Raw genomic sequence first — 49,617 nt, 5'->3', positions numbered from 1 at the left:
GCATTCCACTCGCCCTTCGAAGTCTTCGCCAGCATGCTTGAACTTGCGTCTCGACCTGATACTTCCGTTCACTAAGCTCCGTGTTGCGCTTCACCTTTGAAACCGCCCTTCGCCCCTGTGCGGGGCGAAGCTAATAGACCACTAAGACAACAAGGAAAGGCCAACGCCGTAGGCAAACAGACACAGGGGCGAAGCCAATAGACCACTAAGAACACAAGCAGAGGCCAACGCCGTAGGCAAACAGTCAAACAGCGAAGCTAACAGCCCACTAAAGACAGCAAGCAAACCCCAACGCCGTATGGCAAACACCCCCCCTGCGGGAGCAAAAACCCAAACCTCAAACCACCACAGTCTGCGCCTCACCCTCAGCAGACTCCCGCACCACGCCGATCTTCCAGACCTGCTCACCGGCGGCAGCCAACAGCCCGATCGCCTTATCAGCATCAGCAGCCGAAACAACCACCGCCATCCCAATCCCGCAATTGAACACCCGATGCATCTCGGCATCGGCCACCCCGCCGTGCTTCTGCAACCACGAGAACAGCGGCGGCAGCGGCCAGGCCCGATGATCCAGCTCAGCAGTCAAGCCGTCACGCAACACCCGCGGAATATTCTCAACCAGGCCGCCGCCGGTGATATGCGCCATCCCCTTGACGGGCAGCTGCTCCATCAACGACAACAACGGCTTCACGTAAATATGCGTCGGCGCCATCAAGGCGTCCGCCAGTGACCGACCATCAAAATCCGCATTCAGATCCGGCTGTGCACGCTCGATAATCTTGCGCACCAGCGAAAACCCGTTCGAATGAATTCCGCTCGACGCGAGGCCCAGCACAACATCACCCGGAGTGATCGTGCTGCCGTCGATAATCTTGCTCTTTTCGACCGCGCCGACCGCGAAACCGGCCAGATCGTATTCGCCGTCCGGGTACATGCCCGGCATTTCAGCAGTTTCGCCGCCGATCAGCGCACAGCCGGCCAGCTCGCAACCCTGCGCGATGCCCTTCACTACCGTCGACGCCGTGCCGACGTCCAGCTTGCCGCACGCAAAGTAGTCGAGGAAGAACAGCGGCTCGGCACCTTGCACCAGAATGTCGTTGACGCTCATGGCCACCAGATCCTGGCCGACCGTGTCGTGCTTGTTCAGATGAAACGCCAGCTTCAGCTTGGTGCCCACGCCATCCGTTCCGGACACGAGCACCGGTTCGCGATATTTCTTCGGTACCTCGAAGAGCGCGCCAAACCCGCCGATGCCGCCCAGCACGCCGTCACGCAACGTCTTTTTGGCAAAGGGCTTGATCGCGTCGACGAGGGCGTCGCCCGCGTCGATGTCCACGCCGGCATCGCGATACGACAAACCTTGGGCGTCAGGGGCGGATTTCGGTTGATTCATGGGGAAGGGCGAGAAGGTCGGTAAAATGCGATTTTACCCGATGCCGGCCGGTTGGCTGGACTTTCACCCGCGCCGACCACCTGGAAAACCCATTTTGCAGCAGAACCCCTCGTTTCTCACTCCCTATCAGCGCCAGGCTTTCATCTGGATCGCCGTTGCGCTAGGCGTCGGCATCCTGCTGTGGCTGCTGAGACCCGTGCTCACGCCCTTCCTGCTCGGCACGATCCTCGCCTACATCCTGCAACCGGGCGTCGCGTGGATGGTGCGCCGCCGCGTGCCGCGTGCACTCGCCGCGCTGATCATGATGCTGCTGTTCACGCTGATGCTGACCATCATGATCCTGCTGGTTCTGGCGGTGATCCAGAAAGAAGGCCCGCAGCTCAGGCAGCAGGTGCCTGTGCTGATCGCGCACGTCAGCGCATGGCTGCAGCCCAAGCTGGCCATGCTGGGCCTCGCCGATTCACTCGATTTCGCCAGCATCCGCGACCTCGCGATGGGCCAGCTCGAAGGCAGCGCGCAAACCGTGGCGCTGTACGCGTGGACCTCCATCCGTACCAGCAGCAACGTGATGATCACCTTGATCGGCAACCTCGTCATGGTGCCGCTCGTATTGTTCTACCTGCTGTACGACTGGAACCGCATGCTCGAACGCGTCGAAGGGTTCGTGCCGCGCCGCTGGCTCGACAAGACCCTGCAGCTCGCCCACGACATGGACCGGATGCTGTCGCAATACCTGCGCGGCCAGTTGCTGGTGATGGCGGTGCTCGCCGTCTTCTACGCGGTCGCGCTGACCATCGCCGGTTTCGAGATTGCGTTGCCGGTCGGCATTTTCACCGGCGTCGCGGTATTCATTCCGTACATCGGCTTTGCCACCGGTCTCGCACTGGCCCTGCTCGCCGCGCTGCTGCAATTCGGCAGCTGGTACGGTTTCGGCGCGGTCGCCATCATTTACGGCTTCGGACAGATTCTCGAGAGCTTTTTCCTGACGCCGCGGCTCGTCGGCGAACGGATCGGCATGCATCCGCTCGCAGTCATTTTCGCGTTGCTCGCGTTCGGCCAGCTGTTCGGCTTTTTCGGCGTGCTGCTCGCGCTGCCCGTCAGTGCGATCCTCTCGGTAGCCGTGCGCGAATTGCGCCAAAGCTACCTGTCGAGCACGCTTTACAAGAACTGACCCATACTGGCTCACGGGCGCCGGGCAATTTCCCTCGCCGGCGCCCATTTCCGGCTGCTACTACTGTGCTTCGTCAACTGACGCTCGATCTCGGCACCCCGCCGCCATCGACATTCGACAACTTCTTCGCCGGCACCAACGCCGAGCTGGTCACGCGTCTGCGCGAGCTGGACAGCGCGCTCGCCGCCGGACCGGTGGCCGACCGCACCTTCTATGTGTGGGGCGAATCGGGCAGCGGCCGCACCCATCTGCTGCAGGCCCTCGTCCACGAGGCCCAGCCCGGACATGCCCGCTTTGCCAGCCCGCAGAGCGGTCTGGCCGCGTTTGCTTTCGATCCGCGCATCGCGCTCTATGCGGTGGACGATTGCGACCACCTGTCCGGCGCGCAGCAGATCGCCTTATTCAACCTTTTCAACGAAGTGCGCGCCCATCCCACCTGCGCGCTGGTCGCAGCGGGCAATGCCGCGCCCATCGCCCTCGAGGTCCGCGAGGATCTGCGCACGCGCCTCGGCTGGGGGCTCGTGTTCCATCTCGCGCCGTTGCCCGACGAAAGCAAGGCGGCCGTGCTCAAGCACGCCGCGAAAGAGCGCGGCATCGCGCTCGCCGACGATGTGCCGGCCTACCTGCTCACCCATTTCCGGCGCGACATGCCAAGCCTGATGGCGCTGCTCGACGCGCTCGACCGCTTCTCGCTCGAACAGAAGCGCGCAGTCACGCTACCGCTATTGCGCACCATGCTGGCATCGCCCGCCGGCACCGAAGAGTTGAGAACGGCAACCGTTTCACCCGCTTCAAGTAAAATGGGCCCCCATGGCTAACCTCGCACTCTTCGACCTCGATCACACGCTCATCCCCACCGACAGCGACCACGAATGGGGCCGCTTCATGGTGAAACACGGCATGGTCGATGCCGAAAACTTCGCGCGTGAAAACGATCGCTTCTTTGCCGACTACAAGGCCGGCAAGCTGGATATTCATGCCTATCTCATCGCCATGCTGACGCCGCTCGCGAAGTACTCGCGCGCGCAACTGGCCGGGTACCATCAGTTGTACATGCACGAAGTCATCAAGCCGGCCATCTTCCCGGTTGCGCTCGAACTGGTGAAGCAGCACCGCGAAGCCGGTGACCTGTGCTGCGTCGTCACGGCCACCAACGAATTCATCACTCGTCCGATTGCCCAGGCATTCGGTGTCGACACGCTGATCGCCTGCGAAGCGGAGACCGTCGACGGCCATCCGCACTCGGACTACACCGGCCGTCCCACCGGCACCCCTAGCTACAAGGAAGGCAAGATCGTCCGTACCGAGGCGTGGCTCGCTTCGCTCGGCAAGACATGGTCGGATTTCGAGCGCAGCTACTTCTATAGCGATTCGCACAACGACATCCCGCTGCTCGAAAAGGTCACCGACCCGATCGCGACCAATCCCGACGAAACATTGCGCGCTCATGCGCAAGCCAAAGGCTGGCGCATCCTAGAACTCTTTCAACCCACGTGATCAAAAAACTCATCCGCAAACTGTTCGGCCAGGATTCGGCGCCCGCCGACGACGCCACGCCCTCCGAAGCAGACGAAGCCGCCAACGCGCCGGCCGGGACCGGGCGTGCTGTCAGCACGGCCGGCGGCACGACTGCCACCAGGGCACGCCGCAAGCCGGCCCGTGAACCCGCCAAAGGCGGCGCCAACCTGGATACGCCGGTCGCGGACGTGACCGTTGCGGACATGCCGGTCATCATTCCGGCTGACGTGCACGGCATCAACCCGTCGCTGATCTCGCGCAACGCCATTCGCGTCACTGAAGGTTTGCAGCAAGCCGGATATCGCGCGTTCATCGTCGGCGGCGCGGTACGCGACCTGCTGCTCGGCATTGCGCCGAAAGACTTCGACGTCGCCACCGACGCGACCCCCGAACAGGTGCAAAAGCTGTTCCGCCGGGCGCGGATCATTGGCCGGCGCTTTCAGATCGTGCATGTGCAGTTCGGCCAGGAAATCATCGAAACCTCTACGTTCCGCGCGCTGGTCGATCCGCCCGCCGCAGATGCCGCACCGCCGCGCCGTCTGAAGCGCGACGAACTGGACCGCCGCACGCATGCCGTCGACGCAAGCGGGCGTGTGCTGCGCGACAACGTCTGGGGCGAGCAGCACGAAGACGCCACCCGCCGCGACTTCACCATCAATGCGATGTACTACGATCCGGCCACCCAAACCGTGCTGGATTACCACAACGGCATGGCCGACATGCGCGCCCGTCTGTTGCGGATGATCGGCGACCCGGCCACGCGTTATCGCGAAGACCCGGTGCGCATGCTGCGCGTGGTGCGGTTCGCCGCCAAGCTCGACTTCGAGATCGAAGACGCCACGCGCGCGCCGATCCAGGAAATGGCCGACCTGATCAACAACGTGCCGGCCGCGCGTTTGTTCGACGAAATGCTCAAGCTGATGCTGTCGGGCCATGCACTTGCCTGCCTGACGCGTCTGCGTAAGGAAGGCCTGCATCACGGCCTGTTGCCGCTGCTCGACGTGGTGCTGGAACAGCCCACCGGCGAGAAATTCATCACGCTCGCGCTGACCAACACGGACAACCGCGTGCGCGCCGGCAAGCCGGTCTCGCCGGGTTTCCTGTTCGCCACCCTGCTGTGGCACGACGTGCAGCAGCGCTGGCAGGCATTCGAAGCGCAGGGCGAATATCCGGTGCCCGCACTGCACCGCGCGATGGACGACGTGCTCGACATGCAGACCGAGAAGCTCGCCATCCACAAGCGTTTCTCGTCGGATATGCGCGAGATATGGGGCTTGCAGTTGCGCCTCGAAAAACGCTCGGGCAGAAGTGCGCTGAAGCTACTGGAACACCAAAGATTTAGAGCGGGGTATGATTTCCTCCTGTTGCGCTGCGAATCGGGCGAACTCGATGAGTCGGTCGGTCAGTGGTGGACGGAGTTCATCGAAGGAGACATCGCCGCGCGTGAGACATTGCTCACGCAAGGCGGGAAGGACCGAAGCCCCAAGAAACGACGGCGGCGCAGCAGTGGCGCCAGAAACCGCAAGCCGGGCGACGGAATGGAGGGCGGCACGACAGTCGACCGCGCAGCGAACGACGTGAGCCAGGGCGGCTCACACGAAGACTGACGCGGCCAGGTTGTCGGCCGTCGAACGATAGTCGCAGGAAGTTATGCCATGACGGTTGCTTATCTCGGCCTCGGCGCGAATCTCGGGGACGCGCGCCAGACCCTGAAAGACGCGGTGGTGTGCCTCGCACAGCAGCACACCATCACGGTGCTCGCCAAGTCGAGCCTCTATCGCACTGCTCCCATTGATGCGGGCGGTGACGACTACTTCAACTGCGTCGTGAAGCTCGAAACGACGTTGCCGGTGCGGCATCTGCTCGCGCTCTGTCACAAGATCGAGTTGCACTTCGGCCGCGAGCGGCCGTTTCGCAACGCACCGCGCACGCTCGATCTCGACATTCTGCTGTACGGCGAGCACGTGATCGGCGAGCCGGATCTGATCGTGCCGCATCCGCGCCTGACCGAACGCGCTTTCGTGCTCGTGCCGCTGGTCGAAATCGACCCCGCGCTGGTCATTCCGCAACATGGCCGCGCGGATGCGTTTCTTGCCGCCGTCGCCGATCAGCGCATCGAAAAGATGAAGTCGGCCTGTCAGTGTCCCGTCCTTAATGCACTGAGCGGCAACGGCGCTGAAACCGTGCAAGCCGGCAAGGGTCGCTGCTCATGAACTCGCCTCCGCTAACGGTCACGGCGCCGCAATTGCGCGCGCCGTTTCGCTATCTTGCGATCGAAGGACCGATTGGCGTCGGCAAGACTTCGCTGGCGCGGCGCCTCGCCGAACGCTGGTCGATGCACCCGTTGTTCGAGCGTCCGCAGGACAACCCGTTTCTCGAACGCTTCTATCGCGACACCTCGCGCTATGCACTGCCCGCGCAGCTGCATTTCGCGTTGCAGCGCGCGCAGCAGGCACGAGACGTGACGGTGGCCTATGCCGCGGGTACGCCGCTGATTGCCGATTTCATGACGCAGAAGAACGACATCTTCGCGCGCCTCACGCTCCCTGAAGACGAGTGGCAGTTGTACCGCGCGCTCGCGGCATGCATCGACGCGCCGCAGACCGTGGGCAGTCCAGCCGGCGCGCCGGCGCCCGAGTTCGTCGTCTATCTGCAGGCGAGCCCGGAGGTGCTGTTCGCGCGCATCCAGAAGCGCGCGGTGCCGATGGAATTGCAGATCTCAGCTGCCTATCTGCATGCGCTGTGCGACGCGTATAACGAGTTCTTCTATCACTACGACCGCACGCCCGTGCTGACGGTCAACGCCGAACATCTGAACCCGCTCGACTCGGACGCGGACCTTGCATTGCTCGTCGAACGCATCGAAACGATGCGCGGGCGCAAGGAATTCTTTGTCAAAGGCACCTCGCTCTAGGCGTAAGCCGGAGCGACAACGCCCCTCTTTTTCCAACGGATTACCCCATGAGCTATTTGCAGGAAACGAGCCGGACCGCCATCACGGTCCCGAAACTGCAGGCGATGCGCGATGCCGGCGAAAAAATCGCCATGCTCACGTGTTACGACGCAAGCTTTGCCGCGCTTCTGGACCGCGCGGGCGTCGACGTGCTGCTGATCGGCGACTCGCTCGGTAACGTGCTGCAGGGCCAGACGACCACGCTGCCGGTCACGCTCACCGATATCGTCTATCACACCGCCTGCGTCGCGCGTGCGCGCACCTCGGCTCTGGTGATGGCAGATCTGCCGTTCGGCACGTATGGCACACCCGAGCAGGCTTTTGCCAGCTCGGTCGAGCTGATGCGGGCGGGCGCGCAGATGGTGAAGCTCGAGGGCGGCGAATGGCTCGCCGACACGGTGCGCTTTCTGATCGAGCGGGCCGTTCCGGTGTGTCCGCACATTGGACTCACGCCGCAATCGGTGCATGCGTTCGGCGGCTTCAAGGTGCAAGGCAAAACCGAAGCCGGCGCTAGCCAGCTGGTGCGCGACGCCCTTGCCATGCAGGATGCTGGCGCGCAAGTGGTGCTGATGGAAGGCGTGCCCTCACAGGTGGCCACCGAAGTCACGAAGCAATTGCGGATTCCGACTATCGGCATCGGCGCGGGTGTGGATTGCTCGGGACAGGTGCTGGTGCTGCACGACATGCTCGGCATTTTCCCCGGCAAGCGGCCGCGCTTCGTGAAGGATTTCATGCAGGGACAGACAAGCATCCTCGCCGCCGTTGAAGCTTATGTACGCGCGGTGAAGGATGGCTCGTTTCCGGGTCAGGAACATTCGTTCTGAATCAGCGGGGACCGCTTTGGGACCCGTCTGATTTCTGCTGAAAACCCGCTCGTCTATCTTCTTCGGCTACCCGGATTTTGACGCGGCACCGCCGCGTCCCGAAGAGAGATGAACATGAGCCCGTTTTGCTTGATCAACGTCGCGAAGATTCGCGATCACGCCGCTGCCTCGCCTGTGATCAGGGAAGCGGGCTGGCAGTTCCGTCTGAAGGCGCGTCTGACCCAATGGATGACGCACCTGCGGCGCGTAGCATGAGACCGGCGCACCGGGCACGCGGCCCGCTCGGTTCAGCTTCAGTGAACAAGGCGTGCCGGCACGGCGCCGCGTAGTGCGTTGCACACCATCAGCGCCTCGGCGTTTAATACATCGCCCCGCGTCAGCACGCGTTCCGCGGCACCGAGATCAGCATCTTCCAATAGCACGCTACGCATGACGCCGGGCAACACACCCGACGACAACGGCGGCGTCCACCAGCGGCCGGCCAGCTTCACGAATACGTTCGAGCGCCCGCCTTCCGTCAACTCGCCCCGCTCGTTGAAGAACAGCGTATCGAAGCCTCCAGCGGCTTCAGCTTCGCGCCAGCCGCGGTCGTACTCGGCGCGGCGCGTGGTCTTGTGATGCAGCAGCGCGTCGCTCGCTTCGGTTGCGGCGAAGCCACGATCCGGGCCCAGCAGTACGCCGACTTCCGCCCCCGGCAAAGGCGCGATTGCCGCGGCGACGATCTGCAGCGCGCCGTTCTTGGCGAGCGCCAGCCTTACGCGATGCGGCGACTGCTCGGTAAGCTCGCCGCACTTCGCGTCGAGCCGTGCGCGTGCTTCAGCTTCGTCGAACCTGAAACCCAGCCACGCGGCGCTCGCAGCAAGACGCGCCAGGTGGCGGTTCAGATGACGGACGCCATCCTCGCGCGTCGCGTACATCGTTTCGAATAGCTCGAAGCCCGGGTCGGCGTCGGTAAGGAAACGGGCCTTCAGTTTGCACTCCTCGTACTCGTCAGCGGCGACGCTGTCGAGCACGATGCCCGCGCCGACTCCCATCGTGCCGCGCCGCACGCCCCCGCGATGCGTTGCGGGTTCCAGGGTCAGCGTGCGAATCGTGACGGATAGGCAAAAGTCGCCGCAGAGATCATCCGAGGCGGGTGTTTCAGCAGCCGCATCGAGCCAACCGATCGCGCCTGTATAGAGACCGCGCGGCGTGCTTTCCAGGACGTCGATCAGTTGCATCGTTCGATGCTTCGGCGCACCGGTGATCGAGCCGCACGGAAACAGCGCGCGCAGCACGCCGGCGAACGACGTACGGGCACGCAGCTTCGCTTCGATCGTGGATGTCATCTGCCAGACTGACGCATACGGTTCGACCGAAAACAGCGCCGGCACATTGACCGATCCTGTTTCCGCAATGCGCGACAGATCGTTGCGCAGCAGATCGACGATCATCACGTTTTCAGCACGGTTCTTCGGATCGTGCCTGAGGAATTCGGCCGTGCGCTGGTCCGCTTGCGCGTCGTCCGGCGAGCGCGGCGCCGTGCCTTTCATGGGACGGGCACGCAAGGTCGTCCCCGCTTTCTCGACGAACAACTCCGGCGAGCACGACAGCACCCAGCGGTCACCCGGCAGCGCAATCAATGCGCCGTAGTTGACCGGCTGGCGCGCCCGGAGTCGCCGGTATAGCCCGACCGGGGTGCCGAACACGTCGAAGCCCAGCCGATACGTGTAATTGACCTGATACGACTCGCCGTCCCGCAGCGCGTCCTGAACCGCGCTGATCGCCGCTTCGAATTGCTGCGGATCGACGCTGGCGCGCACGGCCGCCGTACCGGCCACGGACGGATGTTCAGCGCCGCCGTCACATTGCACGAGCCACGCGTCGACTTCGTCCCGGGCCAGCTTTGCGCAGCGTTCAAACAATAAAAAACGCAGCGCGGCATGACCGCACTGCGTTTCTTGAGACGGCTCAGACAGCCGGGACGGCGTGACGTCCTTCAGGACCAGCTGACGGCCGAATTCATAGTCGGCCAGCATGACTGCATGCAAGCCGGCGCGCGTGTCGGCAGCAACCGCCTCGCACACGGCTTCGAGCTGCGCGGCGTCCGCGCAAACCCGTTCGTGCACGAAGCCCGTGTACAGACGGCTCGACTGCCGCGCCGCCGTCGCGCCGCAGTCGTCGAGCAACGCGAACACGGCGCCACGATCATCAGCCATGATGCCTACCGCCAACGTCAACCCGCCGTTAATCGAAGAAGCTCTTCACCCGGTCGAACCAGCTCTTGCTTTGCGGGCTATGCCGCGAGCCGCCTTCCACGAGTGATTTTTCGAACTGCTGCAGAAGCTCGCGCTGCGGTTCGGTGAGCTTCACCGGCGTTTCCACCTGCACGTGGACGTACAGATCGCCCGCAATGCTCGAGCGCAGCCCCTTGATGCCCTTGCCGCGCAACCGGAACGTCTTGCCCGACTGGGTGCCTTCGGGCACCGTGAAGTTGCCGCGGCCACTGAGCGTGGGCACCTCGATTTCGCCACCCAGCGCCGCCGTCGTGAACGGAATCGGCATCTGGCAATGCAGATCGTCACCGTCGCGTTCGAACACCGAGTGCTGCTTGATATGAATCTCGACGTACAGGTCGCCCGACGGGCCGCCGTTGATGCCCGGCTCGCCGTTACCGGCTGAGCGAATGCGCATGCCGTCGTCGATACCGGCCGGAATCTTCACTTCCAGCGTCTTGGTTTCCTTTACCTTGCCCGCACCGTGGCAATGCCCGCAGGGATCAGGGATATGGCTTCCCGTGCCATGACATTTCGGGCAGGTCTGCTGGATGCTGAAAAAGCCCTGCGACATGCGCACCGAACCCGAGCCGTTACAGGTCGGGCAAGTCTCCGGCTTGGTACCGGGCTTCGCGCCCGAGCCGTGACAGATTTCACAGGACACCCAGCTCGGCACGCGAATTTGCGTGTCGTAGCCATGCGCGGCCTGTTCCAGCGTGATTTCCATGCTGTAGCGCAAATCTGCGCCACGATACACCTGCGGACCGGGCCGGCCCCCGCGTGCAGCACCGCCCGCCGCCTGGCCGAAGATGTCCCCAAAAATATCGCCGAATGCGTCGGCAAACCCGCCGAAGCCCTGCGCGCCAGCGCCGCCCATGTTCGGATCGACACCCGCGTGGCCGTACTGATCGTACGCCGCGCGCTTCTGCGAGTCCGACAGCATTTCATAGGCTTCCTTCACCTCTTTGAAATGCTCTTCCGCATCCTTGTTGCCCGGATTGCGGTCGGGGTGATACTTCATCGCAAGTTTGCGATAAGCCTTCTTGATTTCGTCGTCGCTCGAGTTCTTTGCGACGCCCAGAACCTCGTAGTAATCCCGTTTCGCCATATCGGTTCAACGCCATCCGCGCAGCAAGGCACGGCGGCTCCTCTTGAATGCTGGAGTCTCGCGACTCGTCCGGCCGCTGCTCACCCGTCACTGACACGGCCAGAGCAACGCCCTCCATAAAACAAATGTGCCCGGAGAGCCAAAAAGGCTCACCAGGCGCGATAACCGCTTTGCAGGTTCGCCCTCCCCAAGGGGAGGCAACCGTTTTGCAGGCCGGGCCGCACACCTTGCGGTGTGCGGCTTTACGGTCAAATTGCGACCCGGCTTTAGTCCTTCTTCACTTCCTTGAACTCGGCGTCGACGACGTCGTCTTCCGGCTGGCTCGCGCCACCGGCCGATGCACCGCCCGCTGCGCCCGCAGCACCTGCCGCCGCGCCCGCTGCACCTTGCGCAGCCTGCATGTCGGCGTACATCTTTTCACCGAGCTTCTGCGAGGCCGTTGCGACCACTTCGATCTTGGCTTCGATTGCCGCCTTGTCGCTCGCGCTGCTCTTCAGCGTGTCTTCGAGGTCCTTCAGCGCTGCTTCGATCTTTTCCTTCTCGGCCGCGTCCAGCTTGTCGCCGTACTCGGTGAGGGCCTTCTTCGTGCTGTGGACCAGCGCGTCGCCCTGATTGCGGGCGTCAGCCAGCTCGCGCAGCTTGTGATCTTCCTCGGCGTTCGCTTCCGCGTCCTTCACCATCTTTTCGATCTCGGCTTCCGACAGACCCGAGTTCGCCTTGATCGTGATGCGGTTTTCCTTGCCGGTCGCCTTGTCCTTGGCGCCGACGTGCAGAATACCGTTCGCGTCGATGTCGAAGCTCACTTCGATCTGCGGCACGCCGCGCGGTGCCGGCGGAATGCCTTCGAGGTTGAACTCGCCCAGCAGCTTGTTGCCCGCTGCCATTTCGCGTTCGCCCTGGAACACCTTGATCGTCACGGCACCCTGGTTGTCATCCGCGGTCGAGTAGACCTGCGCATGCTTGGTCGGGATCGTCGTGTTCTTGTTGATCATCTTCGTCATGACGCCGCCGAGCGTTTCAATGCCCAGCGACAGCGGGGTCACGTCGAGCAGCAAAACGTCCTTGCGGTCGCCCGACAGAACCTGACCTTGAATCGCGGCGCCCACGGCCACGGCTTCGTCCGGGTTCACGTCACGGCGCGGTTCCTTGCCGAAGAATTCCTTCACCTTGTCCTGCACCTTCGGCATACGCGTCATACCGCCGACCAGAATCACGTCGTCGATTTCGCCGACCTTCACGCCCGCGTCCTTGATGGCCATGCGGCACGGTTCGATGGTGCGTTCGATCAGTTCTTCGACCAGCGCTTCGAGCTTGGCACGCGTGATCTTCAGGTTCAAATGCTTCGGACCCGACGCGTCAGCCGTGATGTACGGCAGGTTGATTTCGGTCTGCTGGCTCGACGACAGTTCAATCTTCGCCTTTTCAGCCGATTCCTTCAGACGTTGCAGCGCGAGCACGTCTTTCGACAGATCGACGCCTTGCTCCTTTTTGAACTCGGCAATGATGTAGTCGATGATGCGCTGGTCGAAGTCTTCGCCGCCGAGGAACGTATCGCCGTTCGTCGAGAGCACTTCGAACTGCATTTCGCCGTCAACGTCGGCGATTTCGATGATCGACACGTCGAACGTACCGCCGCCCAGGTCATACACCGCGATCTTGCGGTCGCCCTTTTCTGCCTTGTCGAGGCCGAACGCGAGCGCCGCGGCGGTCGGTTCGTTGATGATCCGCTTGACTTCCAGACCGGCGATGCGGCCTGCGTCTTTGGTGGCCTGACGCTGGCTGTCGTTGAAGTACGCGGGAACCGTGATCACCGCTTCGGTGACCGGCTCGCCGAGATAGTCTTCAGCCGTTTTCTTCATCTTGCGCAGGACTTCAGCCGAAATTTGCGGCGGAGCCAGCTTCTGATCGCGCACTTCGACCCATGCGTCGCCGTTGTCGGCCTTCACGATCTTGTACGGCATCAGGCCGATGTCCTTCTGCACTTCTTTTTCTTCGAAGCGGCGGCCGATCAGGCGCTTGACTGCGTACAGCGTGTTCTTCGGGTTCGTGACCGACTGACGCTTGGCAGGCGCGCCGACGAGGATTTCCCCGTCTTCCATGTAAGCGATGATGGACGGCGTGGTACGCGCGCCTTCCGAGTTCTCGATCACCTTGACCGAATTGCCTTCCATGATCGCCACGCACGAGTTGGTCGTGCCCAGGTCGATGCCGATGATTTTGCCCATTTTTACTAATCTCCTGACTTTGATCGCTGTGGGGAATGCCTTGTACCCATCTGGCGGCAAGGCACCCCGCCCTCAATTCATACCTGCACTCAACATAAGTGCGTCCGCATCGTTTTCAAGACCTTGTCCTCGATGCGGTCTTTAATTTTTTTCAATCGCCTGCTGCGTTTGCATTGACGGCGCCGTCGCTACGATCTTCCTGCCGTGGCGCTGCCACGAGTGCCCGACACTGGCCAAGGTGATGCCAGTTGGTTGCCCGGTCGAGGCGCCTGCCGCGATGGAAAAACGACCACGTGGCACGCCTGCAACATGAAACGGAGGCCCAGCTCACGGTGCTCGCAGACTGTGCAGTGAAACCCTCTGCCGTGAAACCATTTGAGCCCGAGCACGCGAACTGCGCCGACGGGGAGGTTGGCCATGATAGCCGCGCTCCGCCGAAGACGCGCTTACTTCGCCTGCGCGACGGTCACGAGCGCCGGACGCAGCACGCGGTCGGCGATCACGAAACCCTTTTGCAGCACCGAGACGATCGTGTTCGGTTCCTGGTCAGCCGGCACCATGGAAATGGCCTGGTGGCGGTGCGGGTCGAACTTCTCGCCAGCCGGCGGGTTGATTGCCACCACCCGGCCCTTTTCGAGCGCGCCGCTCAGCTGGCGCAGCGTCAACTCGACACCTTCACGGACCTTCTGCAGGTCGTCGGTCGAGTGGGCGACTGCCGCCTCGAGACTGTCCACCACCGGCAGCAGATGCTCGGCGAAGCTCTCGATAGCGAACTTGTGTGCCTTGGCCACGTCTTCCTGGGCGCGGCGACGCACGTTTTCCGTTTCCGCCTTTGCCCGCAGGAAGCTCTCCTGCAGCTCGGCGATTTTGGCCTGCGCCTCAGCCAGGACGGCTTCCGCGCCCGCTGGCGCAGTGTCGGCCGGGTTGGCTTCCGGCTGGGCCGCGGCGGCCTCGGCGGCCTGGCGCGCGACTTCGTCGGCGGGCGTGGGATTCTGGCTCGTCGGGTTCTCTTGCGTGTTTTCCATGTCGCTGAAAGTCGTTAAAAATTAAAAGCCAAGGGATGGCCACGCGATGCCTGCGCAGGCGCATTTGTGCGTTGCGCAAACACCACACAACCACCGCTTATCAGAAACACAGATGCGGCCTGAAATGACCATTTCAAGCCGTCTACGGGAACTTTTAGCGCCGTGAACCTGCGGTAGAAATTCCCGGTTACAACCATTACTCCTACTTCATCAGAATGAGATTGAGGAGGATTCGCGGCTGACCTAAACTTCATCCAAACGCTGGAAAAGACATGTTTACCCTAATCCAGCGAAAAACCACGTCGTCTAGCTCAATCGTGCAGGTCATCCTGCATCTTTCGGGGGAGTACCGTGAAACTGACCTTCGCAATATCCGTTGTCGCGTTGGTGCTCATCGCGGGAACCACCACCATCTGCATGTCCGGGGCCGTCACCGACAGCACGACCGAATATGGCGGCGTGCACGCCACCATGGAACAGCTGTTCAATCCCCACCTGAAAATTTGTCGATAATGCGCCGGTCGCGCTTGGTCGGCCGCCCGTGCAATGCGGCAGCCGGCTCGCGATAAGTCTTGCGCCGTTCCTGCTCCGCCTGCCGCTTTACCCTGCTTTCGCCCGTTTCTGCATAAAGCGTCTGAGCCACGCTGGCTGGTCCGCGTACGTCGCACAGACCCAGCACCTCGACCTGCCAAACGATGCGCTCAATCTCGATTTCGACCAGATCGCCCACCCGCACGTCCTTGGCTGGCTTGACCGCCGTACCGCCGATGCGCACATGGCCCTTGTCCACAGCGTCCGCCGCAAGCGAGCGCGTCTTGAAGAAGCGCGCCGCCCATAGCCATTTGTCGATGCGCAGTCGCGCGCCCGGTTCCGTCGAAATCTTGTAGTTCATCAAATCACACTCAGGCCGCCACCGCGCCCGGCAAGGATGCCGCCTGAACCGGCCAGCCCTGCAGATGCTGCGCAACGATTTCGCCCAGCGCCGCAATCCAGGCCTGCGAGGCATTCAGGCAAGGAATGCGGTGAAATTCCTTGCCACCACCATGAATAAATTCGTCGCGCACTTCCATGCCGATTTCCTCAATCGTTTCAAGGCAATCGGCGGTAAAGCCCGGGCAGAACACGTCGGCGCGCCGTACACCCGCCGCGCCCAGTTCCCTGAGTGTCGGCGCGGTATAAGGCTGCAGCCACTCGGCTTTGCCGAAGCGCGACTGAAACGTGACGCGGCACTCCACCGAAGTCAGTCCAAGCGCCTGCATCAGCAATGCAGCGGTTTGCTGGCACTGCTCGTGGTACGGATCACCCAGGTCCAGCGTACGTTTGGGCACGCCATGAAAACTCAACACCAGTTTGTCGCCGGCGGCGAAATCCGGACGGCCATGCGCGTGCCAGTAGTGATGCACTTGCGCGGCCAACGCCGCAATGTACGCAGGATGGTCCGCGTACTGCCGGATGGTGCGGATTTCCGGCTGACTGCGCATGCGTTTGAGCGCCGCAAAGGCGTCGTCGAAGGCCGTGGCGGTGGTCGACGCGGAGTATTGCGGATACATCGGCACCAGCAGCACGCGTTCGGCCCCGGCCAGCTTGAGCTGATTCAGCATGGCGGGAATCCCGGGCATGCCATAACGCATGGCGTAGTCGACGATCACCGTGTAGTCGTTCAACTGCAGCAGGTGTCGCAACCCTTCCACCTGCTTCTCCGTGAAGACGCGTAGCGGCGAACCCTCCGGCGTCCAGACCGCCGCGTATTTCTTCGCAGACGAGCGACCGCGAAACGGCAGGATCAGCAGGCGCAGGATGACTTGCCAGATTGCCGCGGGAATCTCGACCACCCGCGGATCCGACAGGAACTGCGCGAGATAGCGCCGCACTGCGCGCGGCGTCGGAGCGTCCGGCGTGCCCAGATTGATCAGCAGCACCGCGACACGATGGGATGTGGCGGGCTGCGAAGGCCGCTCGAGATCAAAACGCATAGGTAACAGGCTTGGCCGCGCGAAGCAGGCATTGATTCAGTGGGATTCATTATAGCGGCGCGGTCATTTGCGCATACCTGGCCATTCGGCCAATTGGCAAGGCACGGCGCGCCAGGCATCATTGAGTCATGGCACCGGGCATGCGGCGGTGGGCACCTACCGGATCACCCAGGCACGCACAGGAACGGGCACCTATTGCTGGCTGAGCGTGAGCGAAAGCAGGCGCGCGGTGATGTCTACGATCGGAATCACGCGGTTGTAGGCCATCCGGGTCGGCCCGATCACGCCGAGCGTGCCGACGATCTTGCCGTTCACCTCGTACGGCGCGGTCACCACGCTCATTTCTTCGATCGGCACGAGATTCGACTCGCCGCCAATGAAAATCTGCACGCCTTGCGCGTGACTCGACACGTCGAGCAACTGAAGGAGACTGGTCTTTTGGTCGAACACATCGAACAGCTTGCGCAGGCGCGCCATGTCCGACGACAGGTCGGCCACTTCGAGCAGATTGCGCTCGCCCGAAATCAGCACGGTTTCGCCGGCGTCGGCTTCATCGGTGCTGGCCGTGACGGCGGCGTGCATCAGCGTGGTCATGTCACCGCGCAGTTCGTCGATTTCCTCGCGCAGGCGCCGGCGCACCTCGTCGAACGACAGGCCGGCAAAATGCGCATTGATGTAATTGGACGCTTCCACCAGCTGCGACGGCGAAAAATCGCGCTGTGTGGCCATGATGCGGTTCTGCACATCGCCCTCAGGCGTGACGATGATCAGCAGAATGCGCTTGTCGGACAGCCGCATGAACTCGATCTGCTTGAACACGTGGCTGCGCCGCGGCGTCAGCACGACGCCCGCGAACTGGGACAGGTTGGACAGCACACTCGCCGCAGCCGCGACGATCTTCTGCGGCTCGCCCGCCTGCAGCGTGGTCTTGACGGTGCGCATGACCGCTTCTTCGTCCGCCGCGGACTCGACCGTCAGCATGGTGTCGACGAACAGCCGGTAGCCGCGCGGCGTGGGAATGCGACCGGCCGAGGTGTGCGGGCTGATCACGAGCCCCAGCTCCTCGAGGTCGGACATCACATTGCGGATGGTTGCCGGGCTTAGTTCCAGCCCGGAATAGCGGGACAACGTGCGCGAGCCGACCGGCTGACCTTCGGCAATGTAGCGCTCGATCAGCGTTTTGAGGAGGGTTTGTGCGCGAGGATCTAGCATGACGGAAAATTTTAGCTTAATGACGCGTCTACGGCGAGCGCTAACCAATCCCACGCTGGGCGCCGGGTTACCCGGCCAACGGCGCCGTGCCTCATGCAGACGCGCCCCCACCGCTCCATCGCGGCACCAACCGTGCGCCTGTCATCAGGTCTTCACCATTCTAACGATAATCCATGACAGGTCGGAGGACCGCGGATTGCATCGGCACGCAAGCCGGCGGCAGGTGCATGATGGGGCACCTCGTTTGAGATGCCCCCGCGGCCGGGTCGCCGCCAGCAGCCGTCAGCGTCGCCTGAGGCCCCGGTGGCCCCGGACGGTTCTTTTCAGTCCCCACCTATGGTGTAATGCCGGCATGCAAGTTACCAGCCAGTTCAGGACCGTCGCGCTCGTCGGGCGCAACAATACGCCAGGCATCGGCGAGCCGCTGACCGCGCTCGCCGCCTGCATCGCGAAACGTGGCTTCGAGGTGGTGTTCGAAGCGGAAACCGCCGCCGAGATCGGTGTGACCGACTATCCGGCCCTGCGCCCGGCGGAGATCGGTGCGCGCGCCGATGTCGCCGTCGTGCTCGGCGGCGACGGCACGATGCTCGGCATCGGCCGCCAGCTCGCGCCGTACCGTACGCCGCTGATCGGCATCAACCACGGCCGCGTCGGCTTCATTACCGATATCCCGATCTCCGACATGCAGCAACTCGTGCCGCAGATGCTCGGCGGCCACTTCGAGCGCGAGGAACGCACGCTGCTCGAAGCGCGCATCATGCGCGACGGCAATCCGATCTATCACGCGCTCGCGTTCAACGACGTGGTGGTGAACCGCAGCGGCTTCTCGGGCATGGCGGAGCTGCACGTGTCGGTTGACGGCCGCTTCATGTACAACCAGCGCTCGGATGGCCTGATCGTCGCCACGCCGACCGGCTCGACGGCTTATTCGCTGTCGTCGGCGGGGCCGATCCTGCATCCGCAACTGCAAGGCATCGTGCTGGTGCCGATCGCGCCGCACGCACTGTCGAACCGCCCTATCGTGCTGCCGGACGACTCGAAGGTGAGCATCCAGATCGTCGCGGGGCGCGATGTGAACGTCAATTTCGACATGCAGTCGTTCACCGCGCTCGAACGCAACGACACCATCGAAGTGCGCCGCTCGCGCCATACCGTGCCGCTGCTGCACCCGGTCGGCTACAGCTACTACGCGACCCTGCGCAAAAAACTGCACTGGAACGAATACCCGTCGCACGAAGAAGACACCAAGCCCTGAACGGATCCCGAGCCACTCGCCGCAGCCGGTAACCCACGCCACCAGACAACCTCCATGCTTCGCCACCTCTCGATACGCGACTTCGTCATCGTCGCCGCGCTCGACCTTGAATTCGAAAGCGGCTTTACGGTTTTTTCAGGTGAAACAGGCGCCGGCAAATCGATCCTGATCGATGCGCTGGCGTTGGCGCTCGGCGCTCGCGCCGATGCCAGCGTCGTGCGCACCGGCGAGACGCGCGCCGACATCACCGCCGAGTTCGACACTCACACGCTCGTCGAGCAATGGCTCGAGCAGCAGGCGCTCGGCACGGCCAACAGCGCGGACCACGCAGACGGCGCGGATCCGCACGGCAACACGGTGATGCTGCGGCGCGTGGTGGATGCAAACGGCCGCTCGCGGGCGTTCATCAACGGTACCGCGGCGACGCTCGCGCAACTGCGCGAAGTCGGCGAAATGCTGGTGGATATCCACGGGCAGCACGCGCATCAGTTGCTGATGCGCCCGGACGCCCAACGCGAACTGTTCGACACGCACTCGGGCCTGACCGACACGGCAAGCGCCGTCAGCCGCGCGTGGCGCAACTGGCGCGACAAGGCACAAGCGATCGAGCTGGCCAGGTCGCGCGACCGCGAATTGCAACTCGAACGCGAACGTCTCGCATGGCAGCTTGCCGAACTCGACAAGCTCAGCCCGCAGCCCGGCGAATGGGAAGAAGTCAACGCGGAACACAACCGGCTCTCGCACTCGGCCAATCTGATTGACGGTGTCCAGGGCGCGCTTGCCGCGCTGTCCGAATCGGACGAAGCCATGATCACGCATCTCGCGTCGATCATCTCGAAGCTGCGCGATCTGGCGGAGATCGATCCCGCGCTGAACGACGCGCTTGCCGCGCTCGAACCGGCCGAAATCCAGTTGCAGGAAGCCGCCTACTCGCTCAGCCATTACGCACAACGTCTGGAGCTCGACCCCGACCGGCTCGCGCAGATTGAGCGACGCGTCGACGCGTTGCATTCCGCTGCGCGCAAGTTCCGCCTGCAGCCCGAAACGCTCCCCGAAGAACACGCCGCGCGCCGCGCGCAACTGGCCGCATTGGACGCCGCCGCGGACCTCGACAGTCTGCATGCCGAAGAAGCCAAAGCGAAGGAAGCCTATCTGAGCGTGGCCAGGCAACTGTCGAAGGCACGTGCAAAAGCCGCCAGGGCGCTGGGCGCCGCAGTGACCACGGGCATGCAGGAATTGTCGATGAAAGGCGGCAGCTTCGAAGTCGCGCTGGTCGCGCTGCCGGACGGCGGCGCGCACGGATTGGAGCAGATCGAATTTCGGGTGGCGGGTCATGCGGGTGTGCCGCTGCGGCCGCTGGCGAAAGTCGCATCGGGCGGCGAACTGGCCCGGATCAGCCTGGCGCTGGCCGTGATTGCCAGCGCGGCCAGCCCCACGCCCACGCTCATCTTCGACGAAGTGGATACCGGCATTGGCGGCGGCGTCGCCGAAGTGGTCGGGCGCTTGTTGCACCAGCTCGGCCGTGCGCGCCAGGTGCTGTGCGTCACGCACTTGCCGCAGGTCGCCGCGCGCGGCGACCATCATTTCCAGGTGGCGAAGGCATCCAGCAAGAAAGGTGGAACGGTCAGCAGCGTCACCTCGCTCGACAAGGCAAGCCGCGTCGAAGAAGTCGCACGCATGCTGGGAGGCCTCGAGATCACGGCCACCACGCGCAAGCACGCGAAGGAAATGTTGGCGGCGTGAGTCGCGCGGGTTGAGGGCTTCGCTCGGCCCTCAATCAGCCCTTGGTGCGCCCTTGGTGCGTCCTTCGTTCGCCCTCAGTTCGCCTTCAGTTCGCCTTTACCCAAACACCCGTTTCCACAACGCCAGCACCACAGCGCGCTCGGCTTCGACCACCGCCGGGTCGACCCGCGCCTTCTCCATCCCATCCAGGCGCAGCTTGTGCTGCAGCTTGCGATACGACCGGTAGGCGGCACCCACCGTCTCCGCCTCTTCTTCGCTCATCAGCCCGAAGCGCGAGACCTCGCGCAGCAGCGCAATATTGCCGGTATTGCGGATCAGTTCCGGGTCGCGCGCGGCGTGCAGCAGTACCCAATACTGAACGGTGAATTCGATATCCACCATCCCGCCGCGATCGTGCTTCAGGTCGAACAGCGGGGTCCGGTTCGGGTGTCCGCTTGCGACCCGCTCACGCATCTCGACGATCTCCCCGGCAAGCGGCCCGGCCTCGCGCGGCGTCGTCAGCACCTGCACACGAATCGCTTCGAACTTCGCGCCGATCTCGGCATCGCCCGCGCAGTAGCGGGCACGCGTCAACGCCTGATGCTCCCACACCCATGCGGTATTGGCCGCATCGCCCTCGCGCAACTGGTAACGCCGGAACGCATCCAGATCCGTCACGAGCAGCCCTGATTCGCCGTTAGGCCGCAAGCGCAGGTCCACGTCGAACAGCGTGCCCGCGCCGGTTGCCATGGTCAGACAGGTGATCAGGCGGCGCGTGAACATGGCGTAGATCTCCGCCGCGTTCTCGTCCGGGTCGTCGTACAGGAAGATCAGATCCAGGTCGGACGCATAGCCCAGTTCCTTGCCGCCCAGTTTTCCGTAGGCGATCACCGCAAAGCGTGGCACCTCGCGGTGACGCCGGGCCAGCTGGTTCCAGACGGCTTCGAGTGTCACGTCGAGCACCGCGTCGGCCAGCTCGGAAAGGCGGTCGCTCACATGCTCGACGCTCAGCTGGCCCGCCAGATCGATCAGCAGAATGCGAAACACTTCTGCCTGATGCGCGTGGCGCAACAGATCCATCTGCTGCTCGACGCCGTCCGAAGCGGCAAGGCGCAAGCGCAACGTGCGCTTGAATTCGGGCCAGTCGAACGGACTGGCGATGGCCTCGTCATCCAGCAGTTCGTCGAGCAATTGGGGATGGCGAATCAGATAGCCCGCCGCCCAATGCGACGCGCCCAGCACCGACAGCACGCGATGCAGCGCCTGCGGATATTCCGTCAGCAGCGCCAGATATGCGCCGCGCCGGCTCACCGCTTCGAGCAGGTCGAACAGGCGCGCAATGGTATCGCCGCGCCGGCCGGGCGGCTCCAGCGTGCGCGCGGCTTCGAGCGCCCGTTGCGCGACGATGTCGAAGCGCTGGCGGCTGCGCTCGGCGAGCCCCGCATAACGCGACGATTGCCATACGCCGCGCAGTCGCGTGAGCAACTCGGCGGGCTCCGGAATGCCCAGCTCGACGAGGCGCGCCTGCAGCGCGTCGTCGGCACTGTCGTCGACCAGCGCGCTGCTCCACACCCACGCCGCCGCACCGTCTTCCGGCGCACCGCAGCCGTCGCGGCCGCTTACCTTGTCGGCGAAGATCTGGTCGAACTGCAGCTCGACCCGTTCGCGGTGCGCGTCGAGCTGCGCCATCAGCGCCGCGTAATCGTCGAAGTGCATGGCGCGAGCCAGGGCCGCGCGCTCTTGCGGATCGACCGGCATGGCGTGGGTTTGCGCGTCGTTGCGATACTGCAAGCGGTGCTCGAGTTCACGCAAGAACCGATAAGCCTGCGAGAGCTCCGCGCACACCGCTGGGGCAATCAGGCCGTGGGCGGCCGCGTGACGCAACACGGCGAGCGTCGGCCGCACCCGAAAGCCCGCGTCCTGGCCGCCGCGAATCAACTGAAACACCTGGGCGCTGAATTCGATCTCACGGATGCCGCCGCGACCCAGCTTGATGTCGTCGGCCTTGTCCGGCCGCATCGACGCGCGGCGCTGCGCCTCCTGGCGAATCTGCAGATGCAGCGCACGGATCGCGCTGATCACCCCGAAGTCCAGATAGCGGCGATAGATGAACGGTGTGACGATTGCGTCGAGCTGCTTCGAGAGCCGGCGTCCGGCATCGCTCTCGCCTTCCGAGACGAGCCGCCCCTTGATCCACGCGTAGCGTTCCCACTCGCGGCCCTGCACGTAGAAGTATTCCTCGAGCATGCCGAGGCTGCACACGAGCGGCCCGGAATCGCCATTCGGCCGCAGCCGCATGTCGACGCGAAACACATAGCCATCCGCGGTCACTTCGGCCAGCGCGGCGATCAGCCGTTTGCCGAGCCGCGTAAAAAAGTCCTGCGTCGCGATGGGTGAGCGCTGGCCGCCGGCGGTCTCGCCGTCGTCCTCGTAGATGAAGATCAGATCAATGTCCGACGACACGTTCAACTCGCGACCGCCCAGCTTGCCCATGCCCACCACGCCGAGGGTGAGGCGCTCGCCCTGCGGACCGCGCGGCTCGCCGTACAGCGCTTCGAGTTCGGTGGACAGCACCGCCATCGCACGCTGGACGGTTGCCTCGGCCAGATCCGTCATGGCGCCCGTGACTTCGGCGACGTCCGCATGCCCTGCCAGGTCACGCTCCATCACCGCGCAGAACACCTCGGTGCGCAACCGGCGCAGCGCGCGCTTGAGCAGGTCCTCGCTCAACGCTGCGCCGGGTGTACCGGCCGAGCTTGCGCACAACTCGTCAAAGCGCGCTTCGATCCGTTCACGCGTAACCGGTGCCGCGGCCAGCGCGGCAATTCGCGCCCCGAGTTCGGGACGCGCCGCCAGCGCACGCGCCGCAAAGTGTGAATATTCGGAACTCGGAAGGGAGGCGTCGGTCATTGAAGGTCTGGCTCGCTGGTTGCTTCATCCGTCTCATCACGGGCCCAGCTACCCTTCGCATAGCTCGCCAAGCGGCATAGGCACAGGGTTTCAGGATATTCGTCGCGACTGGCCCGTGTGATACATTTCGTCGTCAGATCGCAAAACTACCATACGCCCACCCCCGCCGCAGCATGTCCGAGCGAAACGAATCCGCTGAGCCGCACGATGCCGGACAAGTCAGGCACGTGAGCGGCGGCGACCACGTGGTGCTGCGTCACACCCTAAGGGTGTTACTGGTCATTGCGCTGGTCGTCTATTTCATCGCGGCGAGCCTGTTCCTGGGTTTGCGCTATGGTGTATTGCCGCGCGTCGATTCGTTCCGTCCACGCATCGAAGCCCTCGTCTCCGAGAAAATCCACGCTCAGCTCGAGATCGGCAAACTGTCGCCGCACTGGACCGGCTTTCAGCCTGGCATCGACGTCACCGACCTCACCATCCGTGACCACGAAGGTCATGTTGCACTCAACATTCCGCACGCTCAGGCAACGGTCGCGTGGCGCTCGCTGTGGCAGTTACGGCCCATCCTCTCGAGCCTGATCGTCGACAAGCCGGACCTGCTGGTCGCACGCGGTACCGACGGCACGCTCTCCATTGCGGGTGTGCCGGTGCCGAGCACCCACACCGGCAACGACACCTTCACCACCTGGCTGCTGCGCCAGCAGGCCATCGTGCTGCGAGGCGGCACGCTGCGCTGGCGCGATGCGCGACACGATGCGCCGGAACTCGCGCTCGAGGATATCCGCCTCGCCATCCTGAACGACGGCCGCGATCACCGGTTCGCATTGCAGGCGCCGCCGGACGGCAAGGTGCTGCACGGTCCGCTCGATTTCCGCGCGCAGTTCAAGCACACGCCGCTGTCGGCCATCGGCAAGCCGATCAACTGGGCCGGCGACGCCTATGTCTCCACCGGCCCGGTCGATCTGCCGGGCCTCGCCCGCTATATGGACTTCCCGATCGAGACGACCGCTGGCCGTATCGACAACGCCATCTGGATCAAGTTTGCCCAGGGCCGCATGACTTCGGCGAGCGGCGAGCTCGACGGAACCAACGTCTCGCTGCGCGTGCGCCCTACCCAGCCGCGTCTCGACATGCCGGTTGCGAGCTTCACGTGGAAGCTCGATATGGCGCCGGACGACTACACGCTCACGCTGGACAATCTGCGAGCCGAGCTCGGCCAGCCGCCCCTTGACGACGGCACGCCAGTTACCCGGACGCTGGCGTTCAAGACACTGACCGGCCATTTCCGGCGTGCTTCGATCCAGCACGGCCAGTTGATCAGCGTGACGGGCGACCGCGTCGACCTGGGGATCCTCGCTGAATTCAGCCGCGCGCTGCCGCTGTCGGGCCGCTTGCTGAACGAACTGGTGCGCTTCAATCCGCGCGGACTGGTGGCGAATTACGTGATCGAAGTCGAACGGGCCAAACCGGATTCCGGCGAAGCGGCCAGCGAACGCAACGCCGGCACCGAGCCGGTCGTGCGCTATCGCTTCAAGGGCGATCTGCAGGGCATCAGCGTGGCGGCTCAGGAACCGCCGCCGGGCCTCACGCCCCTCGGCCACCCGCGAGCCGGCCTGCCTGGCGTCGAAAACCTGTGGGGCAGCGTCGATGCCGACGAAACCCATGGCGCAATGTCGATCGATACGAAGAATGTCGCCGTCACCTTGCCTGGCGTCTTCGACGACCCGCGTCTGCGCTTCGACCGTCTGCAGGGCCATGGCACCTGGACGGTCAAGCCCACGGCGCCCGGAGAATTGCACAAGGCCTTTGCGATCACCGTGCCGGATCTGAGCGTCGCCAACGCGGACACGGCCGCGACCCTCAAGGCGAACTACAGCAACCCGGGACACGGCCGCGGCTCGCTCGACCTGACAGCGAAGTTCGATCACGCCCAGGTCAAGCGTATCGTGCGCTACCTGCCTACCAGCATCAGCGAAAAGCTGCGCAACTATCTCGGTCATGGACTGCAAGCCGGCATGTCGCGCGGCGCGACGATCGAGGTGCACGGCGACCTCACCAAATTCCCCTACTCGCGCGACCCGAGCGCCGGCCAGTTCCATATCGTCGCGCCGTTCACGGGCGGCAAATTCGACCCGTCGCCGTTCCCGCCGCGCACCATGAAGGACGGCGTCACGCCGAATGTCTGGCCGCCGTTCGACGGCATCGACGGCAAGTTCGAGCTGAAAGAAAACGTGCTGCGCTTCGACATCGACCGCGCGCATTACAAGCGGGTCGCGCTCGGCAAGGTCAACGGCAAGATCGACGATCTCGGCACCAAGGCATCGAGTCTCGTCATCAACGGCGACGGTCACGGCCCGCTTGAGGACATGCTCGATTACGTCAACGCGAGCGCGCTCGGCGGCCTGTCGAAACACGTCGGCGAAAAGATCAAGGCCGAAGGGCCGGCGTCGCTCGCGCTGAAGCTGACCGTGCCGAGAACGCCGAAGCCGCATATCGCCGTCGACGGCGCGGTCGGTTTCCACAACAATCGCCTGACGATGAACAATGTGCCGCCGCTGTCGCAGCTCACCGGCAAGGTCCACTTTACCGAGCACACCGCACAGCTCGAGCGGCTGTCCGGCCAGTTCATGGGCGGCGACGTGCATGCCAACGGCGGGATGCAGCAAAGCGGCATCTACGCGCTGGATCTGAACGGCCACGTTGCCGTCGACGCCGCGCGCGGCCTCAAACTGCACGGCGCGGCGGCGCAGGTGCTCACGCGCATGAGCGGCAACGCGCCGTACGAATTGAACCTGAAGGGCGCCAAGGGGCGCCTGCCCGAGATCACCGCCGACTCTGACCTGAGCGGTCTCGCGCTCGATTTCCCGGCGCCGTTCAACAAGACCGTGGGCACGCCGATGCCGCTGCACTTCACGCTGAGCCCCGCGCCCGCCAGCGGCGACCCGAGCCTGCAGCGCGCCAACCTGAGTTTCGGCCCGATCGCCGCCGCCTACCTGTTGCGCCACACGCCGAACCAGATGCCGACGGTGGTGGTCGGCGCCATCGGCGTCAACAAACCGGCCGACCTGCCCTCGGAAGGCGTGATTGCCGCCGTCGACCTGGACACCTTCGATGCCGACGCGTGGCGCGCATTCATCGCGAAGATGCGCAACGAAGCCGCTGCGCCTGGCGCCGCAGCCGCGGCGAGCACAGCCGCCGGCACTGCCGCCGCCACGCCGGCCAGCGCCCCGAACCCCAAGCTCACCCAGTTCCAGCCAAATCGCTTCGCAGTGCACATCGGCACACTGACGCTGCTCAAGCGTCACTGGGAAAGCGTGATCGTCGGCGCATCGCGTGACGAAGGTAAATGGCAGGCCAACATTGCATCGAACCAGGTTTCGGGCCACGTTTCGTGGCTGCCGGGCGCCACCCGGGATTCTCCCGGCACGCTGCAGGCGCGCTTTGCGAGGCTGGTGATTCCGTCTGCCACTGAGAACGATCTGCTCGGCCCGGCCATGTCGGCGCCGGCGCAAAACATGCCGTCCATCGATCTGATCGTCAACGAACTGATCGTGCGCGGCCACAACCTGGGCAGTCTCGAAGTCGACGCGCATAACTTCCAGGAAGACGGCGTGCCGGTCTGGCAACTGGACAAGCTGGACATCAGCAACCCGGCCGCCACGTTGACCGCTACCGCGAACTGGCGCACCTCGACGACGCTCGGCGCCAGCGCCGACGAAGATACGTCCAAGCGCACCGTGTTCGATTTCAAGCTGGACATCAAGGACGCAGGCGCGCTGCTGGAGCGCGCCGGCCAGCCGCGCACGCTCAAGGGCGGCAGCGGCACGCTGTCCGGCAAGGCGGTATGGCGCGGCGGCCCGACCCGCATCGACTATCCGACGCTGAACGGCAACCTGGCCGTCGACCTGCGCCATGGGGAGATCCTCAAGGTCGATCCGGGCGTCGCCAAACTGCTCGGCGTGGTGAGCCTGCAGAGCCTCGCGCGCTTCGCGACGATGAACTTCCGCGATGTGATCGGCGAAGGACTGCCGTTCGAGCGCGTCACGGGGACCGCGCAGATCAGCGACGGCATCGGCCGCACGGAAAACTTCGAGATGGTGACGGCGCCCGCCCGTGCCGAGATGAAAGGCTCCGTCGATCTCGCCCAGGAAACCCAGGATCTGCACGTGCATATCGTGCCGACCGTCAGCGCCGGCGCGGGCGTGGTGGCGGCGACGGTGATCAATCCGCTGTTCGGTCTGGCGGCGCTGGTCGCCGATTTCGCGCTGTCGCAGTCAATCTCGAGGGCGTTCGCCTTGGACTACGCGATCTCCGGTTCGTGGTCGAAACCGCACGTCGAGCGGGTCCACGGGGATCGCGGTAAGATGGATCTGCCGGCCTCGACCGCCGAAGCCCAGTAAAGCTTCGTCCTGGCGCGCGTCGCGCGCCCACCGCGAGACGAGCCGGCGGCGGTGGTAAAGCCTTGATCGACGTACGCGGCGCCGCGTTTTGCGCCGCCCTGCCGGGAGTTTCACGAAACGCTCATGAGCGAACAGCACGCCCAATCTTCATCCCTTATCCCGTCATTTCGCGTCGCGGCTCTGCAGATGGTCAGCACGCCGGATCGCGAGCGCAATCTCGCCGAAGCGGAACGCCTGATCGGAGCGGCTGCCGCCGACGGCGCGCAACTCGTCCTGCTGCCCGAGTACTTCTGTTTCATGGGCTTCAAGGACACCGACAAACTGGGCGTGCGCGAAGCCTATCGCGACGGCCCGATCCAACGCTTTCTCGCCGACGCGGCGCGCCGCCACCGTATCTGGGTGATCGGCGGCACGCTGCCGCTCACCGCACCGGAAGCCACGCGCGTCCTCAATACCACGCTGGTGTTCAATCCCGAGGGCGAGGAAGCGGCGCGCTACGACAAGATTCATCTGTTCAATTTCGAAAAAGGCGACGAATCCTTCGACGAGGCGCGCACCATCCGCCCCGGCGACGCGGTCCGCACCTTCGAGGCCCCGTTCGGACGGGTCGGGCTGTCCGTCTGCTACGATTTGCGCTTTCCGGAGTTGTACCGCCGGATGGGCGATTGCGCGCTGATCGTGGTGCCCTCGGCCTTCACTTACACCACCGGCCGCGCACACTGGGAAACCCTGTTGCGCGCCCGGGCCGTGGAAAACCAGTGCTACGTGCTGGCCGCGGCGCAAGGCGGCAAACACGAGAACGGCCGTCGCACGTGGGGACACACCATGCTGATCGACCCGTGGGGCGAAATCGTCGCAGTGCGCGACGAAGGCGCCGGCGTGGTCGCCGGCAATCTGGAACGGGCGCGCATCGACGAAGTCCGGCAAAGCCTGCCGGCGTGGCGTCACCGTGTGCTCACCTGAGAAGGTCCGCCAACCTTGACCGCACGCTGCGCAAAAGCCGACACTGACACCCAGGCATTGAAAGTACGACGCCGCCCACCCATGTATGTGATGCGCGTGCGCCAACCGACCCCCTTTGTATCGAGCAGAAGACACTTCGCATGAACATCATCGAACCCGGTATCCGTAATCTCGCCACCGCCAAAGACGTGCTCCTCACGCCTTACGGCCTCGACGAAGCCCTGCTCAGCCGCACGCTCGCCGAGATCTTCACGCACCGCATCGACTACGCGGACCTGTATTTCCAGGCCACCCGCAGCGAAGCCTGGAGCCTTGAAGAGGGCATCGTGAAATCTGGCAGCTTCAGCATCGATCAAGGTGTGGGTGTGCGCGCCGTGTCCGGTGACCGGACGGCGTTTGCCTACTCGGACGATCTGTCGCCCGAAGCCATCCGTCAGGCGGCCCTGGCTACGCGCTCCATCGCCAAGGCAGGCGGCGGCAAGCAGAAGATCAAGGTGGCCTCCTCGCTGACCGGCATCGCCGGGCGCGATCTGTACCTCCCGTCCGACCCCCTGCATTCGCTCGACGCCACCGCCAAGGTGAAACTGCTCGAACGCGTCGAACAGATGGCGCGCGGCCGCGATCCGCGTATCCAGCAGGTGATGGCGGGCCTCGCAGGCGAGTACGACGTGGTGCTGGTCGCCCGCAGCGACGGCGCCCTTGCCGCCGACATCCGGCCGCTGGTGCGCGTCTCGATCACGGTGATCGCCGAGCAGAACGGGCGCCGCGAGATCGGCAGCGGCGGAGGCGGCGGCCGCTTCGACTACAGCTATTTCACCGACGAGGTGCTGTCGAAATACGTCGACGACGCGGTCCATGCCGCCTTGGTCAATCTCGACGCGCGTCCGGCGCCGGCCGGCGCCATGACGGTCGTGCTCGGACCGGGCTGGCCCGGCGTGCTGCTGCACGAAGCGATCGGCCATGGTCTGGAGGGCGACTTCAACCGCAAGGGCTCGTCGGCGTTCGCCGGCCGGATCGGCGAACGGGTTGCGGCCAAGGGGGTCACGGTGGTCGACGACGGCACGCTGCCGAACCGCCGCGGCTCGCTGAACATCGACGACGAAGGCAACCCGACCCAGTGCACCACGCTGATCGAAGACGGCATCCTGAAGGGCTACATCCAGGACACGCTGAACGCCCGTCTGATGAAGATGCCGGTGACCGGCAACGCGCGCCGCGAGTCCTACGCCGCCCTGCCGATGCCGCGCATGACCAATACCTACATGCTGAACGGCGACAAAGACCCGCAGGAAATCATCGCCTCGGTGAAGAACGGTCTGTACGCCGTCAACTTCGGCGGCGGCCAGGTGGACATCACGAACGGCAAGTTCGTGTTCTCGGCCTCCGAGGCGTACATGATCGAAAACGGCAAGATCACCTACCCGGTCAAGGGCGCGACGTTGATCGGCAGCGGCCCGGAGTCGCTCAAATACGTGAGCATGATCGGCAACGACATGTCCCTGGATTCGGGCGTCGGCGTGTGCGGCAAGGAGGGCCAGAGCGTGCCCGTGGGCGTCGGCCAGCCGACCCTGCGTATCGAGAAGATGACGGTCGGCGGCACGGCCTGATTCACATCATCACGCATACTTCGCGCATCACATGCACGAAGTATGCGGATTATCCGCGTTTTCGCCACCCCTGGTTGTCAGCCGCGCCTGAGCGGGTTATAAAGTCACTCACCCTTTTTTGATCAGCAGCCTTAATTCGCCATGTCCGCCAAGTTTTACTTTTACTTTTTTTGGCATCTCAGACCGCTGGCGGATCGAGAGGGGTGTTAGTGCACGTAAGGCACCCGAAATTCCCGAAAAACCGCCAGCGAGTCTGGCGGTTTTTTTTCGCCTCTGATTTTGCTGGACCCCTAGTCCTAACAGCCGTTTTTGAATGTTGTCCGCTCCGGCAGCGCTGACTGTCTTGCCCATGCGAACACGCTACGACCCGAATCCTGGAGAAACACCATGCCCCCGCATAACACCGACGATGTCCGTATCCGAGAATTGAAAGAACTCACGCCGCCCGCCCACCTGATCCGCGAATTCGCCTGCGAAGAGCCGGTTTCGGACCTGATCTACCACTCGCGCCAGTCGATGCACCGCATCCTGCACGGCATGGAGGACCGGTTGATCGTGATCATCGGGCCGTGCTCGATCCACGATACCAAGGCGGCGCTCGAATACGCGGGACGCCTGATCGAGCAGCGCAAGCGCTTTGCGGGCGAGCTGGAAATCGTCATGCGGGTCTATTTCGAGAAGCCGCGGACCACCGTGGGCTGGAAGGGTCTCATCAACGACCCGCATATGGACAACAGCTTCAAGATCAACGAAGGCCTGCGCACCGCGCGCGAATTGCTGTTGCGCATCAATGAACTCGGCCTGCCCGCCGGTACCGAATACCTGGACATGATCAGCCCGCAATACATTGCGGACCTGATCTCGTGGGGCGCGATTGGCGCGCGTACCACCGAGTCGCAGGTGCACCGCGAACTGGCGTCGGGCCTGTCGTGCCCGGTGGGCTTCAAGAACGGCACGGACGGCAACGTGAAGATCGCCGTCGACGCGATCAAGGCCGCGTCGCAGCCACACCATTTCCTCTCGGTGACGAAGGGTGGCCATTCGGCCATCGTCTCGACTGCTGGCAATGAGGACTGCCACATCATCCTGCGCGGCGGCAAAACACCGAACTACGACGCGCAGAGCGTCAATGCGGCATGCGCCGACATCGGCAAGGCCGGCCTCGCCGCGCGTCTGATGATCGACGCCAGCCACGCGAACAGCTCGAAAAAACACGAAAACCAGATCCCGGTCTGCGCGGATATTGGCCGTCAGATCGCCGGCGGCGACGAACGGATTGTCGGCGTGATGGTGGAATCGCACCTCGTGGCAGGCCGTCAGGATCTGAAGGATGGCTGCGAGCTGACCTACGGCCAGAGCATCACCGATGCCTGTATTGGCTGGGACGAAAGCGTGACCGTGCTAGAGGGCCTGGCCGAAGCCGTCAAGCAGCGCCGCGTGGCACGTGGCAGCGGAAATTGACGGAAACCGCATAGGTCACTGTGCAACCTCGGTAGTCATAGTTGAACCGTAGTGTCATGCAATCACTGCATGCAGCATGCGAAGCCCGGCTCGGTGAGCCGGGCTTTTTTTTGCCTCTTCGCCGGACGATCCATTGGACACCTGATTAGCCAACTGGACGAATGGTGCTCCACGCGTCTCCTCTGTACCGTACCTGCTCATGGCCGGATCGGGGACTGCTTGTTTTTCCTCGAGAATGGGTATAAGATTTTATACATGCAAGGGACTCATGGAGCACGACAAAGAAATTCGCTGGGTGGGCTCCAGCTTCAACGATTTGCTGGCCTTTCCTGAAGAACCGCGTCGTCAAGCCGGCTTTCAGCTCGGCAAAATCCAGGCAGGGCTGGACCCGGACGACTGGAAACCCTTCCCCGCTGTCGGCGCCGGTACGCGCGAAGTCCGTATCAAGGAAGGCAACGGTATTTACCGGGTCATGTACGTAGCGAAATTCGTGGAGGCCATTTACGTGCTGCACTGCTTCCAGAAAAAAACGCAGAGCACCAGTCGGCATGACTGTGAGATTGCAGAGGCGCGGTATCGCGCCATAGTCAACAATAGAAAGGCATAGCAATGACGATCGACACCAAAATCCGTCACGTTTCCAGGCCCGGCGCAAACCTGTTCCTCGAACTCGGGTTTCCCGCCGAGGAGGCGGCCCGGCTGCACGCCGCGTCGCAGAAACAGATCAACGACACGCGGCTCCTGAAGGAACAGTTGATGACCGAGCTGTCCAGCTGGATCGACGAGCATCATCTGAAGCAGGCCGAAGCAGCTGAGATTCTGATGGTGTCGCGCCCGCGCGTCTCGGACGTGGTCAACAAGAAAACGGCCAAGTTCACCATCGACACGCTGGTCGAAATGATGAGCCGGATTGGCAAGCCGGTCACCCTGGCCATTGGTTGACGCGCGGTTGATGCGCGGCCGATGTGCGATTGACCTGGGCTGATGCGCTTCAGTTGGCGGATACGCTGCGTTGCGCTCAGCGCGCTGCGGCTTCACCGCGACAGTCCATGTTGCAGCGCCACAGCCTGGTTGGGCTCGTTCGAGTTACTTGGTCCCGCGTTCGTGTTGCCAGAGCACATCACTGCCGCCGTCCGCACGGTTGAGCACGCGCGCCAGCACAAATAGCAAATCCGACAGACGGTTTACATATTGACGCGGCGCCGCGTTGATCGTCTCGGTCTTGCCCAGCGTCACAATGGCCCGCTCGGCACGCCGGCATACCGTCCGGCACACATGCGCGAGCGACGCAGCCCGCGAACCGCCCGGCAAAATGAACTCCTTAAGCGGCGGCAGCCTGGCGTTGTAGTCGGCTAGCCAGTCGTCGAGCTGACTGAGGTGCCCGTCCGTGATCATCGTGTGGCCGGGAATGCAGAGCTCGCCGCCCAGGTCGAACAGGTCGTGCTGGATCGCGGTGAGCGCCGCCCGCACGTTGTCAGGTAAGGGCTCGCACAGCAACACGCCGAGGTTCGAGTTGAGTTCGTCGACGTCGCCAACCGCCGCAATGCGCGCGTCGCCCTTGCTGACCCGGCGGCCGTCGCCAAGACCCGTGGTGCCGTCATCGCCCGTGCGCGTGGCGATCTTGCTCAAGCGATTGCCCATGATATGCCTCGTCCTTTCAATGGCGGATGCGCGGAAACTTCACCCAGTCCGGTCCGCACCCGGACCGGCTGCGCGCATCCTGAAGTCGCCGCCATTATAGGTTCGGCGGCGAAGCGGCGCCGGGCCTTGAATGATCGGCGTAAAATGAAACGCAAACTACACAAGCACTGCCAGTTATCAGGAGACATGTGTGAATCATCCTGCGCCGCCGGCCCCCTTGCGCCGTCCGTTCCCCACTGAGTTGCTCAGCACGCTCAAGTCCGTCTTCGGTGAGCGTGTTTCGACCGCTGATGCAGTGCGCGCCCATCATGGCCGCGACGAATCACCATTCGATCCGCAATTGCCCGACGCCGTCGTGTTCGCCCGCAATACCGAAGACGTGCAGACCATCGTCAAGCTATGCGGCCAGTATGACGTGCCGATCATCCCCTATGGCAACGGCTCGTCGCTGGAGGGGCATCTACTCGCGGTACAGGGCGGCGTGTCCATCGATCTGTCGGACATGAACCGCGTGCTGTCCATCAACGCGGAAGACCTGACTGTCACCGTCGAGCCGGGCATCTCGCGCAAGCAGTTGAACGAAGCGTTGCGCGACACCGGCCTGTTCTTCCCGATCGATCCCGGCGCGGATGCGAGCATCGGCGGTATGTCGGCCACCCGTGCCTCCGGTACCAACGCCGTGCGTTACGGCACCATGCGCGAAAACGTGCTGGGTCTGACCGTCGTGCTGGCGGACGGCCGCGTCATCAAAACCGGCACGCGGGCACGCAAATCGTCCGCCGGGTATGACCTGACGCGCCTCTTTGTCGGCTCGGAAGGCACCCTCGGAGTGATCACCGAAATCACCGTGAAGCTCTACCCGCTGCCCGAGGCCGTGTCGGCCGCCGTGTGCACCTTCCCATCCATGGGCAATGCGGTACGCGCCGTGATCGAGACCATTCAGATGGGCGTGCCGATTGCCCGCGTCGAGTTCGTGGACTCACTCGCCATCCGTTCCATCAACCGTCATTCGAACCTGACGCTGCGCGAAGCGCCCACCCTCTTCTTCGAATTCCACGGCACCGAAGCCGGCGTGCAGGAGCAGGCTGAACTCGTGCAGGAGCTCACGGCGCAAAACGCGGGCGAGGGTTTCGAATGGGCCACCCGTCCGGAAGACCGTAGCCGTCTGTGGAACGCGCGCCACAACGCCTACTTTGCGATGCTGCAATTGAAGCCCGGCTGCCGCGCCGTGACGACCGACGTGTGCGTGCCCATCTCGCGGCTCGCCGAATGCGTGGAGGAGACGGAGCAGGACCTGCTCGCCTCGCCGCTGCCCTGCCCGATCGTCGGCCATGTCGGCGACGGCAATTTCCACGTCGCCATCCTGATCGACCCGAACCAGCCCGAAGAGCTCGTGGAAGCCGAACGGCTCAACCACCGGATCGTGCAGCGCGCGCTGCGCATGGACGGCACGTGCACGGGAGAACACGGCATCGGGCTGCATAAAATGGGTTTCCTGCTTGAAGAGCATGGCGCAGTCGCCGTGGACACCATGCGCTCCATCAAGCACGCACTCGACCCGCATAACCTGATGAACCCCGGCAAAATATTTTCGTGGGCGGGTGAGGCATAGCCGGCAGGCTCATCATGCTGGCATGGTAAATAGCGGCAACGTCGCGCGGCAGGCCCCGCGCAACCGGAGCACCGGCGTACGAGGAGATGAGACATGAATGCACCCGCCGAACTGTCGGCTGAAGTGCTCGCCCAGCGTCAGCGCGAAGTCGTGCAGGCGTTGATGGCTGTGCTGCCCACGCATTGCCTGCTGTACCGCGAAGAAGACACGGTCGCTTACGATTGCGACGGGCTTGCCGCCTACCGCCGGCTGCCGCTGGCGGTTGCCTTGCCGGAGACGGAGTCGCAGGTGCAACGCATCGTGCAGATCTGCCACCGGCTCGACGTGCCCATCGTGCCGCGCGGCGCCGGCACCGGCCTGTCGGGGGGCGCCATGCCCATCCGGCACGGCGTGGTGCTGTCGCTGGCGCGCTTCAGGAAAATCGTCGAAGTGGACTCGTATGCACGCACCGCAACGGTCCAGCCGGGCGTGCGCAACCTCGCCATCTCCGAAGCCGCCGCGCCCTACGGCTTGTACTACGCGCCTGATCCGTCCTCGCAGATTGCCTGCACGATCGGCGGCAACGTGTCCGAAAATTCCGGCGGCGTGCACTGCCTGAAATATGGCCTGACTGTGCACAACGTGCTGCGCGTGCGGGCCATTACGATGGAAGGTGAAGTCGTCGAGTTCGGTTCGCTCGGACCTGATGCGCCCGGGCTCGATCTGCTGGCCGTGCTGATCGGGAGCGAAGGCATGTTCGCCATCGTCACGGAGGTCACCGTCAGACTGATTCCCAAGCCGCAGACCGCGCAGGTGATCATGGCGAGCTTCGACGACGTCGTGAAAGGCGGTGACGCGGTGGCCGGCATCATCGCGGCGGGCATCATTCCGGCAGGTCTGGAGATGATGGACAAACCGGCCACGCGCGCCGTCGAAGAATTTGTCAACGCCGGTTACGACCTCGACGCGGCAGCCATCCTGCTGTGCGAATCGGACGGCACACCGGAGGAAGTGGCCGATGAAATCGTGCGCATGACCGCAGTGCTGCGCGAACACGGCGCGACGCGCATCCAGATTTCACGCTCCGAAAGTGAACGGTTGAAGTTCTGGTCCGGGCGCAAGAATGCCTTCCCCGCCGCCGGTCGCATCTCGCCCGACTACTACTGCATGGACGGCACCGTGCCGCGCCGCAGTATCGGGCCGCTGCTCGCGCGCATCGAAGAGATGGAAAAAAAGTATCGGCTGCGCTGTATCAACGTTTTCCACGCCGGCGACGGCAACATGCACCCGCTCATTCTGTTCAACGGCAACGACCTCGACGAGTGGCATCGCGCCGAGGCATTCGGCGGCGACATCCTCGAAGCGTGCGTCGAACTGGGCGGAACCGTGACGGGCGAGCATGGCGTAGGCATCGAGAAGATCAATTCCATGTGCGTGCAGTTTTCCCCCGAAGAGCGCGACACGTTTCACGCGGTCAAGCGCGCCTTCGACCCCCCGGGTCTGCTCAATCCGGACAAGGGCATTCCTACACGGGCGCGCTGTGCCGAATACGGCAAGATGCACGTACGTGGCGGCTTGCTGCCGCATCCTGAGTTGCCGCGCTTCTAGGACGCTTCGAACCGGCGGGCCCGGCGCGTCAGTTGGGGCGCCATGGGCGGCGGCGAGCCTTTGCGCCACCGCCTGCACGGACGTTTGCGCCGACCTCGGCGGTCGGCACGGGGCTTTCGCCCACGCCCTCATGCGGGTCCGCTCCGGGTTGCCAGCACGGCCGCGCCCGGTACAATCGAACGAAACACAACGAAGCAGGACACCATGGAAGAGGACGACGCCGTCGCTGCCTGGTCCGAACGCATCCGTTCGGCCACCGCCGAAGGCCGCCCGCTACGGATTCGCGGCGGCGGCACCAAGGACTGGTACGGACAGACGCTGGAAGGAGACATCCTCGACACGCGCACGCATCGCGGCATCATTGCCTATGACCCGGCTGAGCTGGTCATCACCGCGCGCGCCGGCACACCCCTGCTGGAGATCGAGGCAGCCCTCGCCGCACAGGAACAGATGCTGGCGTTCGAGCCGCCTCATTTCGGCCCCAGCGCCACGTTCGGCGGCTGTATCGCAGCGGGCATAGCGGGTCCGCGGCGTCCGGCGGCAGGCGCCGCGCGCGACTTCGTGCTGGGCGCGGTCATCATGAACGGCCAGGGCCAGGTGTTGCACTTTGGCGGCCAGGTCGTGAAGAACGTCGCGGGTTACGACGTATCGCGCCTGATGGCCGGTTCACTGGGCACGCTGGGACTGATTCTCGAACTGTCGGTGAAGGTGCTGCCGTTGCCGAAAGCCGAAGCCACGCTGAAGTTCGACATGAACGGCACCGACGCCGTTCGCAAGCTCAACGAATGGGGTGGCCGCCCCTTGCCTATCACCGCCAGCGCCTGGCGCAACGGCACGCTGGTGCTGCGCCTCGCCGGCGCGGAAGCGGCGGTCAAATCCGCGCGCACGTCCCTTGGCGGCGAGGTCGTGGATGCCGTGGAAGCCGAACGTTTCTGGGCCGGCCTGCGCGAACAGACTGACCCGTTCTTCGGGGCCATCGCGCCGAAGACGGCACTCTGGCGCCTGGCACTGCCGTCCATCACCGAACCGCTGCAATTGCCCGGTGCCCAATTGATGGAATGGGGCGGCGGCCAGCGCTGGTGGATCACCGATACCGACGCGCAAACCGTGCGCATCAGCGCCAAACAGGCCGGCGGCCACGCAACCATTTTCCGCACCGGCCACGGCTATGACCGCAGCGCCGGCGTGTTCACGCCGCTGCCTGCCCCGCTGATGAAAATCCATCGTGGCCTGAAGGCCGCGTTCGACCCAGCCCGCATCTTCAATCGCGGCCGGCTGTATCCCGACTTCTGAGCCACGCGATGCAAACCAACCTCGCGGAATTCATGCGCCAAACCGCCGATGGGGCCGAAGCCGACGCCATCCTGCGCAAATGCGTGCATTGTGGCTTTTGCACGGCCACCTGTCCGACTTACCAGTTGCTCGGTGACGAACTCGACGGCCCGCGCGGACGCATCTATCTGATCAAGCAGATGGTGGAAGGCGCGCCGGTGACGCGCAGCACCCAGACCCACCTGGACCGCTGCCTGACCTGCCGCAATTGCGAGACCACCTGCCCGTCGGGCGTGCAATACGGGCGGCTGGTGGAAATCGGCCGCAAACTCACCGAAGAAAAAGTGGTGCGCCCGTTCGGCCAGAGACTGATGCGCCGCGTCCTTGCGAGCCTCGTGCCGAACAGCGCGATTTTCTCCCCGGCAATGCGCCTCGGCCAGCACGTGCGTCCGTTCTTGCCCAAGAAGCTGCGCGACAAGGTGCCCGCGCGCCAGCGCCCGCTGCAATGGCCCGACGCCACGCACACGCGCAAGATGCTGATGCTGGCCGGCTGCGTGCAGCCTTCGATGATGCCGAACGTCAACATCGCCACCGCACGTGTGCTCGACGCGCTCGGCGTGCAGACGCTCATTGCGCCAGAAGCCGGCTGTTGCGGTGCGATCCGCCTGCATCTGGGCTACCACGACGAAGCGCTCGACGACATCCGCGCCAATATCGACGCCTGGTGGCCTTACGTCGAGCAAGGTGTGGAAGCCATCGTGATGAACGCGTCGGGCTGCGGCGCCACCGTCAAGGAATACGCGCACCTGCTGCGCAACGACCCGGCCTACGCCGCGAAGGCTGAGCGCATTGTCGAACTGACGCGTGACATCGCCGAGATCCTGCCCGAGTTCGAAGAGGCGCTAAGCGCCATCACGCGCCGCCGCGCCGTGCACACGGTAGCCTTCCATCCGCCCTGCACGCTGCAGCACGGCCAGCAATTGCGCGGCAATGTAGAGCATGTGCTGACCACGCTCGGCATTGAGGTGCGCCTGCCCGCCGACAGTCACCTGTGCTGCGGCTCGGCTGGTACCTATTCGCTTACGCAGCCCAGGCTTTCGTATGCGTTGCGCGATCAGAAGCTCGACAGACTGCACGCGCAGGAGCCGCAAGTGATCGTATCGGCCAACGTGGGCTGCATTGCGCACCTGCAAAGCGGCACGTCCACGCCGGTCGCACACTGGATCGAACTCGTCGAACACATGCTATACGGTTAGACGGGCCGCAACCCATCGCCACTGCAACGCTGGCCATTCGGCCAGGTCGCGCGCTGCGGTGCGGTCCGTATAATCTCCCCATCGCCTCTCCCGCAGGTTTCTGCTGACATTTCATGCCCGAACTCGCCCACAATCTCGCAGCGGTGTCCCAGCGCATCGCCCTTGCCGCGCAGCTTGCCGACCGCGCGCCAGATTCGGTGACGCTGCTCGCGGTCTCGAAGACGTTTCCCGCTGAAGACGTCCGCGCCGTGCATGCGGCCGGTCAGCGCGCGTTCGGCGAGAACTACGTGCAGGAAGCACTGACGAAAATCGAGGCGCTGGCCGACTTGCGCGCGTCGCTCGAATGGCATTTCATCGGACCGCTGCAGTCCAACAAGACCCGTCCGGTTGCGGAAAATTTCGACTGGGTGCATTCGGTCGATCGCCTGAAGATTGCCCAACGGCTCGCCGAACAGCGGCCGGCCAATCTGCCTCCGCTCAACGTCTGCCTGCAGGTCAACGTCAGCGGTGAAGCGACCAAAGCCGGCGTCGCACCGGCGGATGCCGCACAAGTTGCTCATGCGATCGCCGCGCTGCCGCAACTGCGCCTGCGCGGCCTGATGGCGATTCCCGAGCCGGCCGGGGGCGTCGACGAGCAACGCGCGCCGCATCGTCAGTTGCGCGAGCTGTTCGACAAGCTGCGCGCCGACGGACTCGAACTGGACACGCTCTCGATGGGCATGTCGAGCGACCTCGAAGCGGCCGTGCTCGAAGGCGCGACGATCGTGCGGGTCGGCACGGCGATCTTCGGCAAGCGCGACTACTCCAACTGAACTCTTCCGGAACATCATGAAAATTGCTTTCATCGGCGGCGGCAATATGGCCGCTGCAATCATCGGCGGTCTCATCAGGCACGGTGTCGCGCCGGCCGATCTGTACGCGATCGACCCTAACGAAGAAGCGCGCAAACGCAGCGAGCAGCAATTCGGCATTCGCACCGGCGCAGCGGCAGACGGGGCGCTCACCTCGTTCGATGCCGTCGTGCTGGCCGTCAAGCCGCAGATCCTGAAGAGCGTTGCCGAAGCACTCGCAGCGCATCTGGGCGCAACCCAGGTGGTCATCAGCATTGTTGCCGGCATTCGTGCGGCTGACCTGTCGCGCTGGCTCAACGGCCACGAGCGGATCGTGCGGGTGATGCCCAATACGCCGGCGCTGATCGGCATGGGCGTCGCGGGTCTGGCGGCAACCGGCAGCGTCGACGAAGCGGACCGTGCGCTCGCCACGCAAGTGCTCGACGCGGTAGGCAAAACGGTCTGGTTCGATGACGAAGCGAAGATCGACGCGGTCACCGCGATCTCGGGCAGCGGGCCGGCCTACGTGTTCTATTTCATCGAAGCGCTCGAGGAAGCCGCGCGCCAGCTTGGCATGGACGCAGCGCAAGGCCGTGCGCTGGCGGTCGCGACGTTCACCGGCGCGGCGCAATTGGCCGCGCAATCCGACGAGCCGCCGGGTGTGCTGCGCGAGCGTGTGACATCGAAGGGCGGCACGACTGCCGCAGCCCTCGCTTCGTTCGACGCAAGCGGCGTGAAGGATGCAATCGTGCGTGGCGTGCTGGCGGCCGATGCACGCGCCAAGGAAATGGGCGACGAATTCGGCAAGCAGTAGAACGCCTGGGGCGCCGCCCGGGCAAGTCCAGGCTAGCTGAATGGCGGCGCGCGGCGCTTAAAAGCCCGCCGCCACGTAATGCGCGGCGATCCCCGCAAACAGCGCGCCGCCCAGCCAGTTGTTATGGCGAAATGCTGCGAAGCAGGCCATGCGGTCGCGCTCGCGGATCAGCGTGTAGTGATACACCGCACAGCCCACGGCAGCCGCCCAGCCCAGCCAGTATGGCCAGCTAAATCCGAGCGTCAGGCCAATGCGCAGATAGATGCCGAGCGTCAGCGCATAGCAGAGCATGATGGCGAACACGTCGTAGCGGCCGAACGTCAGTGCCGAAGTACGAATGCCGATCTTGATGTCGTCGTCGCGATCGACCATGGCGTATGCGGTGTCGTAAGCAACCGACCAGAACACATTGGCCAGCAGCATCAGCCACGCGAGCATGGGCACGTGGTTCTGGATGGCGGCAAACGCCATTGGAATACCGAAGCCGAACGCAATCCCCAGATACGCCTGCGGAATCGCAAAGAAACGCTTGGTGAACGGATACGAAGCCGCGACAAACAGTGCGATCACCGACAACTCTTTGGTCAGCGTGTTCAGCGGCAAGATCAGCAGAAACGAGATCAACGAAAGCGCCACGGCGAGTGCCACCGCTTCCCACGCCTTGATCTTGCCCGAGGTAATCGGACGATTCTCGGTGCGCTTCACGTAGCGGTCGAAATCGCGGTCGGCGTAGTCGTTGATCGCGCAGCCGGCTGAGCGCATTAGCACTGTGCCGAGTGCGAAAATCACCAGAAGCGACAGCGACGGATGTCCGTCTGACGCGATCCACAACGCGTTGAGCGTCGGCCACAGCAGCAGCAGGCTGCCGATTGGCTTGTCCATACGGACGAGGCGCAGGTACAGCGGAAGTCGGGCGAACATGGGCAGGCGTCGTGAAGTGCTGGCAGTCCCGCCATTTTAAGGTATGTGCGCGCGGTGGTCGGCGCAGGGCGGCACCTGCCTGGCCCAGCGTCCGTTTCGCCACGCGTAAAAAAGCCTCCCGCGCGGGGAGGCTTCATGTTTCGTCACAACCGCCAGCGCTGCTCGTAAGCAACCCGGCGGCGTCAGACGCCAACGCCGCACTCAAAACGCTTTAAGCCAGCATCGAACGCAGCATCCACGCCGTCTTTTCGTGCGTCTGCATGCGTTGCGTCAGCAGGTCGGCGGTCGGCTCGTCATTCGCCGCTTCCGTGGACGGGAAGATCGCGCGCGCAGTGCGCACCACGGCTTCCTGACCTTCCACCAGCTGACGGATCATCTCTTCCGCAGCCGGCACGCCGTCCGCCTCGGGAATTGACGACAGCTTCGCGAAGTCCTTGTAGCTGCCCGGCGCATGCACGCCCAGCGCGCGGATCCGTTCCGCGATCGAATCAACCGCGAGCGCCAGCTCGTTGTATTGCGTTTCGAACATCAGGTGCAGCGTGTTGAACATCGGCCCCGTCACATTCCAGTGGAAGTTATGGGTCTTCAGGTACAGCGTGTAGGTGTCGGCCAGCAGGCGCGACAGGCCTTCGGCGATCTTCTTGCGATCTTTGTCGCTGATACCGATATTGACGTGCTGTACAGCTTCTTTCTTGGCCATGATGACTCCTTTGAAGAGTGATGCGAACCGGCAGGCAGAGGGAGGCACGTTCATGTGCAAACCACGAGCGCGCAAACGTCCCGTAGTTTATCGTACAAATATGCGTCTTTCGTGCGACGGCCGGTCACCACGCCACGCCAGCGCGCATGGAGGCAAGATGGATTCGAGCGTCGTGCTCAGGTCACACCTGGGCGTGCAATCAGCCGCCGAACATGTGCTGCAGCCCATGCGCCAGCAAAACCGCGTAGCCGCTGCTGACGATTGCAAGTCCAAGCATCTTGCGCGCCAGCACATTGCCGTGCATCTGCAGCGCACCCTGTGCACGCCCCGTGCCGCTCATGCTCAAAATCATCTGGACCATGACTGCTCTCCGTCGGTTCGTCTTCAAAACGGGCGAGGCGCACATGCGCCTCACCGTACTACGTTGCTCACATCAAGGTAGCCAAGCCCCGCGCAGCCAGATGCAACAGCCCGCTCCTGGGACTCGCTTCACTTACTTCGCCTTTTCATTCAACTTCGCCAGCGCCGCGATCACACCTTCGGCATACGCCGGATCGGCGCGGCGGAAATGTTCGATCTGACGCGCCACGATCTCCTGCGGCACACCGTTGATATGACGAGCGATGTTGCCGAACAGACGTTCACGCTGCGCCGCATCGAAGAGGGCGAACAGCATGCCCGGCTGCGTGTAATAGTCCTGGTCGTCACGATGATCGTAACGGTCCGCTGCGCCCGCTGCGAGCGGCGGCTCCGACGCGTTCGTATCTTGCGTGAAGTCACCGAAGCGATTCGGCTCGTAGTTCACATTGCCGCCGAGGTTGCCGTCCGTGCGCATCGCCCCGTCGCGGTGGAACGAATGCGGATTCGGCACACGCGACGCGTTCACCGGAATCAGATGGTGATTGATGCCGAGGCGATAGCGCTGCGTGTCGCCGTACGAGAACAAACGGCCCTGCAACAGACGGTCCGGCGAGTAGCCAATGCCGGGCACCACGTTGGCCGGCGTGAACGCTGCCTGCTCGACATCCGCGAAGTAGTTCTGCGCGTTACGGTTCAACTCGAGCGTGCCGACGTCGATCAGCGGGTAGTCCTTCTGCGACCACACCTTTGTGATGTCGAACGGGTTGAAACGATACGCCGCTGCCTCCGCTTCCGGCATCACCTGGATGGCGAAACGCCATTTCGGGAAGTTGCCCGCGTCGATGTTGGCGACCAGATCACGTTGCGCGCTCTCACGGTCCTGTGCCACCACTTGTGCAGCTTCGGAGTCACTGTAGTTCTCAATGCCCTGCATGGACTTGAAGTGGAACTTCACCCAGAAGCGCTCGTTATTCGCGTTGATGAACGAGTAAGTGTGCGAGCCGAAACCGTGCATCTGCCGGTAGTTTTGCGGAATGCCGCGATCGCTCATCAGGATCGTCACCTGATGCAGCGATTCCGGATGACGCGACCAGAAATCCCACGCGGCGATATTGCTGCGCATGTTGGTGTACGGATCGCGCTTTTGCGTGTGGATGAAATCCGGGAACTTCAGTGGATCGCGGATGAAAAACACCGGCGTGTTGTTGCCCACGATGTCCCAGTTGCCTTCTTCCGTGTAGAACTTGATCGAAAAGCCGCGTACGTCGCGTTCCGCATCGGCAGCGCCGCGCTCGCCCGCCACCGTCGAAAAGCGCATGAACAGCGGCGTTTCCTTGCCGACTTGCGCGAACACCTTGGCCTTCGTGTAGCGCGAGATATCGTGCGTCACCTTCAGCGTACCGAACGCGCCCGAACCTTTTGCGTGCACACGACGCTCCGGAATCACCTCCCGGTCGAAATGCGCGAGCTTCTCAAGCAGCCATACGTCTTGCAGCACGACCGGGCCGCGTACGCCGGCGGTCATCGAATTCTGGTTATCGGCGACGGGTGCGCCGGCTGCCGTGGTGAGTTTGCTTTCGGACATGCTGAACTCCTGCAGAGATAATTTTTCGTGGGAAGCGAGTTGGACAAGGCGGCGCTGCCAGACAGCGCGCGCCGGATCATTGACGGCTTATGCGCTCAGCGCGCGGTCGACCAGCAGCGAAAACGCCACAGTGCGCATGCTGCTCACCGACGCGGCAAAGCGCAGGGTCGAGAACGGCAATTGCGGGGAAGTCTGCTGGGATTGCTGCGGTTGCGGCTGCATCATGATTTCCTCCTGGCCCTAACGGATCGGGCGATCCATGGAGGGAACTATATCAATGCTATCAGATGCGCGCAGTTGATTAATTAAATCTATTCGATAGGACCCACTCTATCGTCGTGAATCCTCGTTGAACGGCGGGAGGGTGCGCCTGCCAGGCGGGCGCGAGACGGCGGGTCAGCGAAAGCCGGCCGGCGCCAGGACAGTGCGCGCATTGCACCCGCACTGCCCGGTTAAGCCGCCCTCAGCTCACTGCAGCCGGCAGTTCCAGTTTGTTCACGCCGGGCAGTTCGCAGGCGTTGATGGCGTCGCAGATGGCGTCGATGGCGGGCATCCGTGTAAAGCTCTTGCGCCACGCCAGCACCACGCGGCGATCCGGCACCGGGTCGTCAAACGCCACGTAGCTAAGCAGGCCGGAATCGACGCCGCCCGCCTGCGGTTTCACTTCCTGCACCGACATGCGCGGCAGCACGGTAATGCCAACGCCGCTCGCCACCATATGGCGAATCGTTTCCAGCGAAGAGCCTTCGAAGGTCTTCTGGATACCGTCCGCATTCTGCGAGAAACGCATCAACTCAGGACACACGCCAAGCACGTGATCACGGAAACAATGGCCGCTGCCCAGCAGCAGCATGGTTTCCTGCTTGAGGTCGCCCGGATCGATCTTCGAACGATGCTCCCACGCATGACCCGACGGCAGCGCGACGACGAACGGCTCGTCATACAGCGGACGCAGCATCAGTCCGGTTTCCGGGAATGGCAGCGCCATGATGGCGACGTCGATCTCGCCCTGCTTGAGCAGCTCGATCAGCTTGAGCGTGTAATTTTCCTGCAGCATGAGCGGCATCTGCGGGACGCGCTTGATCATCTGCTTGACGAGCGTGGGCAGCAGGTACGGCCCGATCGTGTAGATCACGCCAAGGCGCAGCGGCCCGACCAGCGGGTCCTTGCCCTGTTTGGCGATTTCCTTGATGGCGAGCGTCTGTTCCAGCACGCGCTGCGCCTGAGTGACGATCTGTTCGCCGATCGGCGTCACGCTGACTTCGCTCGTCCCGCGCTCGAAGATCTGTACGTTCAGTTCGTCTTCGAGTTTTTTGATCGCCACCGACAGCGTTGGCTGGCTGACGAAACACGCCTCAGCCGCGCGGCCAAAATGGCGCTCGCGGGCAACCGCGACGATATATTTCAATTCAGTGAGCGTCATTGGGGACCAATCAGTGCATGAATTCGATAGGTTTCAGTTATACACCTATGGGGCCAATTCGCCAATATGCTGAAGCACCATGAACGCCCGCAAACGTTACCGCTGTTAACCAAGTCGCCGTTCACGCCCTGATTTGCACCGGTATTTAAGTCCGCAGTCGCGCCGGCGCGGGCTGGATCCAGCCGCGTCAGGCCTTCAGATACTGTTCGCGTGCGCCAAGCCAGCGCGCCAGATGCTGCGTGACCACCTCGGGATACTCCTCGAGCAGCCGCGCCGCCGCCTCGCGGGCCGGCTCGATCAGCCAGCCGTCCTGTTCCAGATCGGCGAAACGCAGCATCGCCGCGCCGGACTGACGCGCGCCGAGAAACTCGCCGGGGCCGCGGATTTCGAGGTCGCGACGGGCGATTTCGAAGCCGTCGGTGGTTTCGCGCATGGTTTGCAGGCGGGCGCGGGCGGTGATCGACAGCGGCCCGGTGTACAGCAGCACGCACACCGATGCCGCGCTGCCGCGCCCCACCCGGCCGCGCAACTGATGCAACTGCGCGAGGCCGAAGCGCTCGGCGTGCTCGATCACCATCAACGACGCGTTTGGCACGTCGACGCCCACTTCGATCACCGTGGTCGCGACCAGCAATTGCACCTCGTTGCGGGTGAAGGCGTCCATGACGGCCGCTTTTTCGGCGGGCGCGAGCCTTCCGTGGACGAGGCCGACCTTCAGCTCCGGCAATGCCGCGATCAGGGTTTCATAGGTTTCGACGGCCGTCTGCAATTGCAGCGTCTCGCTCTCTTCAATCAGCGGACAGACCCAGTACACCTGGCGTCCCGTCAGCGCCGCCTCGCGCACGCGGCCGATCACTTCCTCGCGGCGCGCGTCGGAAACGAGCTTGGTCAGGATCGGCGTGCGGCCAGGCGGGAGCTCGTCGATGGTCGAGACGTCGAGGTCCGCGTAGTAGGTCATCGCGAGCGTGCGCGGAATCGGCGTGGCGGACATCATCAACTGGTGCGGCTGGAAGTCGTGCGCGCCGTCGGCGGCGTTGCGCGCCTTCGCGCGCAGCGCCAGCCGCTGCGCGACGCCGAAGCGGTGCTGTTCATCCACGATGACGAGACCCAGGCGGGCGAATTCCACCGCGTCCTGAATGATTGCGTGCGTGCCGATCACCAGTTGCGCGGTGCCGAGCGCGGCGGCTTCGAGCGCCGCCCGCTTCTCCCTGGTCTTCAGACTGCCCGCCAGCCACGCGACGCTGACGCCGAGCGGCTCCAGCCAGCCGCGCAACTTGCGCGCGTGCTGCTCGGCGAGAATTTCAGTGGGCGCCATCAGCGCGGCCTGATAACCGGCGTCGATCGCTTGCGCGGCCGCGAGCGCCGCGACAATCGTCTTGCCGCTGCCGACGTCGCCCTGCAACAGACGCTGCATCGGATGCGGCTGGGTCAGGTCGAGCGCGATTTCCCCGCCGACACGCTCCTGCGCTCTGGTCAGCGAAAACGGCAGCGCCTTCAGCAGGCGCCCGACCAGCGCAGCGGGATCATCGGCGGTGCGGCGCGGCATCGCTGGCGCCGCACGCGTGCGACGCTCCTCATGGGCGCGTTTGAGCGACATCTGCTGTGCAAGCAGTTCCTCGAACTTGATGCGCACCCACGCCGGGTGGGTGCCGTCGATCAGCGCGGTTTCATCCGAATTCACGCCCGGATGATGCAAGGTGCGCACGGCCTGCAGCAGCGGCGGTACCTCGAGCGGCTGCAAATACGCCCGCGCGATCGGCTCCGGCAGCAATTCGGGCAACGCGGCGCGCGACAAGGCGTTATCAATCGCCTTGCGCAGATACGCCTGCGAGACGCCGGCCGTGCTCGGATACACCGGCGTGAGCGCCTGGGGCAGCGGCGTGTCCGCCTCCACCACGCGCACCGCCGGATGCACCATTTCCATGCCGAAGAAACCGCCACGCACGTCGCCGCGCACCCGCAGGCGCACGCCGGGCGCCATCTGCTTGACCTGCGAGCCGTAAAAGTTCAGGAAGCGCAGGATCAGTTCGTCGCCTGCGTCGTCGCGCAGTTTGACGAGCAACTGACGGCGCGGCCGGTAGGCGATTTCGTTGTCGAACACCACGCCTTCGGTCTGCGCGATGCCGCCAGGCAGCAGTTGGCCGATAGGCGTGAGCGAGGTCTCGTCTTCGTAGCGCATCGGCAGATGCAGCACGAGGTCGATATCGTTTTTGAGGCCGAGTTTGGCCAGCTTGTCGGCGGTTTTGGCCAGCGCCGGTGCGGCCTTTTTCTGCTCTTTCACCGATCCGGCCGCGACGAGTTCGCCGCCCTTGCCGCGCGTGGCGCGGCGCTTCGGCTCGGCGCTCACATCGTCGGTAGCGGGAGGTACGCGGGGGTCGGACAAAGGCATGGGTCGCTTCGCAAGTACAATATCGGCTTTCAAAGGTATCGCGGCCGTGCAGTGCGCCGCCGCTGCACAGTACGCGGCGGCTTGTGACGCACGCCGCGCGGTGCACCGCGCGGCCGCTGCGGCGTCCCGCAATCATAGCCGCACGCCACCCGGCTTCGGAGCAATTCAGCCCGGCTTGGGTTCAATTCCGTCTCATTTCGCATCCAGCATCCAGTCAGTCGCATGTTCACGCTTTCCGATTTCGATTTCGTCCTGCCGCCCGAGTTGATCGCGCAAACCGCCCTGCCCGAACGCAGCGCGAGCCGTCTGCTCGAAGTGGAGAACCTCGCCACGTCCGCGCGCTTCATCGACCGGCGTATTTCGGACTTGCCCGGCTGCATCGAGCCGGGCGACCTGCTGGTGTTCAACGATACCAAAGTCCTGAAGGCGCGCTTCCTCGGCCAGAAGGCCAGCGGCGGCAAGATCGAGGTGCTGGTGGAGCGGCTGACCGGCGCGCGCACGGCGCTCGCGCAGATCCGCGCCAGCAAGAGTCCCGGCCCCGGCACGACCCTGCGTCTGGCCGACGCGTTCGAGGTCACCGTCGGCGAGCGGGTCGAGCCGTTCTATACGCTGCACTTCCCCGACGACTGCCTGACGCTGATCGAGCAATACGGCCGCCTGCCGCTGCCGCCGTATATCGAGCACGACCCCGACGCGGCTGACGAAACCCGCTACCAGACCGTGTTCGCGCAGAATCCGGGGGCGGTCGCCGCGCCTACTGCGGGCCTGCATTTCGACGATGCGCTGCTCGCCCGACTGGCCGAACGCGGCGTCGAGCGGGCCACCCTCACGCTGCACGTCGGCGCGGGCACGTTCCAGCCGGTGCGCGTGGAAAAGCTCTCCGAGCACAAGATGCAGAGCGAGTGGTACCAGTTGCCGCAGACGCTGGTGGACCGGATCGTCGCGACGAAAGCCCGCGGCAACAAGGTGATCGCAGTAGGCACGACGTCGATGCGCGCGCTCGAAGCCGCCGCGCGCGACGCCGAAACCGCCGGCCGGCCGCTTGCCGCGACTGCCGCCGAAACCGATATTTTCATCACACCGGGCTACAGGTTTCGCGTAGTCGACCGGCTGGTGACGAACTTCCACTTGCCGAAATCGACGCTGCTGATGCTGGTGTCGGCGTTTGCGGGCATCGAGACGATCCGTTCCGCGTACCGGCATGCCATTGAAGAGCGCTACCGGTTCTTCAGTTACGGCGACGCGATGCTGC

Annotated in this window: 42 protein-coding genes; 23 read left to right on the top strand and 19 right to left on the bottom strand. The window is 63.9% G+C overall.

All coding sequences use genetic code 11. From position 1 onward, the window contains the following. Positions 1-337: 337 nt before the first annotated feature. Positions 338-1,393 carry a phosphoribosylformylglycinamidine cyclo-ligase gene (gene purM, locus VGH41_RS03985; protein WP_331596039.1) on the bottom strand — a complete coding sequence of 352 codons (1,056 nt, stop codon included), beginning with the start codon at positions 1,391-1,393 and terminating at the stop codon, positions 338-340. Positions 1,394-1,487: 94 nt separating this feature from the next. On the opposite strand from purM, the gene VGH41_RS03980 reads away from it, so the two are divergent. The 8 genes from VGH41_RS03980 to VGH41_RS03945 all read left to right on the top strand — a co-directional run bounded on the left by VGH41_RS03980 (position 1,488) and on the right by VGH41_RS03945 (position 8,114). After that, positions 1,488-2,564, top strand: a complete 1,077-nt coding sequence (locus VGH41_RS03980; RefSeq protein WP_331596038.1) for an AI-2E family transporter — start codon at positions 1,488-1,490, stop codon at positions 2,562-2,564. Between the two features lie 65 nt (positions 2,565-2,629). Beyond that, positions 2,630-3,382, top strand: a complete 753-nt coding sequence (gene hda, locus VGH41_RS03975) for a DnaA regulatory inactivator Hda (protein WP_331596037.1) — start codon at positions 2,630-2,632, stop codon at positions 3,380-3,382. Further along, positions 3,375-4,061 carry an HAD family hydrolase gene (locus tag VGH41_RS03970; protein ID WP_331596036.1) on the top strand — a complete coding sequence of 229 codons (687 nt, stop codon included), beginning with the start codon at positions 3,375-3,377 and terminating at the stop codon, positions 4,059-4,061. The genes hda and VGH41_RS03970 overlap by 8 nt, the downstream gene beginning before the upstream one ends. After that, positions 4,058-5,689, top strand: coding sequence for a polynucleotide adenylyltransferase PcnB (gene pcnB / locus VGH41_RS03965; RefSeq protein ID WP_331596035.1), 1,632 nt, complete (start codon positions 4,058-4,060; stop codon positions 5,687-5,689). The genes VGH41_RS03970 and pcnB overlap by 4 nt, the downstream gene beginning before the upstream one ends. Before the next feature lie 48 nt (positions 5,690-5,737). After that, positions 5,738-6,295 carry a 2-amino-4-hydroxy-6-hydroxymethyldihydropteridine diphosphokinase gene (gene folK / locus VGH41_RS03960; RefSeq protein WP_331596034.1) on the top strand — a complete coding sequence of 186 codons (558 nt, stop codon included), beginning with the start codon at positions 5,738-5,740 and terminating at the stop codon, positions 6,293-6,295. Beyond that, positions 6,292-6,996, top strand: a complete 705-nt coding sequence (locus VGH41_RS03955; RefSeq protein ID WP_331596033.1) for a deoxynucleoside kinase — start codon at positions 6,292-6,294, stop codon at positions 6,994-6,996. Before folK ends, VGH41_RS03955 begins: the two co-directional genes overlap by 4 nt. 47 nt (positions 6,997-7,043) lie before the next feature. Continuing rightward, positions 7,044-7,859, top strand: a complete 816-nt coding sequence (gene panB, locus VGH41_RS03950; RefSeq protein WP_331596032.1) for a 3-methyl-2-oxobutanoate hydroxymethyltransferase — start codon at positions 7,044-7,046, stop codon at positions 7,857-7,859. A 114-nt stretch (positions 7,860-7,973) separates the two neighbouring features. Continuing rightward, positions 7,974-8,114 (top strand): hypothetical protein, encoded by a 141-nt coding sequence (locus tag VGH41_RS03945; protein WP_331596031.1) that lies wholly within the window; start codon positions 7,974-7,976, stop codon positions 8,112-8,114. 38 nt (positions 8,115-8,152) lie between these two features. Here the strand turns inward: VGH41_RS03945 and pabB are convergent, their stop codons facing one another. The 8 genes from pabB to hrcA all read right to left on the bottom strand — a co-directional run bounded on the left by pabB (position 8,153) and on the right by hrcA (position 17,657). Beyond that, positions 8,153-10,060: an aminodeoxychorismate synthase component I gene (pabB, locus tag VGH41_RS03940; protein ID WP_331596040.1), complete on the bottom strand. Its 1,908-nt coding sequence runs from the start codon at positions 10,058-10,060 to the stop codon at positions 8,153-8,155. A gap of 25 nt (positions 10,061-10,085) precedes the next feature. Then, positions 10,086-11,222 carry a molecular chaperone DnaJ gene (dnaJ, locus tag VGH41_RS03935; RefSeq protein ID WP_331596030.1) on the bottom strand — a complete coding sequence of 379 codons (1,137 nt, stop codon included), beginning with the start codon at positions 11,220-11,222 and terminating at the stop codon, positions 10,086-10,088. A 266-nt stretch (positions 11,223-11,488) separates the two neighbouring features. Beyond that, on the bottom strand, positions 11,489-13,447 hold the full coding sequence (dnaK, locus tag VGH41_RS03930; protein ID WP_331596029.1) for a molecular chaperone DnaK: 1,959 nt from the start codon (positions 13,445-13,447) through the stop codon (positions 11,489-11,491). Positions 13,448-13,893: 446 nt separating this feature from the next. Further along, positions 13,894-14,472: a nucleotide exchange factor GrpE gene (grpE, locus tag VGH41_RS03920; RefSeq protein WP_331596028.1), complete on the bottom strand. Its 579-nt coding sequence runs from the start codon at positions 14,470-14,472 to the stop codon at positions 13,894-13,896. A gap of 311 nt (positions 14,473-14,783) precedes the next feature. Next, positions 14,784-14,960 carry a hypothetical protein gene (locus VGH41_RS03915; protein ID WP_331596041.1) on the bottom strand — a complete coding sequence of 59 codons (177 nt, stop codon included), beginning with the start codon at positions 14,958-14,960 and terminating at the stop codon, positions 14,784-14,786. Further along, positions 14,957-15,364 carry an RNA-binding S4 domain-containing protein gene (locus VGH41_RS03910; protein WP_331596027.1) on the bottom strand — a complete coding sequence of 136 codons (408 nt, stop codon included), beginning with the start codon at positions 15,362-15,364 and terminating at the stop codon, positions 14,957-14,959. Before VGH41_RS03910 ends, VGH41_RS03915 begins: the two co-directional genes overlap by 4 nt. 10 nt (positions 15,365-15,374) lie before the next feature. Further along, positions 15,375-16,445 (bottom strand): ferrochelatase, encoded by a 1,071-nt coding sequence (hemH, locus tag VGH41_RS03905; RefSeq protein ID WP_331596026.1) that lies wholly within the window; start codon positions 16,443-16,445, stop codon positions 15,375-15,377. Between the two features lie 192 nt (positions 16,446-16,637). Further along, positions 16,638-17,657: a heat-inducible transcriptional repressor HrcA gene (gene hrcA, locus VGH41_RS03900; protein ID WP_331596025.1), complete on the bottom strand. Its 1,020-nt coding sequence runs from the start codon at positions 17,655-17,657 to the stop codon at positions 16,638-16,640. Between the two features lie 352 nt (positions 17,658-18,009). Between hrcA and VGH41_RS03895 the strand changes: the two genes are divergently transcribed. Both VGH41_RS03895 and recN read left to right on the top strand, forming a co-directional pair. Then, a complete protein-coding gene (locus VGH41_RS03895; RefSeq protein WP_331596024.1) occupies positions 18,010-18,912 on the top strand; it encodes an NAD kinase in 903 nt (300 codons plus the stop codon). Between the two features lie 54 nt (positions 18,913-18,966). Beyond that, positions 18,967-20,655, top strand: a complete 1,689-nt coding sequence (recN, locus tag VGH41_RS03890; RefSeq protein ID WP_331596023.1) for a DNA repair protein RecN — start codon at positions 18,967-18,969, stop codon at positions 20,653-20,655. 96 nt (positions 20,656-20,751) lie between these two features. On the opposite strand, the gene glnE is transcribed toward recN, so the two are convergent. Continuing rightward, on the bottom strand, positions 20,752-23,544 hold the full coding sequence (gene glnE, locus VGH41_RS03885; RefSeq protein ID WP_331596022.1) for a bifunctional [glutamate--ammonia ligase]-adenylyl-L-tyrosine phosphorylase/[glutamate--ammonia-ligase] adenylyltransferase: 2,793 nt from the start codon (positions 23,542-23,544) through the stop codon (positions 20,752-20,754). A 173-nt stretch (positions 23,545-23,717) separates the two neighbouring features. On the opposite strand from glnE, the gene VGH41_RS03880 reads away from it, so the two are divergent. From VGH41_RS03880 to tldD, 3 genes are all read left to right on the top strand, one after another. Continuing rightward, positions 23,718-27,944 carry a YhdP family protein gene (locus tag VGH41_RS03880; protein WP_331596021.1) on the top strand — a complete coding sequence of 1,409 codons (4,227 nt, stop codon included), beginning with the start codon at positions 23,718-23,720 and terminating at the stop codon, positions 27,942-27,944. A gap of 123 nt (positions 27,945-28,067) precedes the next feature. Further along, on the top strand, positions 28,068-28,907 hold the full coding sequence (locus VGH41_RS03875) for a carbon-nitrogen hydrolase family protein (protein ID WP_331596020.1): 840 nt from the start codon (positions 28,068-28,070) through the stop codon (positions 28,905-28,907). 140 nt (positions 28,908-29,047) lie between these two features. Continuing rightward, complete coding sequence (gene tldD / locus VGH41_RS03870; protein ID WP_331596019.1) at positions 29,048-30,514, top strand: metalloprotease TldD; 1,467 nt, start codon at positions 29,048-29,050, stop codon at positions 30,512-30,514. A gap of 108 nt (positions 30,515-30,622) precedes the next feature. Here the strand turns inward: tldD and VGH41_RS03865 are convergent, their stop codons facing one another. After that, the gene (locus VGH41_RS03865) at positions 30,623-30,865 is read right to left on the bottom strand and encodes a hypothetical protein (RefSeq protein ID WP_331596018.1); all 243 of its coding nucleotides are present in this window, start codon (positions 30,863-30,865) and stop codon (positions 30,623-30,625) included. Positions 30,866-30,901: 36 nt separating this feature from the next. On the opposite strand from VGH41_RS03865, the gene aroG reads away from it, so the two are divergent. The 3 genes from aroG (at position 30,902) to VGH41_RS03850 (ending at position 32,917) form a co-directional block, all read left to right on the top strand. Then, positions 30,902-31,975: a 3-deoxy-7-phosphoheptulonate synthase AroG gene (aroG, locus tag VGH41_RS03860; protein ID WP_331596017.1), complete on the top strand. Its 1,074-nt coding sequence runs from the start codon at positions 30,902-30,904 to the stop codon at positions 31,973-31,975. A gap of 268 nt (positions 31,976-32,243) precedes the next feature. Continuing rightward, the gene (locus VGH41_RS03855) at positions 32,244-32,582 is read left to right on the top strand and encodes a type II toxin-antitoxin system RelE/ParE family toxin (protein WP_331596016.1); all 339 of its coding nucleotides are present in this window, start codon (positions 32,244-32,246) and stop codon (positions 32,580-32,582) included. A 2-nt stretch (positions 32,583-32,584) separates the two neighbouring features. Then, positions 32,585-32,917 carry a helix-turn-helix domain-containing protein gene (locus VGH41_RS03850; protein WP_331596015.1) on the top strand — a complete coding sequence of 111 codons (333 nt, stop codon included), beginning with the start codon at positions 32,585-32,587 and terminating at the stop codon, positions 32,915-32,917. Between the two features lie 144 nt (positions 32,918-33,061). Here the strand turns inward: VGH41_RS03850 and VGH41_RS03845 are convergent, their stop codons facing one another. Next, positions 33,062-33,616: a cob(I)yrinic acid a,c-diamide adenosyltransferase gene (locus VGH41_RS03845; protein WP_331596014.1), complete on the bottom strand. Its 555-nt coding sequence runs from the start codon at positions 33,614-33,616 to the stop codon at positions 33,062-33,064. Between the two features lie 190 nt (positions 33,617-33,806). On the opposite strand from VGH41_RS03845, the gene VGH41_RS03840 reads away from it, so the two are divergent. The 6 genes from VGH41_RS03840 (at position 33,807) to proC (ending at position 40,987) form a co-directional block, all read left to right on the top strand. Further along, entirely contained in the window at positions 33,807-35,228 is a 1,422-nt protein-coding gene (locus tag VGH41_RS03840; protein ID WP_331596013.1) for an FAD-linked oxidase C-terminal domain-containing protein, read from the top strand. Between the two features lie 93 nt (positions 35,229-35,321). Then, complete coding sequence (locus VGH41_RS03835) at positions 35,322-36,815, top strand: FAD-linked oxidase C-terminal domain-containing protein (protein ID WP_331596012.1); 1,494 nt, start codon at positions 35,322-35,324, stop codon at positions 36,813-36,815. A gap of 204 nt (positions 36,816-37,019) precedes the next feature. Next, a complete protein-coding gene (glcE, locus tag VGH41_RS03830; protein ID WP_331596011.1) occupies positions 37,020-38,108 on the top strand; it encodes a glycolate oxidase subunit GlcE in 1,089 nt (362 codons plus the stop codon). An 8-nt stretch (positions 38,109-38,116) separates the two neighbouring features. Beyond that, positions 38,117-39,343 (top strand): glycolate oxidase subunit GlcF, encoded by a 1,227-nt coding sequence (gene glcF, locus VGH41_RS03825; protein ID WP_331596010.1) that lies wholly within the window; start codon positions 38,117-38,119, stop codon positions 39,341-39,343. 113 nt (positions 39,344-39,456) lie between these two features. Beyond that, positions 39,457-40,155 (top strand): YggS family pyridoxal phosphate-dependent enzyme, encoded by a 699-nt coding sequence (locus VGH41_RS03820; protein WP_331596009.1) that lies wholly within the window; start codon positions 39,457-39,459, stop codon positions 40,153-40,155. A gap of 16 nt (positions 40,156-40,171) precedes the next feature. Then, positions 40,172-40,987: a pyrroline-5-carboxylate reductase gene (proC, locus tag VGH41_RS03815; protein WP_331596008.1), complete on the top strand. Its 816-nt coding sequence runs from the start codon at positions 40,172-40,174 to the stop codon at positions 40,985-40,987. 57 nt (positions 40,988-41,044) lie between these two features. On the opposite strand, the gene ubiA is transcribed toward proC, so the two are convergent. The 7 genes from ubiA to recG form a co-directional block, all read right to left on the bottom strand. Further along, positions 41,045-41,908 carry a 4-hydroxybenzoate octaprenyltransferase gene (ubiA, locus tag VGH41_RS03810; RefSeq protein ID WP_331596007.1) on the bottom strand — a complete coding sequence of 288 codons (864 nt, stop codon included), beginning with the start codon at positions 41,906-41,908 and terminating at the stop codon, positions 41,045-41,047. Positions 41,909-42,119: 211 nt separating this feature from the next. Continuing rightward, positions 42,120-42,608: a Dps family protein gene (locus VGH41_RS03805; RefSeq protein ID WP_006047907.1), complete on the bottom strand. Its 489-nt coding sequence runs from the start codon at positions 42,606-42,608 to the stop codon at positions 42,120-42,122. Positions 42,609-42,807: 199 nt separating this feature from the next. Continuing rightward, positions 42,808-42,969, bottom strand: a complete 162-nt coding sequence (locus VGH41_RS03800; RefSeq protein ID WP_331596006.1) for a hypothetical protein — start codon at positions 42,967-42,969, stop codon at positions 42,808-42,810. Positions 42,970-43,101: 132 nt separating this feature from the next. Next, entirely contained in the window at positions 43,102-44,553 is a 1,452-nt protein-coding gene (locus VGH41_RS03795) for a catalase (RefSeq protein ID WP_331596005.1), read from the bottom strand. Positions 44,554-44,640: 87 nt separating this feature from the next. Then, positions 44,641-44,778 (bottom strand): hypothetical protein, encoded by a 138-nt coding sequence (locus VGH41_RS03790; RefSeq protein WP_331596004.1) that lies wholly within the window; start codon positions 44,776-44,778, stop codon positions 44,641-44,643. Between the two features lie 238 nt (positions 44,779-45,016). Next, positions 45,017-45,976, bottom strand: a complete 960-nt coding sequence (locus VGH41_RS03785; protein ID WP_331596003.1) for a LysR substrate-binding domain-containing protein — start codon at positions 45,974-45,976, stop codon at positions 45,017-45,019. A 187-nt stretch (positions 45,977-46,163) separates the two neighbouring features. Next, complete coding sequence (gene recG, locus VGH41_RS03780; protein WP_331596002.1) at positions 46,164-48,365, bottom strand: ATP-dependent DNA helicase RecG; 2,202 nt, start codon at positions 48,363-48,365, stop codon at positions 46,164-46,166. Positions 48,366-48,587: 222 nt separating this feature from the next. Here recG and queA point away from each other — a divergent pair. Beyond that, on the top strand, positions 48,588-49,617 hold a 1,030-nt coding region (gene queA / locus VGH41_RS03775; protein ID WP_331596001.1), incomplete at its 3' end, for a tRNA preQ1(34) S-adenosylmethionine ribosyltransferase-isomerase QueA.

This window comes from Paraburkholderia sp., assembly GCF_036488795.1.
In the GTDB taxonomy this organism is placed as follows: Bacteria; Pseudomonadota; Gammaproteobacteria; order Burkholderiales; family Burkholderiaceae; genus Paraburkholderia.
This window is presented reverse-complemented; position numbering and strand designations above follow the sequence as displayed.

Excerpts from the sequence above, each read along its gene's own strand:
- glcF (WP_331596010.1), top strand. The coding sequence starts at position 38,117 with ATGCAAACCAACCTCGCGGAATTCATGCGCCAAACCGCCGATGGGGCC.
- purM (WP_331596039.1), bottom strand. The coding sequence starts at position 1,393 with ATGAATCAACCGAAATCCGCCCCTGACGCCCAAGGTTTGTCGTATCGC.
- VGH41_RS03835 (WP_331596012.1), top strand. The coding sequence starts at position 35,322 with ATGAATGCACCCGCCGAACTGTCGGCTGAAGTGCTCGCCCAGCGTCAG.
- VGH41_RS03945 (WP_331596031.1), top strand. The coding sequence starts at position 7,974 with ATGAGCCCGTTTTGCTTGATCAACGTCGCGAAGATTCGCGATCACGCC.
- aroG (WP_331596017.1), top strand. The coding sequence starts at position 30,902 with ATGCCCCCGCATAACACCGACGATGTCCGTATCCGAGAATTGAAAGAA.
- VGH41_RS03970 (WP_331596036.1), top strand. The coding sequence starts at position 3,375 with ATGGCTAACCTCGCACTCTTCGACCTCGATCACACGCTCATCCCCACC.
- VGH41_RS03790 (WP_331596004.1), bottom strand. The coding sequence starts at position 44,778 with ATGATGCAGCCGCAACCGCAGCAATCCCAGCAGACTTCCCCGCAATTG.
- glnE (WP_331596022.1), bottom strand. The coding sequence starts at position 23,544 with ATGACCGACGCCTCCCTTCCGAGTTCCGAATATTCACACTTTGCGGCG.
- VGH41_RS03845 (WP_331596014.1), bottom strand. The coding sequence starts at position 33,616 with ATGGGCAATCGCTTGAGCAAGATCGCCACGCGCACGGGCGATGACGGC.
- proC (WP_331596008.1), top strand. The coding sequence starts at position 40,172 with ATGAAAATTGCTTTCATCGGCGGCGGCAATATGGCCGCTGCAATCATC.
- VGH41_RS03865 (WP_331596018.1), bottom strand. The coding sequence starts at position 30,865 with ATGGGCAAGACAGTCAGCGCTGCCGGAGCGGACAACATTCAAAAACGG.
- VGH41_RS03895 (WP_331596024.1), top strand. The coding sequence starts at position 18,010 with ATGCAAGTTACCAGCCAGTTCAGGACCGTCGCGCTCGTCGGGCGCAAC.
- glcE (WP_331596011.1), top strand. The coding sequence starts at position 37,020 with ATGGAAGAGGACGACGCCGTCGCTGCCTGGTCCGAACGCATCCGTTCG.
- VGH41_RS03910 (WP_331596027.1), bottom strand. The coding sequence starts at position 15,364 with ATGAACTACAAGATTTCGACGGAACCGGGCGCGCGACTGCGCATCGAC.
- dnaJ (WP_331596030.1), bottom strand. The coding sequence starts at position 11,222 with ATGGCGAAACGGGATTACTACGAGGTTCTGGGCGTCGCAAAGAACTCG.
- VGH41_RS03785 (WP_331596003.1), bottom strand. The coding sequence starts at position 45,976 with ATGACGCTCACTGAATTGAAATATATCGTCGCGGTTGCCCGCGAGCGC.
- hrcA (WP_331596025.1), bottom strand. The coding sequence starts at position 17,657 with ATGCTAGATCCTCGCGCACAAACCCTCCTCAAAACGCTGATCGAGCGC.
- grpE (WP_331596028.1), bottom strand. The coding sequence starts at position 14,472 with ATGGAAAACACGCAAGAGAACCCGACGAGCCAGAATCCCACGCCCGCC.
- VGH41_RS03820 (WP_331596009.1), top strand. The coding sequence starts at position 39,457 with ATGCCCGAACTCGCCCACAATCTCGCAGCGGTGTCCCAGCGCATCGCC.
- ubiA (WP_331596007.1), bottom strand. The coding sequence starts at position 41,908 with ATGTTCGCCCGACTTCCGCTGTACCTGCGCCTCGTCCGTATGGACAAG.
- VGH41_RS03805 (WP_006047907.1), bottom strand. The coding sequence starts at position 42,608 with ATGGCCAAGAAAGAAGCTGTACAGCACGTCAATATCGGTATCAGCGAC.
- VGH41_RS03850 (WP_331596015.1), top strand. The coding sequence starts at position 32,585 with ATGACGATCGACACCAAAATCCGTCACGTTTCCAGGCCCGGCGCAAAC.
- recG (WP_331596002.1), bottom strand. The coding sequence starts at position 48,365 with ATGCCTTTGTCCGACCCCCGCGTACCTCCCGCTACCGACGATGTGAGC.
- VGH41_RS03875 (WP_331596020.1), top strand. The coding sequence starts at position 28,068 with ATGAGCGAACAGCACGCCCAATCTTCATCCCTTATCCCGTCATTTCGC.
- VGH41_RS03855 (WP_331596016.1), top strand. The coding sequence starts at position 32,244 with ATGGAGCACGACAAAGAAATTCGCTGGGTGGGCTCCAGCTTCAACGAT.
- VGH41_RS03880 (WP_331596021.1), top strand. The coding sequence starts at position 23,718 with ATGTCCGAGCGAAACGAATCCGCTGAGCCGCACGATGCCGGACAAGTC.
- VGH41_RS03795 (WP_331596005.1), bottom strand. The coding sequence starts at position 44,553 with ATGTCCGAAAGCAAACTCACCACGGCAGCCGGCGCACCCGTCGCCGAT.
- tldD (WP_331596019.1), top strand. The coding sequence starts at position 29,048 with ATGAACATCATCGAACCCGGTATCCGTAATCTCGCCACCGCCAAAGAC.
- VGH41_RS03800 (WP_331596006.1), bottom strand. The coding sequence starts at position 42,969 with ATGGTCCAGATGATTTTGAGCATGAGCGGCACGGGGCGTGCACAGGGT.
- hemH (WP_331596026.1), bottom strand. The coding sequence starts at position 16,445 with ATGCGTTTTGATCTCGAGCGGCCTTCGCAGCCCGCCACATCCCATCGT.
- folK (WP_331596034.1), top strand. The coding sequence starts at position 5,738 with ATGACGGTTGCTTATCTCGGCCTCGGCGCGAATCTCGGGGACGCGCGC.
- recN (WP_331596023.1), top strand. The coding sequence starts at position 18,967 with ATGCTTCGCCACCTCTCGATACGCGACTTCGTCATCGTCGCCGCGCTC.
- panB (WP_331596032.1), top strand. The coding sequence starts at position 7,044 with ATGAGCTATTTGCAGGAAACGAGCCGGACCGCCATCACGGTCCCGAAA.
- dnaK (WP_331596029.1), bottom strand. The coding sequence starts at position 13,447 with ATGGGCAAAATCATCGGCATCGACCTGGGCACGACCAACTCGTGCGTG.
- VGH41_RS03955 (WP_331596033.1), top strand. The coding sequence starts at position 6,292 with ATGAACTCGCCTCCGCTAACGGTCACGGCGCCGCAATTGCGCGCGCCG.